The following is a 57,671-nucleotide window of genomic DNA, read 5'->3' on the forward strand; positions in this document are numbered from 1 at the left end:
CACTAAATAAAATAAAATGGTGTCTTGTCTCGTGATTGAATACGACCAATTCCCAGTACCATTCAAACGATAATACTTGGTTTCAAACAAATGTACATTTTGTAACAATACGCTCAGTGCGTCCATCAATCACTTCCTCAATAACACAAAGTCAGTAGTAGCCTATTAAAAAAAGCAAACACATACTGACTACAGCCCTAGACTCACTGAAGAATCCAGTACATTTTTTAATTAATTTAATTATCATAAAGTCTTGATTGTCATACATAACTTAAAAGATTATATTCGATAACTTATATAAGCATCATTGAAGTATAACAAAGCAAGTATCGCGCAAGGGGTTTTTATAAAAGAATCTATGATAAAAACAAAGTATAAGAAAGACCAGCAAACCTGACGTCAAATAAATGCCCAATAAGTTCACGCTTATGCATATAGATACTTTAGAATAGAAAAATCAGACAGGCACAAAAAAATGCCAAAATTGGCAGGTGCTGTTGTTGGTATAAGATGTTTATAAAAAGATAGGATATATAAATATTGAGAGGTAATACAGAATAAAAATGGGGCGACTGATGGGACTCGAACCCACGACAACCGAGATCACAACCCGGGGCTCTACCAACTGAGCTACAACCGCCATAACTACTGCCAAGGACTGGCAAAATATTCAGGCTAAATGGTGCGCCTGGCAGGATTCGAACCTGCGGCCACCTCCTTAGAAGGGAGATGCTCTATCCAGCTGAGCTACAGGCGCTCTTAGAGGACTTTTATATATTAGAATCAGTTTAAAATAAAAACATATCGTAAACTAAATCATTATACATAAAAAAAAGCCTGTAAGGCTCTTAAAATAGATGGTCGGAGTGATAGGATTCGAACCTACGACCCTCTGGTCCCAAACCAGATGCGCTACCAAACTGCGCCACACTCCGAAATTCTCTATTATCACGATAGTTTGTTGATTAATTCGTCATTGGCAATGCCGCTAACTTGTTAATGTTCCTCGCTATCGAGGTGCACATATTAAGGGGAAAAGCCGATTGTGTCAACACCTATTTTTGATTAATTTAAAATAATTGCTAACTTATTTTAAAAATCCATATCTCTTATGAAAATAACGGTGACAAAAAGTCTTAACAACCATGATATATAAGCACAGTGGCGTGATTATACTACATTTAAGTCAGGAAGCAAGCCTGTGTCAATCGTACCCGTCATGACATTAAACGGTATGAGCCATAACTGCGCATGGCTCGTTTCATTATTATGGCTTTCACTATTATAAGCGTGTTGTTTGAGTACGACTGGCGGCCTCTCATTGTCTTGTACGGGATAGACCAACCAGGCCTGCCTCGCTTGGTAAGCCTGCGCATAACTGACCAACTGATAGGCATCGCTCGCAATAATCGCAGCGGCTTGAGACAAATGTTTCCATTTCATATCGATGACATGACTATAACTGCCTGAGCGTTTCACTTTTGACGATTTTTTCGCGGCGGCTTGATCGTGTGCATTCTCTTGACCATGGTGAGTATCGCTGTCAGCGTCCACTTTATACATGAGCAAATCAGGGCGTATGGACAAACAAGCTCGCCCCTCTGTATCACTGAGCCAAACACGCTGCGTTTGATACAGTGGTCGATAATGGCGACTCACTTGGGTAAATATCGAGGCGATACGCAGGCTTGCCCATTGTTCAAAAGCTTGATTCATATCAATCAATAGACATAGGCGCAATTGGGCTAGGTTTTTTTTAAATATTTTTTGTGGATCGATGCCGTTACCGGTTGCCACATTTGACTGCTGTAACAACCAATAAGCCAAGTCTACTAATTGCTGAGCGACTTGTAACTGCTGCGCTCGAAGTGGCTGAATCGCTAGCTGGCGCTTTGCTTGATGATATATTGATGCCAGCTGCTGCCGTTCGTGATGCGTCAGCGTCGGCACTAACTGCCATGCCTGCAAAGATATAAGGGAAAGGGATTTAGAAGCAAGTGGAATCAATAAAACCAATGCACTTTTAATCAAGCGATTGGCGAGCATATCTTGATTCAACACACTGCTCTCACAGACAAATTTGTGTGGCTGCATACTATTATATCGAAGCTGCTCTTTGATGAGCAAGCGCCCTTGTAACGATGCTTGGTTATGAATTTGCGGCTGGTAGTGTTTGGTCGGTTGATAGTGAATCAGCCGCTGCAAAAACTGCTCGATAAGCCAATCGGATAACGGCAATGCGGCGGTCGGTAGTGGTGCTAATTGATGACTCACTTGACCTAAATTTTTGGTATTGGGCAGTGTTTTATGAGTACGCTCATTGCTATTAATCAAGTCTGACAGCATATTTTGTACCCATTGACGGGTTTGTTCTATCTGTTTATTTTGAGTGGATATATAGCGTGGCGGTTGACGCTGAGAGCGAGCGCTTTCGTTTTTTGCTAGCAGCTTCGGTAATATCTCAAGCGTCATACTGCTAGGCAATAGGATGACCCCGATATAATGCCCGACTTTTAGCTGCCATTGTCCCTGCTTGCGCTTAAGCGTAAAGACCGAAAACTCTTGCGCTATTAACCAGTAAAAATCAGCAACGTGCACAAAATCATGAGCCGTCAAACGTTGGTGCTCGAATACCGTGATAACGTTCGTATCAAGCGCGTTAACAGAAGCGCTATTCGCACGATTGTTTGTATTGCGCTGATTGTTCTCATTGCTATTTATCAATACGTATTACCATCATTTATCACCGCCATTTAGCAACCTTAAGGATATAGGCGCTGATAGACAGCGGGTTGGTTGAACTCGCCAGTGTTGGCGATAAGGTCAGTATTAATATTATAAGTCCCTGCGTTCATCGACTGACCGAGAAATGATCCGTGCCCTGAGAACATTTGATTTTGGCCTACTGTATTATTTTGACTGTTCATCTGATTGTTTGAATCATCACTCATCAGCGTTTGGCTATCTTGAATAAATTGAGCATTCATCGGCTGCTGCTCATCTTTAAAAATATACTGCAAGACGGCAACTTCTTGTCCGCCAGCCGCTTGCGCTAATTGTGGAATGATTTGTTCAATCAGTATGGATTGTAATTGCTCAAGCGTATTGGCTGACCACAAAAACGCATGACCCAATTGCACGTCCGCTCCCAACGTTTGAATAATACGATGATTTAATCCTGATAACAATTTGGCCAAATCTATCGTTTCTATCGCCATTTCTGCGGCATCGCTTACTTCTGAATCATGCCCAAGGCTAATAATAGGCAATAACTCCGGCTGCGGCGGACAATCCACAAAGCGAAAACGCCGACGTAATGCCATGTCCAGCGGCGCTAAAGAGTGGTCTTGGCTGTTCATGGTGGCATAGATGTCGACATTGGCAGGGACGCTAAAAAGCCGTCCAGAATAGGCCAAATTCACCGTCATAGCGTTTGCCATACCAGCACGTTTGTCTGACTCAATCAAACTCAGTAATTCACCAAATACTCGTGAGACGTTGGCGCGATTAATCTCGTCAATCAGCATCGCATAACGCTGTTCGGGATCATTGGCGGCGCGCTGACATAGTTTTAAAAACGCACCATCTTGGATCGCATAGCTCATCTGAGACGGGCTGTTATTTATAGGGTTATTGTTTGTCTGACTATTATTCGTCTGTGCATGATTGCTCTGTCCATGACTGGCAGGAATAGAGGGCGCCATCACAGGACGAATCCCTTCAACAAACTCTTCGTAGCCATACGCTTGATGAAAGCTGACCATACTAAAACGCTGCTGGCTAAAACGTTGATCTTGGCTGGCGTTATTCTCTTGCTGCGCCTGCTGAAACTCTGCTAACTGCTGCGACAGCTCATTTAAGAGCGTCATGCTTTCGGGTAATAAATACCATGCGCCGCTGTGGTCTTTATCAAAATAGGCTTGGCTGGCACGGTTTTTATAGGAAACTGTTTTCGAATTGGTAGGGCTATGTATTTGCAAGACAGACCACGCCGTATTGTTTAGATTATTCTCCCGCTCATTTTGTGCCGCTTTTGTGATAAAAAACTCATGAGTGACTATTTCAGGTACTTTTAACAAGTCTTTATTTTTGATGTGATAATCTAAAAATATCAAACACACAACTTCACGCCAGCTCAATACTTGCAACAACTGTCCAAGCAAATCTGCATCGTTGGCTTTTGGCAGATAATCAGTATATTCTTTAGCGATTTGTAGCAGACGGTAGGTTTTACCCGTACCAGCCACACCCGTATAAATTGTATTGATCGGCTTGTGATGAAATATATCAGGCATAACATTATCCAGCATTAAACTCTTGCGTAAAAAAATAAATCACGCTACAACCTTATTATAGCGCGGCTATAGTCGATCCACTATAAAATCAATACAGTACACTATCTCCGTAATCTGTCTCATCAATTTAGACAATTGACTTTGCTGAGTCACATAATTACGTTACTTTTATTTTATAAGCGCAGCAGTTCATGGTAATAATAGTAGGGACACATCAGTTAATGTACCATAGTTAAAGTAACTGCTAGGATAAAGCAGATTGGTTGTGGTTACTCACCTATCAGATACGTTTTAGCAGCCTATGATTTTATGTAACACATCTTAATTTTTTAATTATCCATTCACTCATATCGTAAAAACACGTCAATTTATCAAGTCGCTCATATCGTAAAAAACACGTCAACTTAAGGAATTTTGTATGTCAGCATTATTAAAAAAACTGCCCATCAAACTGGCAAAAAAATTGCCAACCAAAGTATCTGACAATACAAGATTGCCAGTCGCAAAACCTAACACGACGCTCAAACCTATCAGCAACCAATTCACCAAACTCTTATCCGTCACTAAATACTTGCCTGCCAGCGCTCGCTCCAGTATCTTGTCCAAAGCGTTTGGTAAAGTGGTGCCATATGTAGGCACAACGGGCATCTGTTATGAAACCGTTGAACCCAATCAAGTTGTGGTCAGTTTGAACAACAGCAAACTGGTACAAAACCATATCGGTACCATCCACGCCGTTGCCATTACTTTGCTTGCCGAAACAGCGACAGGATTTATTTTGGGTTTAAATCTGCCCTCTGATCGTGTGCTACTGATTAAATCTTATTCGGTTAATTTTTATCGTCCGATTAACAAAGGACAAGTGGCTGCTATAGCAACTTTATCTGATGAGCAACGCTTGGATATTTTAAATACGCCAAAAGGTGAGATGGTGATTCCTTGCGTCATTCATGACCGTGACTCTAATAGTGAGCGTGATCCTATCGTGGTTGAGATGACGTGGGCGTGGATACCAAAATCTGAATTAGAGGCGCGCCGTCAAGGCAAAACCAGTAAAAAAGCGACAGACACTGACACTGATGTTAAAACTGACCATTAACCTAAAATAAAAACGGAGCAAGACAATCATAATCAGTCACTTGCTGAGGCAAGTAGCAAGTAGCACATTGAAAAACAATAAACATATAATAAGGAGACAGTGATGTCCAAAACGACTCAAATTTTTTATGCCAATTTATCTAAGGCATTACTCGTAGGCGCATGTGCATTAGGGTTTATCATTAGCGCTAATGCTGCGCCAACGTCTGCCCCCAATATTGCTAACATGGGCAAATCTAGCGCTGTTTTTTTGGGTGATGGCGGCAATTATCCCTTTTCGGAAGCGGTGCGTGTTGGCGACACATTATACATGTCTGGTCAGATTGGCTTTAAAGATGACAAGCTGGTCAAAGGCGGTATTAAAGCTGAAACCAAGCAAGCATTGGATAACATTAATAGCACTTTATTAAAGTACGGCTACCAAAAATCAGATATCGTTAAATGTATGGCGATGCTCACGGATATGGATGATTTTGATGACTTTAATAAAGTCTATAAAGCGGAGATGGCCAATCCTTATCCTGTTCGCTCTGCCTTTGGTGTCTCAGAATTGGCCGCTGGTGCTAGTGTTGAAATTGAATGTATGGCAGTAAAGTAAAAGCTGTTTAATCAAATATACAATCAAGCGCTTATTTCATCATTTGTGTTCTATAGTCAATTCACTATAAAAAAACAGTGATACTGGGACAAGTTTTGCGCCGCTTCTGTTTACTCAGACACAGCAAACAAGCAAAATTTGTCCCAATGGCACGTGATCATATTTAAACAGACTAAAAATGAGGATACGGCCTAATAATAAAATAAGCGCTTGGATTCCATAGATAATTAATTAGATAGATACGGCTAGCTAATAATAACGTCATCAGTGAGGGCGCTTTCTTTGGTCACGCGTAGTACTTCCTCTAGTGTCGTACGCCCTTCTATCACCTTGCGTAGACCATCTGCACGAATCGATGGGGTTTGTCGTCGTGCGTACTCTTCTAGCTCGTATTCGGCAGTATTACTATGAATCATGCGGCGCAAAGTGTCATCCACAGGTACGACTTCATATATCGCCGTACGCCCTTTAAAGCCTGATTGATTGCATTTGTCGCAGCCGACAGGCTTGGGTAATTGAATAGCGCTATCTGCCCCATCTCCAGCTCCTAACGCTATACCAATCTCTGTAAATAATTTGGCTTGTTCTTTATCGGCAGTCTGCCAACTCTGACAGTGTAAGCATAACGTTCGCACCAAACGCTGTGCCACTACCCCAATAAGCGATGACGATAATAAAAATGGCTCAACGCCCATGTCTTGTAAACGAGTGACTGCACCAATGGCTGTGTTGGTATGCAGAGTAGACAATACCAAATGCCCTGTCAAAGACGCTTGTACGGCAATCTCAGCCGTTTCTAGGTCACGAATTTCACCCACCATCACCACATCTGGATCTTGACGCAACATCGCGCGCAAACTCTTGGCAAAGGTCATGTCCACTTTATTATTGACCTGCGTTTGTCCGATGCCGTCGAGCTGAAACTCAATCGGATCTTCTGCTGTCAAGATATTGCGGGTTTGGTCATTCAAGTCTGTCAACGCTGAATAAAGCGTGGTGGTCTTGCCTGAACCGGTCGGCCCTGTCACCAAAATAATGCCATGGGGGCGATGAATCAAACGCTTAAGCTCACTATAATCATTATCAGACAGCCCAAGATAGGTCATATTGAGGCGACCTGCTTGTTTGTCTAATAAACGCATCACGACTCGTTCACCAAAGCTCGAAGGCAGTGTCGATACTCGCACATCAACCTCACGCCCGGCCAACCTTAAGCTAATACGTCCATCTTGCGGTACACGCTTTTCAGCAATATCCAATTTGGCCATAACCTTAATACGTGATACTAATAGTGGTGCCAATTGGCGTTTTGGTGTGATGATTTCTTTCAATTCGCCATCGACGCGAAAACGCACCACCAATCGCTTCTCAAAGGTTTCGATATGAATGTCTGATGCACTTAAACGTATCGCTTCAGACAACAGCGCATTGATCAGACGAATGATAGGCGCGTCGTCTTGTTGATCCATCAAGTCTTCAGTTTCTGGCACGCTATCGGCCAAACTATCGAGGTCAGGATGGTCTTCAAGACCGGCGGCAATGTGCTGCGATTCACCCGTATTACCCGCATAAGCTGCATTCATACGTTTTTCAAAGTCATCGACATTGACACTTTCATAAGTCGGTACAGCGCGCACGCCTTGCTGCTGTAAAAAGCGCACGGCCTCATTAATCGCTGATAATGGTGTGGCTTTGGTCAAAAGCAAAGTCGGTGGCAGCTCAGGATCAATCGCAAGTATGACCAAAATTTGATGGCGTTTCGCAAAACTGTACGGCAATTGCAGCATAAAGGCGGCCTGATAAATGAAGATAACGTCAGAAAGAAAATCGTACCCAAACATAGTACAAGCATGGTAAAAGCGTATAAAGTACGCTGTGCTCAGCGGGCTAAACCCAAAAAGAGTGCAAGTAAGATTGCATGAGTTTGTTATAATAGCATTTTGTTTTAAGCCCGTATGGCTTTATGTGGGCGGTGTTATAGATTCATCGCCACTTCCCTATTTTTACCGCATTACTTTTACCGTATTAATAGTCAGATTATAGTCAAGTCACTATCTTGTTGACTCAATTTAATTCTGCTACAGAAAATTTGAGTACAAAGGTACAGGTAGTATTTTAAAAGCGAATAACGATGTAACAGATTTATAATGAATCAGCGGTATCATACGATTCTTATTTTACTGACAGTGCGTTACTATTACCTACTTCATTCGTTTTTAGAGTGAATCGATTATATCGCTTGGATTGTTTACTTTTTATCTTTTCCCTTGCTCGCTCGCTATTAGGATTTTCCGTTATGTCAGAAAACGTTAGCATTACTCAACCGACACCACTTCTACAAGATACTTTTACCGTAGGTAGTCGTACTTTTTCTTCTCGGCTGCTGGTCGGTACGGGCAAATATAAAGATATGACTGAAACGGGCAACGCCATTGCTGCTTCAGCAGCAGAGATTGTGACGGTCGCCATTCGTCGTACCAATATTGGCCAAAACAGTAATGAACCCAATCTGCTTGATGTGATTTCGCCTGACAAATATACCATTCTGCCCAACACGGCGGGTTGTTTTGATGCAGAAACAGCGATTCGTACCTGCAAGCTGGCTCGCGAGCTATTGGGTGGCCACAACTTGGTTAAGCTTGAGGTATTGGGTGACGAAAAAACCCTTTATCCCAATGTGACAGAAACCTTAAAAGCCGCCAAAGTATTGATTGATGATGGCTTTGAAGTCATGGTTTATACCTCAGATGATCCTATTGTCGCCCAAGAATTAGAAAGCATGGGCTGTGTGGCCATTATGCCACTGGGAAGCTTGATTGGTTCAGGTTTGGGTCTGCTAAATCGTCACACGCTTAGCTTAATTATCGAAAATGCCAACGTACCGGTATTGGTTGATGCAGGCGTTGGTACTGCGTCTGATGCGGCGATGGCGATGGAGCTTGGTTGTGATGGCGTCCTGATGAATTCAGCGATTGCCAATGCTCAAAATCCAGTGATGATGGCACACGCCATGAAGCATGCTATTTGGGCAGGTCGTGCGGCATTTTTGGCAGGTCGTATGCCGATGCGTAAGATGGCGACTGCTAGCTCACCACAAACGGGCTACTTTTTTCAATAGACTTATGATTTATTGCCTTTGATAAAGAGTCAGTCATACAATAATAAGACAGAAGTGGCATAAGGCTGACTTATATCAAAAAGCTCTGTTTAATAACCGTTTGAGCATTGATTGATGAAGGCCTACTAATGATAACTGCTTATTCAATTTATCGTCATAAAAGGATTTATTATGCGACTTCTCACCGCAGTCGACCAGTTATTTTTATTTCTTGAGACGCGTAAACAGCCCATGCACGTTGGCGGCTTATTTTTATTTGAATTACCAGAAAATGCCGAAAGCGATTTTGTCTATCAGCTGGTGAAACAAATGCAAGACTCTGACGTACCGCCAACCTTTCCTTTCAATCAGGTTTTAGAGCATCTGATCTTTTGGAAAAAAGACAAGAACTTTGATGTTGAACATCATTTTCACCACGTCGCTCTGCCGAATCCTGCACGTATTCGTGAGCTGCTGATGTATGTCTCAAGAGAACATGGCCGTCTGTTAGACCGCGCTATGCCTTTATGGGAATGCCACGTGATTGAGGGTATTCAAGCAGAAACTGAAACCAGTCCTGAGCGTTTTGCATTGTACTTTAAGATTCATCATTCTTTGGTTGATGGTATCGCTGCCATGCGCCTCGTACAAAAATCCCTATCGCAGTCACCAACGGAGCCAGTCACTTTGCCCGTTTGGTCATTGATGGCGCGTCATCGCAACCAAGTCAACGCTATGTTGCCTGCCCAAAGATCGGTCAGACGAATAATCAAAGAGCAGATCTCTACCATCAAACCTGTGTTCACAGAGTTGCTGGATAATTTCAAAAATTATGGCGATGATGGATATGTCGGTACGTTTGATGCGCCAATGAGTATTTTGAATAAACGCATCTCAGCATCACGGCGGATAGCCGCCCAGTCTTACGATATAAAACGGTTTAACGATATCGCCGAAAGACTAAAAATCAGCAGAAACGATGTCGTGCTAGCGGTTTGTGCCGGTGCCATTCGCAATTACTTACTATCGATGAATGCACTGCCTAGCAAGCCATTAATCGCCTTTGTGCCGATGTCGCTACGCACCGATAACAGCATATCGGGCAATCAGCTGTCATTTGTATTGGCAAACTTAGGCACGCATTTAGATGATCCACTGCGTAGGATTGAATTGATCCATCGTAGTATGAATAATGGCAAACGCCGATTTCGCCGGATGAATCAAGCGCAAGTTATCAACTACAGCGTGATCGCTTATGCGTGGGAAGGTATCAACTTGGCCACGAGCTTATTCCCAAAGAAGCAAGCTTTTAACCTTATCATCTCTAACGTTCCTGGGTCTGAAAAGCCGCTGTATTGGAATGGTGCTCGTCTGCAATCCTTGTACCCCGCTTCTATCGTGTTCAATGGGCAAGCGATGAATATCACTTTAGCCAGTTATTTGGATAAGATTGAGTTTTGTATTACCGCTTGTAGTAAAGCACTGCCACATGTACAAGACATGCTTGCCCTAATAGACAACGAGTTAACGCTGTTAGAAAAAACCAGTAAAGAGCTGGCATTTCAAGGGATAACCGTTGAGGATAAATGCGCTAAAAAAACAAAAAAGCTGGCTCCATAATGGAACCAGCTTTTTTGTGTTCAAGCTTCTAAATATAAAAGCTTTTTATTATATAGTCAGTAAAAAGTTAAATCGATACATCAATAGTCAGATACGACTGGTATAAGTTTTTCTCACTTACCGTACCGTTGTAGACAGAGGCTTCGAAAAATTGATTCCAGCAGTCTGTCGCGCTTTTATTTTTTTGACTATAGATAATAGAAAACCTTAAGCAGTAATGACTACACAGCGTCGCCCCATGATGGAACGACCACTTGCATCAACGGTTTCAACAGTTTGACATTACAAGCAAAGATAGAGCCTGAGGTCATAGAGTTATGTGCGCCTGTATGATCGACCACCACACCACGTGCTTCGGTCACGATAAGCTCACCCGCTGCGATATCCCAAGGCTTGATAGACATCTCAAAGTAGCCGTCAAAACGACCAGCGGCCACATAACACAAATCAAGTGCTGCAGAACCTAAACGACGAATTTGACCGCCCGCTTCTGATATTTTTTGTAGGCTTTCAAAATGCTCTTTGGCGTAAGAGACAACTTCACCATTGCGCTTGCGCTCAAGAGGATGACCGGTGGTAAATAGACCGCCATCAATCGTTTTGCGTTCGCTCACATTCATACGGCGCTGGTTAAGACGAGCACCTTTACCACGGCTGGCAGAGAACATCTCGTCACGGACTGGATCATAGACAACACCGTGCTGAGTGACACCTTTATGCTGTACTGCAATAGACACGCAGAACTGCGGCACACCATGAACGAAGTTTTTGGTACCATCTAATGGATCGATAATCCAGCACCAATCCGCATCTTCGCCGCGGCCTTCTTGCATACCAAACTCTTCACCCAAAAATGAATGATTTGGATAGCTGGCTTTTAGCGTCTCAATAGTGAGCTCTTCACTAAAACGATCAATACGCGTAACCAGTCCATCAAGCCCTTTAGACTCGATATCTAGTTCAATTTTGTGGCGGTTTTGATGCGCATATAAAATCTCTTTACCAACTTTTTCAGCAGTACGTGCTGCGATGACGACCATGGGTTCCATAAATAACCTATTTGCTTAATGAATGAATATAAAAAACGATAAGACCAAATCTGTGCCCACAACATGCCAATCAGCCGCCGCATCACACCACACCTACGCGATTTAAAAAACGTGTCTTTTAAAAACGACAACCGCATTATACTAAAATTATTCGATAAAAACGAAAAAACCATTACGCTCGCCAAACCGACCATTGTTCAACCAACCACTACTGTGGTGGTCATCACAAACTGCACAAGTTGTAAAAAAGTCAGCACCTACGGCTAGCAGGCGTTCGCTCTATCTATCGAGCTTTTATCTAGACAAACCAACGCCCAGAATAAATGAGCACAGTATATCTTAAAAAATCAAAATACGGATTACGACAACAGCTGCTGAAGCTGGGCGACCACACCATCGACATCCAAACCACAATCAGCGAATTGCTCTGCTTGTGAGCCATGCGCGATAAAACGATCAGAGATACCAATATTATAGATGGCTGGACGATTGCGCTTAAAAGCCGCCGACTCATTGAGCAAATACTCATTTACCGCACTACCTGCGCCGCCCATAATCATATGTTCTTCTAGGGTCGCAATATGAGTAATGCCTTGCTCAATTAAGGTTTCGAGCAACTCGGTATCTAAAGGCTTCACCCAGCGCATATTGACAACATGCACCTGACAATCTAACGCTTCATGGTCGGTAGTTAAGCTTTCTGCGGCTTGCTGAGCGGTTGCCACCATCGTGCCAAATGCCAGTAATGCAAGCTTTTTGGGAGCGGCATCGCTACCTAAAACCGACTCTACGATTGCTTTGCCTATTTTATAAGTTTGGGCGGGCTGTTCAATAAACGCTCCTGTACCGACGCCGCGTGGATAACGTACCGCCGTGCAGCCTTGGTATTCATAGCAAGTATTAAGCAAATGATAGCATTCGTTCTCATCTTTTGGCACCGCAATCACCATATTAGGCACACAGCGCAAAAACGCAAAGTCAAACACGCCAGCATGGGTTGCGCCATCTTCACCGACTAAGCCAGCACGATCAATCGCAAACATCACATCGAGGTTTTGGAGCGCCACATCATGAATCAGCTGGTCATAACCACGCTGCAAAAACGTCGAATAAATCGCCACAATAGGCTTAACGCCTTGCGTCGCCATGCCAGCGGCTAGCGTAACTGCATGCTGCTCAGCAATAGCGACATCAAAAAAGCGTTCTGGAAACTGACGAGCAAAGTCCGTCATTCCTGAGCCTTCTTCCATGGCAGGCGTGATCGCAAGTAGCTTATCGTTTACGGCCGCTTTATCGCATAAAAACTGCCCGAACACTTGCGAATATTTTAAGGCGGTTTTGGTGCTTGGCTGGGATTCTTCTTTAGATGTAGTCTGGATGTCGCGCTGAATTTCTGCTGGTAACTTACTGATCGCATGATAACCGACTGGATCTAATTCAGCGGGTGCAAAGCCTTTGCCTTTAGTCGTATAGATATGAACGAGAACAGGGCCTTTTATCTGCTTGGCAAGTGACAATACACGCAGTAACTCAGGGATATTATGACCATCAAATGGACCAAAATATCTAAAGCCAATTGCTTTGAATAAGTTGTCTTCTAGCTGCGGGACGTCGCGCATCTCTTTATGACGTTTACGGCGGTCAAAGCTTTGCATGTCGGGGCGATGACATAGAATAGGCTCGCCTGTATCAGAGATATCGACCTGATAACCTGACTCCCAAAGCATCGCTAAATGCCGCGAAAAACCACCGATAGAACACGATATCGACATATCGTTGTCATTTAAAATTACTAAAAGGTCGGCATCTTGTTGTACCGCATCATTCATGGCTTCAAACGCCATGCCACCAGTCATTGCCCCATCGCCAATAATACAGGCAACGGTTTGCACGCGGCCTTGGTAACGCAGCGCGAGACTCATGCCCAGACCAGCTGAGATTGAAGTCGATGAATGCCCGACACCAAAAGTATCGTAAACCGATTCGGCGCGCTCAGGAAAGGCGGTTAAACCCTCTTTAGAACGGATAGTACCCAATTGATCACGGCGACCTGTCAGTACCTTGTGCGCATAAGCCTGATGACCGACGTCCCAAACAATCTGATCGTGCGGCGCGTCCAATAAATAATGGAGTGCAATGGTCAATTCGACCACGCCCAAGTTGGCACCGAAATGCCCACCGCTTTGACCGGCTGAATACAATAAAAAAGATCGCAATTCATCCACTAAAGTAATCAACTGAGCCGTTGTAAACGCATTAATATCAGCTGGCACAGCGATACTATCGAGCAACGGCGTTTGAGGACGCACACGTGGAATCACAGTATAAGTCTGCTGTAAGCTCGACAGCTGAGTACCCGAATCAAAGGCTGACGCAGATACGGAATGAGACTGTGGGGAATGAGGTGACTGCTGCATAAACCGTACGATACCTACCAATCTGCTGACAAGACGTTGGCTTAGCGCTAACTAAGCGACGTCAATAATATCTACATCATTATTGATGTAATTGACCATATAATTATTCATGCAACTTTTGCGCGTATATAACTGCGCGACGTATACCGTGCATACGCGGTCATAATAGACCACGCTTCAATACTAAGGCTTGCTATTATGCCTTATTATTTTGCACCGATATTGGATGTTAGTGACGACATAGTAATGTAAGGATAAAGACTTGTCACTGTATCCGTCAAAATAGTATGGCATAATAGCATTTTTTTTTAATTGTCGCTTTAATCATCGTGCGTCGTCTGTGAACTTTGTGTGTTTTTATAATAAATACAATAAGCACACTATCTTTATGAACAGGTTATACTGCTATCCTCTTAGCCATACTCTTCGGGCTAGGATACCGTAGCTGTTTTGATGCAGATATAACAAACCCTTCACCGCCACGATTATAGGCTTATGCAGGACATTAATGTCATATCAATTTATTACTAGCGCCAAACTCCCTACTCGTCACGGCGAGTTTGATATTCATATCTTTGAAAACGATGATGGTCAAGAGCATGTGATGCTGACCGTCGGCATGTCTGTGGTCGATCAAACCACAGAGAGTGCTGCTCTATCGAGCCAAAATATGTCGTCAAACCAACAAGATGACACACTGGCAGAGCGACCGATTCCATTGGTTCGTATTCATTCTGAGTGTCTAACTGGCGATGCGTTTAGCTCATTAAAGTGCGACTGTGGGCCGCAGCTCAATACTGCGATGCAAGCGATACAAGAGACGGGCTACGGTGCTATTTTGTATTTGCGTCAAGAAGGCCGTGGTATCGGTCTGACCAATAAGATTCGCGCTTATGCCCTTCAAGATCAAGGGCACGACACCTTAGATGCCAATCTCATGTTGGGCTTGCCTGCCGATGCGCGCATTTATGATATGTGCGGGCCGATGCTCGCGCATATTGGTGTGGATGCCGTTAGACTCATTACCAACAATCCAGACAAAGTGGCTTATCTGACTGAGCACGGAATTAATGTCGTTGAACGCGTGCCATTATTGGTTGGCGTCAATGATATGAATGCTGAGTATCTAGCCACGAAGCGTGACCGTATGGGACATCTACTGGACAAAGATTTCAATACCGCACTATATCTTAATAAATAAACAGATTAATAAATAGACGAATTAATAAATAGACAGGTATTTTATGACTATACCAAATATCAATAATAAACAAGATTTGTCAGCTGCAGATTCGGCGGCAAAGTCAGCGACGACACCGACCAATAATGATATCATGCGCGTGCGTGAATTTTTAGTCGATTTGCAGGCGCGTATCTGCCAAGCGCTAGAAGCACAAGAGCGTGACGGCGGCGGCAATGCCACGTTTGTCCCTGATGATTGGGAACGCCCAGAAGGTGGCGGTGGTCGCTCAAGCGTCTTAGCAAATGGTGACGTCATTGAAAAAGCGGGCGTGATGTTCAGCCATATTCATGTACACAATTTGCCTGCATCAGCCACTGCACGCCATCCCAATATCGCTGGACGCAAAGCTCAGGCCATGGGTGTCTCACTGGTTGTCCATCCCAAAAACCCAAATGTCCCTACCAGCCATGCCAATGTGCGTTTGTTTGTGGCAGAAACTGAAGGCGAAGAGCCTATCTGGTGGTTTGGCGGCGGTTTTGATTTGACGCCGTTTTATCCGGTGCTCGAAGACTGCGTTCATTGGCATCAAGTCTGTCATGATCTGTGCGCGCCTTTTGGCGACAGCGTTTACCCTGATTTTAAGCAATGGTGTGATGAGTATTTTCATTTGCGGCATCGCGATGAGCAGCGCGGTATTGGTGGTTTGTTTTATGATGATGTCAATACCGAAAGTCGCGGATGGGATTTTGAAACTTGTTTTGAGTTTATGAAGTCCGTCGGCAACGGTTACCTTAACGGCATTATGCCAATTTTTGAGCAACGTAAAAACACTCCTTATAGCGAAGAGCAGCGTGAATTTCAGCTTTATCGTCGAGGGCGCTATGTTGAATACAATCTTGTCTACGATCGCGGCACCTTATTTGGACTCCAAAGCAATGGCCGTATCGAGTCCATCTTAGTCAGTATGCCACCACTTGCCAGCTGGCATTATCGTTTAGAGCCTACTGAGGGCACACCTGAGTTTGAATTGACCGATTATTACTTAAAGCCACGGGATTGGTTGACGCTATAATTGGTGTGACGAAAATTTTAGGTATAAAAAAAGACTAGGGCGTGCTGAATATTCAACACGCCCTAGTCTTTTTTTATATCTGTGTCAGCTACTCTATCATTGCTGACCTTATTCATATAAATTCCAGAAATCTCAAATATTACGATGATATAACAACTATGTTGATTATCATTGCACACATAACGGTTACAATAGAGCTTACTTTTTAGAAAAATTGTTTAGAAGCGAATGCGTTTCCAAATGACTCTCAGGCAATATCTTTTATAATAATGTTTTACGACAAGGCCAGCATTTGCAATCGCGCCTACTATTCGCCAATTTTAAAGGAGTAATTTATATGGCACAGGTTCATCTTCATAAATCATTGAAATCCATTTTCGGCATTACCTTAATGGCAACTGCGGTAAGCCTAACCGCATGTAGCAATCCAGCGGACTCTGACGTAACCGCCCGTCAAGACAGCATGAAAAGCTGGGGTGATGCGATGGGTGTCATGGGTGATATGGCAAAAGCACCCAATACATTTGATGCGGCGGTATTTAAGGAACAAGCTGCATTTTTAGCAGAAGACGCCTCCAGTCCTTGGAGTCATTTTGAAAACCAAGACGCTACTGGTAATGCCACTGAAGCCGTTTGGTCAAATGCTGATGGTTTCCGCGCCAAATCAGACAACTTCGAAAAAGCAACGGCTGAGCTAAGCGCCGCTGCACAAACAGCCACGAGTGTTGACGATGTGCTACCTGCTTTCGGTCAAGTGGGCGCTAGCTGTAAATCGTGTCACACAGAGTTCAGAGCAAAAAATAACTAAGTCTCTATAACTGGCCTAAAAAAACCGCCACATCAAATGATATGGCGGTTTTTTATTTTTAAAAAGCATGACACTAGGGCGTGTCCTCAAGTCAGCACTGTAAAACAGCCCGCTATTCTGTCACGGTTTTATTGACATCGACAGCTTGGTGTTCATTTATTTTACTCACGATGGCTTTTACCGAAGGATCACTCAAGTCTATGGTACGCACAGGGAATGGCATATCAATCCCCGCTTTATCCAGCGCTGTTTTGACCTCTATCAGTACTTGGTCTATCGAGGTCACTTTGTTGGCTTGATTACCATCATCAATAAACCAGCGCACAACCAAATCAATAGTGGAGTCGCCCAAGTTGACGGCAATGATGGTCGGTGAGGCTTGTTTCGATACGCTATCCGCTCGATCTAGCGCTTTCATAATTACAGATTTTGCTTCAACGATATCATCAGCATAGCCGATACCCACAGCCAATTGTAAACGGCGCTGCTTATAAGCGGTATTAACGGTCAACGCTGAGGTGTAAAGATCTGAGTTCGGAATCACCACTTGCCTGCCATCATAAGTTCTAATGGTCGTGGCACGAATTTTGATATCCTCAACCGTCCCTTCGTATTCACCTGACACAATTTGATCGCCAATACGAAAAGGCTCTGAGAGCAGTAGCAAAATACCAGACAATAAGTTTTGGAAAATATCTTTAAAAGCAAAACCAATGGCAACTGACCCGATACCGAGCGCACCAATCAGCTTGGCAGGCGTAAATCCTGGTACAGCAATGACCATAGCGATTATAAGGCCGATAAAAACAATGAGTGCACCGCCCACCCGCTGAAAAACTTTGACTAAGTTTTGATGCCGACTGCGACTACCAAGGAGCTTATAGACGACTTTTTTGAAGACAATGGATAGCAGCCAAAAAATCACAATAACGATGAGCGACGCCACAAAATAAGGGATTCGCTCAAGAAAGCCCACCACCATCTCATTGGCTGAATCAATGATGCTTTGATAGGTGAGCACCTCGACAGGAATTGTTTCAGCGTTTGGATTAGCACTCACTACCGTTTCTGCCTGAGAGGTAGGCATCTTTAGGTCACTCCCTTTTTGATTTGATTTTTGATTGATTTTTTAATTTACTTGAGTCAAACGCATCAGTACTGCGTTATCAAAGATTTGAAACCTAAACTATTAAGTCAGCTTGAATGATCTCAATCCAGTAGCCATCAACGTCCTTGATAAAGGCGATATTTTTCATTTTGCCCTCTTCTGGACGTTTTTTGAATTCGACTTGATTTTCATCGAACCAAGCAACGGCGTCATCTAAACTTGGTACCGCAAAGCAAATATGACCGAACCCTTGTGGTTGTTCATTACCATCGTGATAGCTAAAATCCGCTTGCGTTTCAGTACCATAGTTATGAGTCAATTCTAAAATACCGCGTTGGCGGGACGTATAGACTTTTAAATCGTTACCAGAGGGCAAATTGTCACGCTCTTCATCAGTCAATTTGGCCAAAAAGTACAAGTCGAAACTCATATCAGGGAATTTTTTAACCGTTAGCAACGTCATACCCAAAACGCCCGTATAAAATGCCAATGACTTAACAGGATCTTTTACGCGTAGCATGGTGTGATTAAAGGTATAACCAGTGGTTTGGCTGGCAATCGATTGTACGCCATCAGCTTTTACACTGCTCGCTGGTTGGGCTATCGCTGATGAATTGCTGTTATTATTATTTGAGTCGACTGTTGAATTAGACATAATTATCCTAATATTGATAGAAAATAAAATTGATAAGCCAGCAAATCACGTTTGTCTAAAGTGACTGGCTTATCAAATCATAATAAAAAATTGCTGAATTACTGATAAGCACTTGTAATATATATTCAATAATACGAATTTAATGCAGATATCATACCATCTAAGTGTCTAAAAACTGTACTTGCCCTGTTTCTAAATCGTACTCTGCCCCAACGATAAGCAGTTGACCACTATTGTTTAAATCCTCTAACGACCGCGAACCATGCTTGAGCTGACTGACTGACATGCGCACATTGGCACGGATAGAGCGATTGACCAATTCGTCTGCATCGACATCTTGCCCATTGGCAGTCGCCAGTTCATGCAAGTTATAAACGCTTGGACGGATACGATCGACGATTGATTGTAAGTTGGGCGAATAATTTTGCTCAGGATTAATAAGCGCATCGACGCAAGCCGTGACAGCGCCGCAATGCGAATGTCCCAGCACGACCACCAGTTTGGTACCGAATTTTTCGGCGGCAAACTCCACCGAGCCGATCTGCGAGGGGGCAACCACATTACCTGCGACCCGAATCACAAACAAATCGCCGAGACCTTGATCAAACACAATCTCAACTGGTACGCGAGCATCAGAACAACCCAAAATAATAGCCAGTGGGTCTTGGTCTCTCACCAACTCTGGCCTCTTTTGCATCGTTGGATCGGTGTTCGTCAGATTCTCAACGTAGCGAGCATTACCTTGTTTTAAAAGCTCAAGGGCTTCTTGACCTGTTTTTGGGCGTTTATCATTAGACATAAGATATCCTTTGTTATAAAACAATTAAAATCATGGATGATTCTAAATATATTTTTTACCTATGTATTGGCTAGTTTGTGAGCCATAAAGTGATTGTATAGCAACAAAGGCTAAAAAATGATAAAAAATTGGTTTTCATATTGTGATATGAAAAAAATTACTAATCGTAGTGATAAAGCGACGACAACAAAGACGACCATCAAAAACAGTAGAACGCCAGACAAAATATATAGATAAAAAGCCATGAGTAATTGGGCAAGCTAATCGCGTAACGTTAACGAACTTACATTAATTTATACTGAGGGTTGTTATAATACGCAGCAATCAAACGCCCACACTGATACTTATCTCGATCTTCTAGATTATAGCGATCTACTTTAATAGCTGCACTGGCATATTGGCGGCTTTGGAACGAATACTATGACCCAAGCATCTTTAAACGCGCATAAAGCGGCAGCGTCCTCCGACGAAAGCCCTGTGCTATTGCAACTGACTGGCCTCAAAAAAGTTTATGACCAAACCGAAGTATTGAGCGACATCAATCTCGACATCAAACACGGTGAATTTTTAACCTTACTTGGACCGTCAGGCTGTGGAAAAACCACCTTACTGCGATTAATCGCTGGCTTTGAGCAACCAAACGCTGGGGCGATATATTTGGATGGCGTGCAGATGGCAGGCTTGCCAGCCGATAAGCGGCCAGTCAATACGGTGTTTCAGCAGTATGCATTATTTCCGCATATGACGGTCGCGCAAAACGTCGCTTATGGTCTCAAACTCAAAAAAGTACCCAAAGATGAGATTCAGACCCGTGTACGCGAGATGCTCGCCATGGTGCAGCTAGAACATTTAGCCAATCGTAAGCCGCAAGATTTATCGGGTGGGCAGCAGCAGCGCGTTGCGATTGCCCGTGCGGTGATTAATCGTCCTAAACTGCTATTACTCGATGAGCCGTTATCGGCACTCGATCACAAACTGCGCTTGCAAATGCAGTCAGAACTTAAGCGGCTACAACGTGAATTGGGCATTACTTTCGTTTTTGTGACTCATGATCAAGAAGAAGCGCTGTCCATGTCAGATCGTATTGCAGTAATGAAAGATGGCACGTTTCAGCAAGTGGGTACGCCTATTGAGATTTATGAAACCCCGACCAATTTGTTTACGGCCAAATTCATCGGTGAGACCAATTTATTTAGAGCAGAGGTCAAAGGGGTTTATGCAGACCAACCGGATCGTGATGGACAAGTCACCAATGGACGCATCGAAGTAGAAGTCTGTGAGGCGCAAGCGCAAGATGGCCCAACGACTCTACGTAATTTACGTCGCCCTGATTTTGCCAACGATGTGCAAGTTGGTGATATCGTAAACTTACTGCTACGTCCGGAAGATTTACGAATTTATGACCCAAAAGATACCGCTCATACTGGTCTACTCGGCCGCGTTATTGAAAGTAACTATAAAGGCAGCACCTTAGATTCAATTATTGAGCTCGCCAATGGTCATATTATCAAGGCATCTGAGTTCTTTGATGAGGATGATCCAAGCTTTGATTATAAATTGAATGAGGCCGTTAAAGTCTCATGGGTTGATGGCTGGGAGTGGGTGCTGCCAGAAGATCCTACGTTTATAGAAAATGAGACCGCTCAAAATATGACCGTACAAAAGGATGGTAGCTGATGGCGCGTCATAGCTTAGGCAGCAAAAGTCCTTTTCGTACCGCAACGCTCTGGCTGATTTGGGGCTGGCTACTTATTTTTGCCTTACTGCCCAATATATTGGTCATAGCCGTCAGTTTTTTGACCCGTGATAATAGTGCTTTTATTAGCTTGCCCGTCAGCATCGATAGCTACGTGCGCATGATTAATCCGTTATATTTTGAGGTATTTGTTCATTCATTATGGATGGCAAGTATCACCACAGTTATTTGCTTGTTGCTTGGTTATCCTTTTGCATGGCTGGTATCAAAAGCAAAAGTGCGTTGGCAACCACTGCTCATGATGCTTTTAATACTACCGTTTTGGACCAATTCTTTAGTACGGACTTATGCCCTCAAATTGCTGTTTGCCAATAATGGTTTGATTAATAAATCCCTATTAGCACTAGGTATAGTCGATACGCCTATCGATATCTTATATACGCAAGGCGCTGTCGTAGCTGGACTCACCTATCTACTGTTTCCTTTTATGGTATTGCCGCTCTATGCGGTGTTTACGGATTTACGCAATGACATGCTGCTGGCTTCGCAAGATTTGGGAGCTTCAAGAAGGCAGACTTTTTGGCATGTGGTATTACCATTGACAACGCCAGGAATCATCTCAGGTGTGCTTTTGGTATTATTACCCGCCATGGGCATGTTTTATGTGGCAGATATTTTGGGCGGTTCACGCAATTTATTGGTGGGTAATATCATCAAAAATCAATTTTTGGATGCGCGCGATTGGCCATTTGGGGCTGCCGCCAGTGTATTATTGACATTGGCGATGGCCGTGTTATTACTCGCCTATCGTGCCAGTAGTCGCCGCATTGGCAAGACTGATTTTAATGAGGTGGCCTAATGTCCAATCATCCACTGAACCACGCCTCTACGAGTACACCAACTAAACACAAACGCGCTATCAAGATTGGCAGCCTAGCCGCTAAAGGCTATCTTGGCCTGATTTATACCTTGCTGTATCTGCCCATCATTGTTTTGGTCGTGATGTCATTTAATAAGTCAAAAATCGGCTATAACTGGGGCGGTTTTAGCTTAAAGTGGTATGAATCACTATTCAATAATCAAGCCATGCTTGATGCGTTTTGGCATTCTATCGTATTGGGATTGGTCGCTGCGACTGTCTCAACCTTAATCGGCACGCTCACTGCACTGGCGCTCCATCGCTATAAATTTCGTGGCAAAGGTTTGCTCAATGGGCTGCTGTTTGTGTTGATGATGTCACCTGAGATTGTCCTTGCTATTTCATTATTGGCGTTGTTTTTATTGATTGGTCTACAATTGGGCTTTGTGTCACTGCTACTCGCTCATATTACTTTTTGCCTACCCTTTGTAGTGATTACTGTTTTTGCGCGGTTGAGTAGTTTAGATGAGCGTCTGTTAGAGGCGGCGCGCGACTTGGGCGCGAGCGAATCGGCGATGGTGCGTACGGTACTGATTCCCGTTATTTTGCCAGCTGTCATGGCAGGCTGGTTGCTCGCCTTTACGTTGTCGCTAGATGATGTCGTGGTTTCAACCTTTGTGACGGGTCCCAGTTATGAGATTTTACCACTGCGAATTTACTCTATGGTGCGAGTCGGTCTCAAGCCGGAGGTCAATGCAATCGGTACGCTGCTACTAGTCGCCTCATTGATATTGGTCATCATCTCACAGCTCCTATTACGTCGGCGCTAACTAACTAAAGTTTACTAATAACAAGCTTTGAGTGAAAATCAGTGATATACTGATTATAATGAATTTTTCTCACCTTAGCGGTCAGGTTATATTATGTTAGAGCTACGTCATCTCAATACCTTAACCGCACTACGAGCGCATGGTTCATTAGCGGCAGCGGCTGATGAGCTGCATGTCACGGCATCTGCTGTCTCGCATCAGTTAAAAGAGCTGGAGAATTACTACGATATCAGCCTAGTGAATCGCCGAACACGCCCGCTTACTTTCACGCCAGCGGGCAAGACGGTATTGGCATTAGCAGATAGCATCATGCCGCAAGTCACCCGCACCAAATCCAACCTTAAACGCTTAGCACATGGTCAAGCAGGCAGATTACGCCTAGCTTCTGAGTGTCACAGCTGTTTTGACTGGTTAATGCCGATACTCAATCATTATCGCCGCGAGTGGTCGGATGTGGAGCTGGATTTTGCCACAGGTTTTGAGCCTGAACCGCATCATTTATTGATGGAAGGTGATATTGATTTATTGATTACCACCAGTGACTTACCGATAGACGGTCTCAGCTATCAGCCATTGTTTGAATACGAAAGCCGTTTGGTACTGTCACCAACGCATGATTTGGCGGCACAAGAATTTATTAAACCAAATGATTTGACTGAGGAGACGTTGATTGCTTATCCAGTTGAAGCCAAGCGTCTTGATATTATTGCCAACTTTATGACGCCCTCGAAAGTGAGCTTTGAGCGTATTCGTACGACGGAATTGACGGCGATGCTTATTCAGCTAGTCGCCAGTGAGCGCGGCGTGGCGGCGCTACCTGATTGGGTGGTGGCTGAATACGAGAAAAAAGGCTGGGTAGTCTCACGTCCGCTGGGTAATGGCGTGCGGTGTCAGCTTTATGCAGCCACACGCACATCCAGTCAAGATACGGCTTATATGCAAGGGTTTGCAAGCTTGTTGGAAGGAATCGTGAAGCCGATGTAATATTTCACTATTTACTAAATTACTCCAGTTAAGAAATATCATCCGCTCTCTTACGTTATGACGAACGTTATGGTAAATGACGGTTCCCTAGTGAGGACTCGAAACTTGGGCTATATGCCAGTAAAAATAATGGTTTGAGTGATTAAGGTATTACTGGTGTACCTGACAATGTACACAGAATAGAATTTTCAATAATATCTATCCTAATATTTAATCTCTACAGCCTAAAGTTATCAAAGTCAGTACGTCCTTACTACTAAACTCGAAATGTATGTACTTATTCTTATCTAAGTAATATTTAATAAACATATCTTTTTCAACACTAGGCATTCCTAGGCTTTTAACTACCTCTGACCTAGTTGAAAAGCGCTCAATATTATCAAAAAGCCTATCTACTAAGGCGTATTTTTTATATTGTGAGTTGGCTACCATAAATATAAAAATGGCATCAAGTACTTTATCTGTAAAACTAAATTCAACTCCATGTTCTAAGAATTGATAGGAGCTATACTCAACTCCTTCAATCTCCATAGTTTCCATAGAGAATCTTGGCCCTGGCAGTACCATGGCATCTAAAATCTTTTCATTACCTTCTTTAGTACCTAGACTACTTAAATAAATAGTAACTTCGCCCGATAACACTAGCATTTTATTCTAAGCTCCTTGTCTGGGATCAAAATACATCCGTAACTATTTACCAATACGTGATCGATGCGCTATACAGGCATCGAACCTTCGGCTATGAATAAGCTGTAGTAGATTCAAAGGATTATTGTCTATCTGTATTCATAATTTCTAGGAAAGTAGTTATTGATCTTGTCATTGTCAAGCACTCTATCTTTAGTAAAATCTAATGTATCTGAAACGGCAATACCGTACCATAGCTCTTTTGGGAAGTCATTAATAGAGCCATATACTGTTGGCATAAGATGACGAAAATAATCTCCCATTTTAGTCTGACCTTCATATCCCACAGGATAATCTTCTCCTTCATTACTTCCTTCAACTGCTTCATAAATAAAGTAACCTTTAAAGGAAGGAACAGTCCAATCAGACATTTCATTTTCATCACGTAATCCGTGTTGAATGAAGTTTTCAACCTCTTTTTTAGACTTGTAGTCTCTGTACATTAGACTAGAATATAGATCTAAAGTAGCTTTACCATTCTTACGAACAGGATATTCAGAAAATTTCTCAGACTCTTCATAAGTAAATTTATTTAGGTCATCTAATAATAACTCAGCGTCATTAATTCCTAGAATAGATTTTGGTATATCTCCCCACGAGTTGTTAAACATCATAGCAATTAAACCATTTTCATCCATTGCAAACCATGTATATACAATTCCAAAGTTTGGTTTCCATTTTTCATTTAAATAGCTCATTATTTTTCACCTGCAATGCCAGTATATTAGGAAACCGTATCTTTAGGGTGCGTTGAATATGTATTTTAGGATATACCCCAGCGGAACCAGCTATTTCACCCTTCAAACCTATTAACAGACCACTTAAAACAGACTGATATAATGGAACTACTCAAATCAGACCATTAAGCGATTAATATCTATCAAAGCTTACAAAATCATTTTAAATAAACAAAACCCCAGCGCCGTTGCCAGCAAAGTCAGTCCCACATGCAGACCCACTAAAATCAACCCTGACAACAGGCGACCGTCATTTATTAAAGCAAAGGTCTCAGCGCTAAAGGTACTAAAAGTAGTCAGTCCGCCTAAAAATCCAGTCACAACGAATAGCCTGACATTGGGCGATAGGTCGCTACCTACACGCTCAAACCATATCAGCGCAATGCCTATCAATAGCCCGCCTAAAATATTGGCACCCAGCGTTCCCAAAGGAATCCAGCTGTGCTGCGGATTGAAACGTCCAAGCCATGCACGCAAGCATGCGCCAATTGCTGCTCCTAAACCGACGGCGAGCCATTGCATGAAGTTATCCTTTTTTAATAAATGCTACCAATGATTACTGCGTTCAAAGTGGTGTTTTTAATTGATATTGATAATATCATTACACCGCAGGCAGCTCTGTCATCGGCCAACGTGGCACGCAGCTGACCGCCAAATCATCAGACTGACCAGCTTGCAAACGCTCGTAACCTGCATACGCAATCATTGCGCCATTATCAGTACATAAAGCAGGCGGCGCATAATGGACAGTCGCGTTTATTTTGGCCAGTTCTGCCTCTAGTGTTTCACGCAAATGAGTGTTGGCACTAACACCGCCCGCAATCACTAATCGGCTCATATCGACTTGCTTCAGTGCTTTTACGCATTTTTTCACCAGTGTATCGACGACGGCATGCTGAAAACTGGCCGCGATATCGGCGCGAACTTGTGGATCACTTTCAGAGCCATTGCCTGATCCTTCAGTGTCTTTAATCAAGTTATGTACGGCTGTTTTCATGCCACTAAAAGAAAAGTCCAAACCTCGGTGTAACATGGGTCTTGGTAATGAGTAAGCATTTGGATTGCCAGTTTCAGCCAATTTAGCAATATTAGGACCGCCCGGATATGGCAAGCTTAGCATCTTGGCGGCTTTGTCAAAGCACTCGCCTGCTGCATCATCTATGGATTCGCCCAGTATTTCATACTGCCCAACGCCCTGTGCAGCTATCAGCAAAGTATGGCCGCCAGATACCAATAACGAGACAAAAGGAAACGCTGGCGGATTGGCACCCATCAGCGGCGCAAGCAAATGCCCTTCCATATGATGAATACCAATCGCTGGAATATCTAAACCATAAGCCAAGCTGCGGCCAAATAAGGCGCCCGTCATCAAAGCACCAATAAGCCCTGGGCCTTTGGTATAAGCGATAGCATCAATCTCATCTTTGCTGATATCACATTGCTCTAGCAGCTCATTAAATAAAGGCACCAGTTTACGAATATGATCGCGGCTGGCAAGCTCAGGCACCACGCCGCCATAAAGTGCATGTAGCTCTACTTGTGAATACAATACTTGTCCGAGCAAGCCTTGATTGTCGCTGTCTATTTGCTCACTGTCAAAAATTGCAAGTCCTGTCTCATCACAAGATGTCTCTAAACCCAATACCTTCATACTGTTGCCTTTATACTTTTGCTTTATATCGTCTTTTGTGACATTTTTAATTTTACACTATTAAGGAGTGTCATCATTTAGATTGTGAGGCTTAAAATGATTAAGTGTACTAATTGATGACATGCCCTAAAAACGTACATAAAAAAACCGTCATTGTCAGTCACAATGACGGTTAGTTTAACAAATTTCAATAGCCAGTATCAGTTTACTGACGCTAGCATATAATCAACAGCGGCTTTAACTTGCGCTTCGGTGACACCGTCTACTGCTTGCGCTGGCATTTTATTAAAGCCTTTGGCAGAATGCATATACAGCGTCTCTTTGTCTTTGGTCAAACGCGCAGACCAAGCCGCAGTATCTCCATATTTTGGCGCATTAAGCAAACCTGCTGCATGACACACCTTACAGTTTGACTCATAAAGCTTGGCTCCGGCATCCGCAGCCAATACTTCAGGCTCAGCGGTTGCTTCTTCCCCTACCGCTTCTTTAACAACAGGTGCCTCGGTCGATTCTGGCTCGCTCATAGGTTCAGTCGCCTCAGTCTCCGCTACTGTCGCTACGCTTGTGTCGGCGGCATCATTGACCGCAGCAGACTCTTCAACGGCTTTATTATCGCTACTACAAGCACTTAAGGCCAGTAGTGCACTCATACTAATAGCCGATAAGGTGAGTTTATTCATACGCTGTTGTTTATTCATTACGATCACACCTTTACTCAATATTTCACGTGACTCAATATTTCACGTGGTAACTGCTCATGACATCACGAAACCTGATTACTGTTATCTACCACTTATAAGCTTTAACCGATATCAATGAAAGCGTTATCTAACTAATAAAACGCTTATTGAGGTGCAGTTGCCGTCGCTGAGCTATCAGCAGCGCCAGCCACATCAGCATCCGGACTGCCGTCAGTAGCCGTTGCTTCTGCCATAGTGGCGTCGGCCGCTCCTACGTCAGTTGTTGTGGCTACATCAGTCGCTCCTGCTTCGGTCGTCACCGTGCCATCTACTGCCGCCCCATCCGCTGCAGCGACTGGCATCGGAGCCGTTTTTGGAAAGTCCATCTCTTCAGCGGCAGGTGCGTTTTTGCGGGCAAGTGCAGCGGCCTCATCCACACGGTCTACTGCCAATACTTCATGTGACCCTTGCTCGCCTTCTTTTTCACCGCTACAAGCACTCATGCCAAAACCAAGAGTGACGATAAATACGGTGCTTAATACCGTATTTAATACTGTTTTTTTCATTCCAATACCCTCAAAAAATGCTCATAAAACGGTTAATACGCTAAGTACTTTATAAAAATTATCATAGCATAAACTCAAGCCAAACCGTTATAGACAGTAAGGGTTTTTATGACGACGGTATAGGACGATATGAGTCAATTTCTTTACTGTTACCGTGCTTGCGAGTACTAAGCTAGCAATTTGATATCCTCAACAGGTGATTATCAACGTTATTATTGTGCTGCATCATGATTGTTTATTTTCCCATGCAACTTGATGATAAATAGGCATTAACCTACTAAAACCATTGACTTTGTTGGTATTTTTTATTAAAATACTTGCCCTTGTGCTCATGCGCAAGATTATCCTAGTTTGAGCTGATGCCTGTGATCTTGAGATATCACGGCTAAATACTAATACACAGCCAAACTAATGCCCTTATATCTCATCCTAATCGAGGAGTCTTCATGCCTGCAGTTAAGGTTAAAGAAAACGAACCAGTTGATATCGCTATCCGTCGTTTTAAACGCGCTTGTGAAAAAGCTGGTGTATTATCAGACGTACGTAAGCGTGAGTTTTATGAAAAACCAACGCAAGTACGTAAGCGTAAAAAAGCAGCTGCAGTAAAGCGTTATAAGAAAAAATTACAACGCGAAACTATTCGTACCACTCGTATGTACTAATCGATAATACGATTAGCTAAGTACAAGCGCTACATTAACGCCACTGTTATCCATCGATATCAGTGGCGTTTTTTATGCTACAATTTTTGTTATTATTGCTAACATAATTTTTATTAAAAGATTCATCAGCAGGTTTTGTTTAAGAATTTAGCGAACCGCATTCAACAAATAGCATTTAACAACTGACATTTAACGTAAAAGGATAATAACAATGAGCCCACTTAAACAGACATTATTAGACAGTATCAAAATCTCTATGAAAGCGCGTGAGCTTGAGCGTGTTAAGGTGCTGCGCAACGTACAATCGGTCGTCCAGCAAATTGAGATTGATCGTCAAGTAGAACTTGATGATGCACAAGTATTAGAAGTGCTACAAAAGCAGCTAAAGCAGCGCTACGAATCACTGACTATTTTTACAGAAAACAACCGTGATGACTTAGCGGCCAAAGAGCAGTTTGAGATTGATATTATTAATGGGTTTATGCCAAAACAAATGGACGATGCTGAGATTAGTGCCTTAGTCAATGCTGAAATCGCTGAGCAAGGTGCAACATCGATGCGTGATATGGGTAGCGTGATGGGTGTGCTAAAAAATAAAACAGCTGGCCGTGCTGACCCTGCACTAATCTCTAAGTTGGTTAAAGAGGCGCTTCAAGGTTAACACCAATTATTGAGTGACGAGCTTTATTTTAGTCACGAATACTAAGGCGTGTCCTCAATCTGAACAAAAGCGATTAAATGGACTAAAAATAGCTAAATCTTTAATTTAAAAACAATGATAAAAATAACCACCGACCGTAAAAATAACCGCCTAAGGCTCAAAGTCTTTGGCGGTTTTTACGGCTTTGATTTCTGCATTAATATTGGCTAAGAGTGGGCGGGCGCTATTGGCTTGTGCGGTATTTTGCAATTTTTCTGTTATCTGCTTGGCTTGCGTGAGGGATACGAGCGCACTCTCATAGCGATTACTCCATAATTGATCATGGCTGCGATAACGCAATGCATTGATGGTCGCAATAGTGGCCAACTCTGGCGATGTCGTGGTTTTTGCGAGCTTTTCATTGGCCAATTGCAGATTTTGCCAAGCATAACGATCACTTGGTTGCCACTCAGTTAATGGTTTGAGTAAAGCTTGTGCTTTTGTGGGCTGATTACTATTGGTAAATGCTTCGGCCAAATAGAGACGCAAGTCACGACGCTCAGGATAAAGGCGTTGCTGACTCTCTAAAATATCAGCGGCCTGTGCCCACTGGTTTTGTTCGCTTAAAATTTGGCTATGGGTAATCGACAGCAGCGGCTCTAACTCTTGACGCTGCACCGCTGGCAACGCGTTTATTTCAGCCAGTAGCTCATTGGCATCCTTAAAACGTTGCTGCTCTCCGTACCAATGCATCAAGGCCAATTTAGCGCCGACACTATTCTTCGCAGCGGTTTTTAATTCGGTCTCAGAGGCATGCTTGCCTATACTTTTTACACGCCAGTAGAGCAAATCAAATAGCGTCTGATAGCGTTGCTGCTGCTTTAATGATAAGGATGGGTAACGCTGAGCGCGGCTCTGTGCTTCACTCAAACGCTCATTACTTAATGGATGCGATCGTACAAAACTCGGTAAAAATCGGTTTTGAACTTGATTGAGTTGGCTTTGCTGATTCATCGTGGCAAAAAACCGAGGCATGGCTCTTGGATCATAGCCAGCTTGGGTCATGATTTGCATTCCTACTCGATCGGCCTCACGCTCATTGCTACGACTAAAAGCCATACTACTATTCATCGTCGCGGTTTGACTGCCCATCATTACCGCCGCCGCTGCATCGCCATCGACAGATGATGCGGCAATCGCAGCCAGCATACCGCCTATCTGCATCAGCAAAGCTTTTTTGCGTTCATCAGCGCCATTCTCATAATGATGCTGGCTAAGGTGAGCGACTTCATGCGCCACTACACTAGCAACCTCATCCATGCTGCTGGCAGCCAGAATCGTGCCTGTGTTGAGACCAATGACGCCACCTGGTGCGGCGAAAGCATTGATACTTGGGCTATCAATAATAACCAAACCGAGTAGCGCTTGTTGCCGTGCTTGCGCATTCAAACGCCACGTCATGTCCTTGACCGTTTCATTGATCCAAGGGTCATGCTCCATCTTGATCTGACCATTGGCTTTTTGTAGCGACCATTCGCCAAGCAATTTGTTTTGGTATTGCTCATCAAAGCTTAAACCCTGCCCGCGCAAGCTGGTTAAATTCAGCTCTTTTGGGTCAGGAGTTTGCCATGAGCCATAGGCGAATGGCGTCGCTTGGCTACTGACATCGTTATTACTTTCATCACTATAAGCCGTTGTTGCTGCCGCGAGCAAAACCGATGATATCCCCAATCTAATAGCGCCCGATACGACTGCTGACACGGGTACAGAAAGCACGGTTTTTTCGCGCTTATATGAGGGCGATATCATCCTTAATGAGTCTTTGGCTGTCACGTCTATATTGAACTGGTTCATAAGCGCTCTACCAAGCATCGACTGTCTATTAGAATGGGACAAATGCGTATCCTATGCAAGTGAGTAGTAACCAGATGAATAACGACAATGTGAGTAATTAAGTGAGTAATGACAGTGTGGATAATGACATAGCAGTGTGAATAATAACAATGTCTTCTCGACTATACGAGCTTGTTTAGACATCGTCAATTCTAGTATGTATGTGACTACCAATAACTAAGCCGCCCGTCACTATTGTGAAACATGATTGTGTGATTCTAATGAACCGAACGTGACGTTGATTATATTCAACTGCAATTGCACACTATCTATTTGTTATAATGACAGGCTACGACAATAGAATCGAGTCATTATTAATGAATCGCTATTAAATATTAGCTATAGTCAGTCCTAGATAAAAGAGATACAAATATTATCACGCGCTACTGGTATAAATTTCCCTTGCTTGCTTGCTGTGCCTGCGCAGACAGAGGCAGCGCAACATTTATACCAGTAGCACTTTGTTTGTTTTATAGTGGATCAACTATAGTAAATAATAGACACTTAATATAACAACTGTTTAAAACTCACTATTGGTCATTGAGAATAAGCGCACAAACCATAATACTGATATTTATAAGGGGTATTTTATGTCTGCTGATCGTCAGTCAACCATCGTATGCCCGCCTCAATCTATAAGCGTATCAGCAACCTTATCTGGCGCTGAGCAGCAAAAAATTAACCATTTATTATCGTTGTTGATAGTGAGTAATGATGATTCAAATAATCATGCAAATATCGAACAACCTACCGTTAATATCAAGCGTTTCGTTGATGGTCGCGGGCTTGCTTGTCCGATGCCACTATTAAAAACCAAAGTTGCGCTACGTGATGTTGCCGATGGTGAGTCGTTATATGTGGTTGCCACCGACAGCAACTCGCAAGCAGATATTACGGCTTTTTGTCGACAAAATCAGCAGGCAGATACGGCAAATAAATTATTATTAACCGTTAATAATGTCACTAGCCAACCGCTAACTGATGACAGATCATCTCAGCATTTCGATACAATATATCACTTCATCATTACCAAAACTGATAGCAACTAAGCGCTGCTATCCTTTACAATTAGAACTATAAAGATTTTTATCTGACTATTTGCGTCATTATTTAACCAAGGTCAAGAATATGGCTACTACTTCTACTGATGTTGCGAAAACGAGCAAAAAAGACAACGCAGCTCCTATAAAAAATGAAGCACGTGATGCAGCGTTGAAAGCTGCCGCACAGCGCCCACCTTATGATGCCAATGCACTTGGTGATACCAGTACCCGCGATTTGGTACCAGCAATGCCAACGCATTTATCCGCACCTGGTGTCAATTTGGGTGCCTATATTAATACGGTACATCAGATTCCAATCTTGACGCCGATACAAGAGCAAGAGCTGGCCCATCGCTATTATGACGAAGGCGATGTGGAAGCGGCGCGTCTGCTTGTGATGTCGCATTTACGCTTTGTGATTCACATTGCCCGCAGTTATTCGGGCTATGGTTTACCGCAGGCAGATTTAATCCAAGAAGGTAACTTGGGTCTAATGAAGGCGGTGAAACGTTTTGATCCAAATAAAGGCGTACGTTTGGTGTCCTTTGCTGTCCACTGGATTAAAGCTGAAATTCATGAGTTCGTGATCCGTAACTGGCGTATTGTCAAAGTTGCGACGACCAAGGCCCATCGTAAATTATTCTTTAATCTACGCAGTCTAAAAAAGACCAATAACCAGCTGACGTTAGAAGAAGCGGATGCAATTGCGAAAGATTTAAATGTCACTCGCAAACAAGTGCTAGAAATGGAATCACGTCTCACCTCTTATGATGCGTCGTTTGAAGCACAATCTAGCGATGATGACGATGGTCGTTATGCGCCGCAATTATTTTTAGAAGACGGTATTGATCCAGCTGAGCAGCTAGAAGAAGCGGATTGGGAAGAGAACAACTCATCGGCTCTACTAGCTGCGATGGGTACGTTGGATGATCGCTCACGTGATATCGTTGAGCAGCGCTGGCTCTCTGAGCAAAAATCAACGTTGCATGAGTTGGCCGCCGTCTATTCAATCTCTGCAGAGCGTGTACGCCAAATTGAGAAAAACGCGATGGATAAAATCCGTGATGCGATGACCATCGATAGCGTTATTTTGCCAGATGATCTTCAATAGTCAATGACGATAGTTGTCGTTCAGTCATCCGTCATTTATTGCTATTAATAGCCTTTAAATATATTCGGGTCACTATAAAAAAGAGACAACGTGACTGGGATACATTTTTTTCGCCTTTGTCTGCGCAGGCAGAGCAAGCAAGGAAAACTTGCCCCAGTCACGTAGTATAGCGTCATGTATCCATTTTGTTCAGTATCGACTATAAGATGAGTTTTACCATGTTAAATTGGATAGGTATTGCGGCAATCAATATGGCTGTCGCCGTTGCTCTAGGTGCATTTGGCGCTCACGGTCTAAAAAACATAGCCAACGCCCAACAGCTCGAATGGTGGCACACAGCAACGTTATACTGGTTCGTCCATGCGCTTGGGTTGCTGCTGGTTGGTATATTGATTCAGTTCAAATACACCACTCAAACCACGGCGTGGCTACTACAAATTGGCGTTATTATATTTGCTGGTAGCTTGTATGCGATGACGCTCGGCGCACCGCGCTGGTTTGGCGCGATTACGCCTATTGGTGGTATATTGATGATCGGTGGTTGGCTATGGCTTGCTGTATCGGCTTTTCGTTTAGGTCATTCAAATAGTTAGCCATTCAAAAACATAGTTACTCAGAAATATAATCACCCAAAAATTTTAGTATTCAAATAGTTAGGTCAGCCAAAAATCTAGTCAGCCAAGCAATAAACTGGCATAAGTATAATAAATAATGAATGTCGATTGAAAAAAAGGAATGTTAAACAATGAAGGAGCATAATTTATGAGTACCATTAGCGTTAATGGTAAGAATTTACAGACTACCCATCAGACGGTGCAATTGGTCCTCAATGAGCTTGGGCTTAGTCAAGGTCGTTATGCCGTAGAAGTGAATGGCGATCTTATTCCGAAAAGTGAGCTGACTCAGCTACTGATCGTTGAAGGCATGAATATCGAAGTGGTACAAGCGGTCGGTGGTGGCTGACTTTAATACTGCTCTTAAGACCTATGAATAATAGTTTTAAGTTCCCTTGGTTTATTTATATTCACTATATAGCATGTGATATTGTCACTTATTTATAGTGATAAAAAATTAAGTCGATACATCGATAGTCAGATACGACTGGTATAAATTTTCCTCGCTTGCAGTGCCGTTGCATACAGGTGTCTCGAAAAATCTATTCCAGCAGTAATGTCGGATTTTTATTGTTTTTTGACTATATATAACTATTCACACTTTGAACTAACCATAAAAAAGACTTCAACGTATATTACGTTTGAAGTCTTTTTCCTTTTTATCTATTGTCATTTAGCACAATCAAAATTTAATAATATGACTACTTATGCGTTTATTATTCTGTTAGCCAATACTTATTAAATCTTAACTCACTAAACGTCAATAAAATTAAACAGCTGGCGCCACATCGGCAGTGTCCAAATCTTCGTAACGTGCATCACGTCCTGCCCCAGTCTTTTTACGCTCTTGACGGGTTTTATATTTACGCACTTGTCTATCAAGTTTGTCTGCCATCTCGTTAATGGCTTTGTACATATCATCTTCACACGCTTGGACAAACATTTCTTGACCGGAGACTCGCAAAATCGCTTCAGCTTTATGACTCTTTTGACCGCCATCGCTTGCGCCGCTGTTGTCTAACGACAAAATTACTTGAATACTTTGTATCTGATCAAAATGTCGCTCTACTTTTACAAGCTTTTCACGAACTGCTGTGTCCATAGCTTCGGTAACACTGATATGGTGACCACTGATAGAAACATTCATATTATTGTCCTTTTATTATTACTTTCGTTATTACTTACAATCAACAGATGAGGTAGCATTCTTGCCGATATCACCCTGCCTTACCAATAACGTCCTAAGCTTTTTTAATACAAGATAGACCTATCCCTTTATGGTCGCTGCTTTAATTAATGTAGATAAATCGCTAAGGTGTCGTTGTTGGTATGACTCTAATTTGTCATGAAAATTGAATTGTAGCAAGACAGTATATTGTAATTAAATGTAATAAAAACGGTTGTTTCTTCAATGTTTCTATATAATCAAAAAATTTTATTTTTTATATTTATAAAGAGGCATATTAAGCGTTGTAGGTACAATGAATACTTTTCAATAAGTGCTATAGTGTCAATATTTTTGCTTACGCTGAGTAGATGAGCCGATGTTCATTGCTTCGCGATATTTGGCCACCGTTCTTCTGGCGATATCGATACCTTCTGCTAATAAAAAGTCTTTTATACGGCTATCTGATAGCGGTTTTTTAGAGTCTTCATCAGCGATTAACTGCTTAATCATGGCACTGATAGCAGTTGATGAGATATCGCCATCTGCGCTGCTCACGTGTGATGAGAAGAAATGCTTTAGCGAAAATAACCCTTGCGGCGTCAAAATAGTTTTGCTGGTAGTCAAACGCGAGACCGTAGATTCGTGCAATTCGACTTCTTCTGCAATCACTTTTAGGATAAGCGGTTGCATGGCAGTCGCACCGTACTGTAAAAACTCTTGCTGATAGCGCACAATGCTGGTCGCTACTTTTAGTAGGTTTTGATTGCGCTCTTCGATACTGCGAATGAACAAACGCGCATCGGTGAGGTTTTCACGCAGATATTGATTGTCAGGACTGTCATCACCACGCTTAACTAAGTTGGCATATTCTTGATTGACTCGTAGCTTTGGCAATGTGTCAGGATTGAGACGCACATGCCAGCCATCCTCTTGTATGTCTGAGTGGCCATTGCCCTCTCGGCGACGGATAGGAGTGACGAGCACATCAGGAATATCATAGCTGGGAGTCGGCCGAGTGTAATCTGGCTGACTGCTCTCAAACAGTAATCCGGGTGAGGGATTGAGAGTACGTAATAGATTGAGCGCAGGTGTGATGTCATGAGCGGCAAGCCCTGTGCGCTCAGTGAGTGTTTTGATATTATTACTTACCAAATGTTCACTGGCGGACAGCAACGCTTTTGCTTCTCTTAGATATTCTGTGTTGGCATCTAACTTGGACAACTGAATGGCTAGACATTCATTGAGATGGCGCGCGCCAACGCCCAATGGATCGCAAGATTGAATGATACGTAGCACCGCCATTATTTCGTCGTGCTCGACACGTTCGTCCCACTGATAAAAACTCGCCATGGTGTCAAAGCTTTGCAACAGCTCGTCGATATCAAGCCGAATAAACCCCATATCATCCATAGAGTCCATCAGATAAGTGGCGATTAATGTGTCCGCCTCCGAAAGACGCTTAAAGTTCAGCTGCCAGCGTACATGGTCTTGAATCGTGGCAGAAGTACCGCCTTGATAGCTATCAAAATCTTCGTCGCCCTTACTGTTACCTGAACTTTTAGTCGCCGATGCATTGTTACTGCTATCCAAACGACTGTGGTCAACGTTATCGTTATCAAACTGGCTATAGTCATCGCTGTCCATCGCCCCATCATCAATACTGCCTTGCTGTAATTTGTCCAAGCTATCACTAAAGTCATCACTATATTCAGAGTCATAATCGGAGATCGACTCATTGTTGCCAGATTCTTTATTAAAAGAATCGGTGTTGGTGCTTTGATTCCAAGTATCGAGGGTTAGTGGCGCGCCAAAATCGTCTGTCATCGTATCCTGAGTGCGCTCGTATTCGTCTTCATCGTCTTCGATACGTTCAAGCAACGGGTTACTATCCAACTTCATCTGAACCTCTTGCGCCAGCTCAAGACTAGAAAGTTGCAACAGTTTAATCGCTTGCTGCATTTGCGGTGTGAGCTTTTGCGAGTTGCTTAGCGTGGTCGCCAATCCGAACGACATACTCATGGGCGGCTTATTACACTCCGATCGTGGTGATATGATATATATGGGTTAAGGTTGTGATTTAGTGATATCACGCCATGACGATAGCATTTTTTAGCACAATTTTGCTATGATAATTTATACCTTATACGCCTAAGCGTTCGATAACGCTGCGATATAGTCAGCCCTAAATAAAATAAGGTCAAATATTATCACGCGCTACTGGGATAAACTTTCCTTGCTTGCTGTGCCTTCGCAGACAGAGGCGACGCAAAATTTATCCCAGTAGCATTGTCGTTGTTTTATAGTGATCGACGATAAAACACTTTTATAATTATTAAAAACTGAGAGTCAGGCTATGAATACAAGCATAAATAACTCGCCATTTACTATTGCTGCCATTCAGATGAATAGCCAGCAAGACATAGAAAAAAACCTAACCGATATACAAGCCGCTATTATCGATGCGTGCGCTCAAGGCGCTGAGCTGGTTATCTTACCTGAAAACTGTTGTAGCATGGGGGAGCAGTTTGCCACCGCCGAGCAGTTTGATGCGCTATCAGCGACGCTGGCAAATTATGCAAATACTTATAATGTTTACGTGCTGGTAGGCTCATTGCCCTGCGCCTATCGTCCTGATGGCGTGATCGTGCCTGACGGCAGATTGCGACAAGTCAGCCAGTTATTTGCGCCTGACGGTACGCAGGTGGCACGCTATGACAAGATTCATCTATTCACAGCAACAGTCGCGGATAAACAAGGTAGCTATAACGAAGCGGCAACGTTTGAGCCGGGTAAACAAACTGTCATCGCACCGATTGCGGTAAATGATGCGGTTTATCAATTGGGTATGATGGTGTGCTTTGATTTGCGTTTTCCAGCATTGGCCCAGCGGCTGCGTCAAGCAGGTGCCGATCTATTGAGCGCGCCTTCAGCCTTTACTTATTTAACTGGTCAAGCCCACTGGTCGCTATTACTGCGCGCGCGTGCTTTGGACAGTCAGTGTATGGTGATTGGCGCGGCACAAGGCGGTGACCATGTTTATAAAAACGGTAATATTCGTCAGACATGGGGACACACAGCGATTACTGCCTATGATGGAACCATCATAAACCGTTACGATCATAGCGAGCTAAATCAAGCTAATGATAAAGAAGATAAGAATTACGCCATTGTAATGGCGTCATTAGATAAGCAAGCACAAGTACAAGGCCGACAAAAACTGCCTATCTTTGACTGTCATCGTTTGGCATAAAGTCAATTCACCTCAAATCCGATACAGTGCTGCTGGGGTAAATTTTTTGCAGCCTCTGTCACGCTTGCGAACAGCACACCAGAAAAATTTATCCCAGTAGCACGTAGCTACTAACGTATCGATTTTATTTCGAACTCACTATAGATTGGACTGACTCTAACATCGATTGGGGATTTGAAAACTACGTTTAATCCTTGCTATTTTGAGCATGAGTCGCACGCGGATGAGCGCGGTCATAGACTTGTGTCAATTTAGCAAAATCCACATGGGTATAAATTTGGGTAGTGCTGATATCACTATGTCCCAGCATCTCTTGGACGGCACGTAAGTCGCCACTGCCCGACAGCATGTGTGATGCAAAGCAATGCCGTAATAGATGCGGATACATATTTTGAGCGATACCTGCACGGATAGCAGCGACCTTTAAACGTTGTTGCACCGCACGCGTTGACAGTCGTGTGCCCAATTTTTCGCTGATAAACAATGCCCTGTCTCGCTGCTCCACCCATAAATCACGATGTGGTAGATAGCGCATTATCGCCTCTGCCGCCTTCGCTCCGAGTGGTACTAAGCGCGTTTTATTGCCTTTACCCGTGACACGCACACGCAAATCGGACAAATCCACATCCGCCATATCCAGTGCGACTAGCTCGCCGACACGCAAACCACTGCTATAGAGTAGCTCAAACATCGCTTTATCACGCAACCATAATCGGGCTTGTTCTGGGGTGTCGGGCATCTCTTGGTCAAGCAGTTGCGTCAATAAATCCACATCAGCGATAGACGGTAATGGTCTAGGGCTACGTTTGAGCTGGTAGCCAGTCGTTGGATTGATGCGTGCCAAATTTTCTTCTATCAACCATCCATAAAAATGGCGGATAGCCGATAGCTCTTGCTGAACACTCGCCAGCACCAACTTATCTTCGTCTAGCCGATGGCTGATATGTTGTGCCAGCTGACGTTTATCACAGCGCGTCCACGTTAAACGCTTACCACGCAAAAACAGCGCCAATTGGTTGAGTCCAGCAAAATAAGCCTTCAGCGTGTGTTGCGAATGATTGCGCACTGACAATGTATTGAGCCAGCGATGGACAGGCGATAATAGTTCTCGTAGCGCTGTATCCAATTCTACCGTGGCTGACAGTTCGGCTGATAGCCATCGCTCTGACTTGGTAGGCTGATCGTTTTTATGAGACATCACCATATGAGACACAACCTTATTATTGGCCTATAGTCAGCTGAAAATAAAACGGTTATACAGACTTAAATGCGCTACTGGTATAAATTTTATTGGCTTTCTGGATGGGGCTTGATGCCTGCTTGCGCCATCAGCCCATCTGGACTAAACACGCCCTCATAGACAAAAGCTGTAGGACCGGTCATCATGACCGAATATCCCGGCTGCCATTTAATAATCATGCTACCGCCATAAAGCTGCGCGCGTACATCTTCACCTTCATCGAGCCAGCCCTCACGTATGCCGATAGCAACGGCGGCGCAAGCGCCTGTACCACAAGCTTGGGTCTCACCAACACCGCGCTCATAAACACGCAGCCGAATATGACGCTGGTTCATTACTTGCATAAAACCGACATTGACACGATCTGGAAACGCAGGATGCGCTTCGATGGCTTTGCCCAAGGTTTCAACGTCGGCATCAAGTACATCATCGACTTTAATAACAGCGTGTGGATTGCCCATATTGGCCACATATAATTGCACAGGCGTCCCATTAACATCCAAATGATAGGCGTTTTGAATTTTAGTCGTGGCTCTTGGCGTAAAGGGAATCTCGCTTGGCTCAAATTTGGGTTTGCCCATATCGACTTCTACCCAACCATAACGATCCGTGGTCAATGAAATAATACCACTCGCCGTCTCAACACGCAGACGCTGCTTAAATGACAGTTTACGCGCTTGCACAAAACGGGCAAAACAACGCGCGCCATTGCCACATTGCTCGACTTCTGTGCCATCTGTATTAAAAATACGATAACTAAAATCAACGTCAGGGCGCATAGGCGGTTCGACCACGAGCAATTGATCAAAACCAATGCCTAAATGACGATCTCCCAATAATTGTACCAAATCCTTGGTCAAATCTAAGCGTTGAGTCACCAAATCGATGACCATAAAATCATTGCCCAGACCATGCATTTTTGTAAATTCTATGAGCATATCCTTGAGTCCTATCCTATTTTTATGTATGCGTTATATTAGCACGCTGCCAGATACAATCATAACTATCACTACTATCAAATATCCCGTTATATTTATATTCGACATATGCTCAGTGAAAAGCAAAGTCAATACATCATGCATTGCTGAACTCAAGTTTCTTGCTTGCTGTGCCGTTGCTGCCAGAGGCGACAAAAATTGATCTCAGCTGTACCGTAACGGTTTTAAGGAGTTTTGATCATATACATTCAGAGTGGATATAAAAAAACCCATTGTTATGATTACAATGGGTTTTCTTTATTCATAAAAGACAGCAAAATTTTTGATAATGCCGTTTGGTGTGCAAATGAGCGACTCAGCTCTGCCACCATTTAGCCCTGCCACAATATCTCATCTGCATATAACGCTTCTATCGTTTCGCGCTTACGAATCGACTGATGACGATCATTTGATACCATTACTTCGCTGGCACGCGGACGCGAATTGTAATTGCTACTCATGGTGAATCCATAAGCACCAGCGCCAGTGATTGCCAAAATATCACCTGCAGCTAAAGACAACAAACGATCTTTCGCTAAGAAGTCACCCGTTTCACAAATCGCACCAACGATATCCCATGCCTGCGTACCTTCAGTGTCCAAACCATTATCTGGTAGCGTTTCAGGAATCACTGCCATGTCAGCTTGATATAATGCAGGACGAATCAAGTCGTTCATCGCCGCATCGACAATCGCAAAGTTTTTGTGGGCAGTGGGTTTTAGCACGTCGACTTGGGTCAATAAAATACCAGCATTGGCCACGATACTGCGGCCCGGTTCAAAGAACACCGTCAAGCCAAGCGCGCTCAGCTTCGGTAATAACGCAGCAGCAAACTCATCGATAGACACAGGGGTCTCATCGATATAACGCACACCCAAACCGCCGCCCAAATCAATATGACGCAGCTCGATCCCTGTTTCGCGTAGGCTATGTATCAACTCAATAATTTTATCCAAAGCCGCCACGAAAGGCGCAACCTCAGTCAACTGCGAGCCAATGTGGCAATCAATACCAACGATATCGATATGGGACAACGCTGCTGCTTGCTGATAGACCGTGAGCGCCTCTTCATGGGTGATACCGAATTTATTGTCTTTTAGCCCAGTAGAGATATACGGATGAGTCTTGGCATCCACGTTTGGATTGACGCGCAATGAGATTGGCGCAGACTTATCAAGTGTCTTTGCCACCTCATTTATTAAGGCCAGCTCACTGATAGACTCGACGTTAAAGCAGCCAATACCTTGGGTCAGCGCATACTCGATATCGTGATAAGTTTTGCCCACTCCTGAGAATACCACGCGTGATGCATCAGCACCCACGGCCAGTACCCGCATCAGCTCGCCACGCGAGACGATATCAAATCCTGCACCTGCTTGTGCCAATACATCTAGGACGGCCAGATTGGAGTTGGCTTTTACTGCATAACATATCTGGTGCTTTAGGCTGGCAAAGCTATCGGTGTAGGCTTGATAAACATCTAATATCGCCTGCTTTGAATAGACATAACATGGCGTATCGTATTGCTTGGCCAACGCCTCAATACTGACCTGCTCCATATACAACGCATCATCACGGTAATGTAACGCGGGCAAATGGGCGGTTAAAGCCTTGGGATCGATATACAGTCCTTGCTCAGTTTGGGTAATTACAGATTCAACAGTTACAGACTCAGCGGCTACGGACTCGCCAGTTTGTGGCTCAGAATGGCTCATATAAACATCTCTAATTTATTCAGGGTAATAAGATTGGCAACAAAGCGTTAGAAAGAGTCGCAAAAACGCTTTTGAAAAGCAAATTTTTAATCAATAATCGTTGGGATTGGTACTGGGTTCTGGTAGCTCAAAATCGGGTGTTGTTTGAGCATCGGGTGCTTTTTGAGTATTGTCATCATTAATACCAGCAAATGCAGCATCTTGTGGATTGCTGGTGCTATCTAGCATATCGGTGCTAGTTTGAACGGCTTGGCTACTAGAGTCTGCCAAATACAGATCGCCTTTTTGTCCGCAGCCTGACAATCCCATCATAATAATACTGCCGATGATGACAGTAGAAACAGCACGGCGACTGACATTAATGACGTGAGCAAACGCGGTTTTTGGAGAGCGGCGTATAGTAAGCATAAATTAGATAACCTGTAACCTTGCAACGGTGTAAGTATAATAAAAGACGGATAATACGTAAAAATGGTGTCGCCAACTAGAACGTGTCTTCGTTTTAAAAATGGTCGGGTGCTGCTATTAAACAAACAGCTAAAACCCTCTCTAAAAACTGACGATAGGGCTTCTTTGAATCATACCATTATTACATAAAGCTGTGCGCATACTGACGTCACTGGCTTATAAATTTCGTTAAAGGTGATGTAAGGTTCACTATGGTCAATCACATATAAAAAGTTACCCTATGATGTGCTAGGGCATGTCATCAATTAGCACACTTAATCATTTAAAAGCAGTTTATATGCATTTAGAAAATTTTTCTTACAATTTTTTATTGGCTGCCATTTTTTTGATCTAACCTGATAAACATTAGCGAAAATTGGTGTACAGTTGTATTTGATACGCCTGTATCTGTCGCTTTAACCCTTATTGTTGTTCTATTATAGCCAAAAAAATATGTTACATTATGCTCAAACTATGGGACTATGCTATACGACTATAGTCGATCCACTATAAAATCAATACAGTGCTCCTAAGATAAATTTTGCGCCGCCTCTGTCTGCGCAGGCACAGCCAGCAAGAAAAATTTATCTTAGGAGTACGTGATAATAGTTGTCCTCTTTTTATTTAAGACTGACTATATTGTTATATAGATATTGCTAGGAAGCGCTACAGGAATTATTTCGATAGCGCTTTTGATAGCATTGGGGTAAGACGCTAGCACACGATTTAACAAGCACTTATCAATAGTGCCCGCCCAAAATTAACTAAGAAAAGTCACTAAGATCAGTAAATAAGAAAAGTCACTAAGATCAGTAATAAACTTGCTGAACGTATATCAGCAAGGATTTAGCTGGTTTTTGTTTTTTAACCGGTATTCCTCTATGATGAATCACCATTTATAAAATATAATCTAAGGATAGATATGAGCGCCAGCCTAACCACCACTTTTGATGACAAAAATTCTGAAACGTCAACGTTAACCAATCCTACTTTAGTCCTTAACTGCGGGTCCTCTTCCATCAAATACGCGCTGATTAGCGATGACAATGAAACTCGTATCACAGGTCTAGCCGAAAACTTGGGTCTCGATACGGCCCGTATCAAACACACCACACTGAACGGTGAAAAGCTTGAGATTTCAATCCCAGGTGGCAATCATAAGTTAGCGCTACAAAAAATTCTTGAGTTACTAGATCAGTATCACTTCATCGCAGTCGGTCATCGCGTGGTTCATGGTGGCCGTGAATACTCTGAAGCAGTGCGTGTTGACGATCATGTACTGGATGAAGTAAAGCGTCTAAAAGTATTGGCACCGCTACATAATCCTGCCCATGCCTTGGGTATCGAAGCCGTTCAGGCCATTTATCCTGATATTCCGCAAGTGGTGGTCTTTGATACCGCCTTTCACCAAACCATGCCGCCCGTTGCTTTTCGCTATGCCCTACCAAAAGCGCTTTATGAAGAACATAAAATCCGTCGTTATGGCTTTCATGGCACTTCTCATGCTTATGTCTCAGAGCGTGCAAGTGAAATCACTGACGCTAGCGGTACTCACGGTTGGCTCACCGCCCATCTAGGTAACGGCTGCTCAGCGACTGCTGTCTATGATGGCAAAAGTCTCGATACCAGTATGGGTCTGACCCCGCTTGAAGGGCTTATGATGGGCACACGTAGTGGTGATGTGGATCCAAGTTTACACATACACCTCAAGCGCCAGCTCGGTATGAGCTTAGAAGACATCGATACCATGCTCAATAAAGAAAGCGGTTTGCTCGGTATTTCAGGTTTGTCTAATGATCTGCGCACCATCGAACAAGCCGCAAATGAAGGCCATGAAGATGCCCAACTTGCTATCGAGATGTTTTGTTATCGCGTCGGGAAATACCTTGCCAGCCTAAGCTGTGCGCTGCCTGAGCTGACGGGTATTGTCTTTACTGGCGGTATCGGTGAAAACTCCAAAACCACACGTGCGCGTATTTTGGACGTAGTGCGTCATTTCGGTATCAAAGTGGATACGGATAAAAACGCCAGCTTGGTTGGCGGCAACGAAGGCAGTTTCCATAGTGACGATAGCAGCATTGAGCTATGGGTTATACCAACAGATGAAGAAGGCCGTATCGCTCAAGAAACGCGTGAGGCTTTGGGCTTAATCTAAACGCAACTGTTTTTAGTTGTTGTTTAGAGCCAGCGCTTCTTATAAGCAGATGATAAGAGGCGCAGCGTGTGACTCATTTCAGCAAGGATGAATTGAGCTTTAAAAATATAATAAACCGTAGGATACACTATGCAAACCATTTTACTTGTTCCCATCAGCCGCGGTATTGGTGTCACATCAGCCGCCCTCGGACTGATTCGCGCTTTTGACTACAATGGTATAAAAGCAGGCTTTATGAAGCCATTTTTGCAAGATGACACCTTGGATAAACAGCGCAGCTTAGACAGCTCAAGCGCCTTGACCATGCATGCTTTTGGTTTAAACCCACCCAAATCTATCAGTCGTCAGCGTGTTGAGCGCATGATTGGCGATGGCAACATTGATGATCTGATGGAAGAAGTGGTTGTCAATTATCATACGATTGGTGATGGTCACGATGTGATCATCTGTGAAGGGCTGGTACCGACCACTGAAACCTCTTACGCCTCACAAATTAACCGCGCGATTGCTCATGCGCTAGATGCCAAAATCATCTTTGTCAGCACAGCAGATACCAGCAAACCTGCCTATTTTGCGGACAAGCTCGATGTCCACGCGCGTGAGTTCGGCGGTATCGCCAATGCCCGAACGCTCGGCGTGATTTTGATGCGCATACACAATGTCCCAAATACCTTTGAGACTCAACCTGTCGCTCCTGGTGAAGCGATGGTTAGCTTGGACGAGACGTTCATGCAAGAAGTCCAGCGCCTATCGCCTCATTTCGACACTGAACTGTTCCGTTTAATCGGCGTAGTGCCTTTTAGCGACTCATTATCCGTGCCGCGCACTTGGGACATCGCCTCGGAGCTTGATGCCAAATGGCTCAACGTAGGGGAAGCAAAAACCCGTCGTATCAATCGTATTAGCCTCACGGCTCGATCGGTTGCCCGCGTTGATGAAGTGCTCAAACGTGGCACTCTTATCGTCGTTCCTGGTGATCGTGATGATTTATTATTGGCGGCTGGATTGGCTTGTATCAATGGTATCCCGCTGGCAGGTTTGGTGCTTACAGGCGGCGTTGAACCAAGTGCGACTGTTGCTGAATTGTGGCAATCAGCACTCAAAACAGGCATTCCTGTGATGAGTGTCGAAAGCGACAGTTATGAGACCGTACAGAGCTTGATGCATATGAGTTCTGAGATTCCAAGTGATGACACAGCACGTGCTGAAGAAGTGGCGCGTTACGTGGCGGCGCATTTAAACTTGGATTGGATTAAAGAATATTTTAGCCGCAAGCATGAAGCGCGTTTGTCTCCTTCTGCCTTTCGCCATCAAGTGGTCAAAAAAGCACAAAATGCCAAAAAACGCATCGTGTTGCCAGAAGGGTCTGAACCGCGTACGGTCGAAGCTGCCTGTATCTGTCAAAGCCGCGGTATCGCCAATTGTGTCCTACTTGCCAAGCGTAGCGATGTCGAGCAAGTGGCCAAAAACCGCGACTTAATCATTCCAGATGGTCTAGAGATCATCGACCCTGATAGCCTCGATATGAGCAAATATATCGCTGCCGTCGTAGCGCGCCGCAAAGGCAAAACCAACGAAGATGTCGCGGCTGAATACCTAAAAGATACCGTGTATCTAGGCACCACCATGCTACAGATGGACGAAGTCGATGGCCTGGTTTCTGGTGCGATTCATACCACTGCCAATACCGTTCGTCCAGCGTTTCAACTAATTAAGACCGCACCGCAATACTCTTTGGTATCGTCTGTCTTCTTTATGCTGCTGCCTGAACAAGTCGTCGTCTACGGTGACTGTGCCATCAATCCCAATCCGAATGCTGAAGAGCTGGCTGAGATTGCTATTCAATCCGCGCAATCTGCCGCCGCCTTTGGTATTGATCCAAAAGTCGCCATGATTAGCTACTCGACTGGCTCATCAGGTGCAGGTGCAGATGTCGAAAAAGTCACTCGTGCAACCCAAATCGTGCGTGAGCGTGCGCCCAATCTAAAAGTCGATGGACCGCTACAGTATGATGCCGCCTCAGTCATGAGCGTCGGTAAACAAAAAGCCCCCGACTCGCCCGTTGCTGGACAAGCCAATGTCTTTATTTTCCCAGACCTCAACACGGGTAACACCACTTATAAAGCGGTACAACGTAGTGCCAACGTCATCAGTGTTGGGCCGATGTTGCAAGGGTTGAATAAGCCAGTAAACGACTTATCACGTGGCGCATTGGTCGATGATATTATCTATACCATCGCGTTAACTGCTATCCAAGCCGAAAGTGATCTCGTTTAGTCACTTTAAAATTTGTGAGTAGCTGTCCTGTGTATAACCGACTATCGTCATGATGGTCGGTTTTTTCTTGAGCGTTTTTCCTAGGGCGTGTCATCATTTAGATTGTGAGGCTTAAAATGAGATAAATTGCAGTTAAACAAGGAAAATAACGCAGATAATACCGAGATATTAACCCGTTATTTGACGATGTTTGGCAAAGTTTAGCCATTTTAAGACCATTAAATGATTAAGTGTGCTAATTGATGACATGCCCTAAAAATGTTATGGCTTTTTTGGGCTTTTAGTGACAGCTGCCGACACACACTCTACAATAGCGCTTTTCTCTCCTGCTTTTTTGCGCCCTTATTTATGCCAAATACTGTCCATAGTCGCCATGATAAAAACGCTAATACTCATAACGCGCCAACCATTCGCGCTTATTTGGGCGGCTCATTTGACCCCGTACATAACGGTCATTTACAAATGGCGATGACCGTTTATCAGCGTTTGTTACCAATCGCTCAGCAGCAACATCGTGATCTGCATGTGTCATTATTACCAAACGCCCGCTCGCCTTTTAAGCAAAAAAGCACCGACCCCAACCATCGTCTGACTATGTTAAAGCTGGCAACCGTAAATACTCCGATACAAATTGACGAGCTGGAGCTGTGGCAAGCGCCGCCTGTCTATACCATCGATAGTGTGCGCTCGTTGAGGCAACGTTATCCAAATGACCATTTAATATTTATCATCGGCATGGACAGCGCTCTGAGTTTGGATCAATGGAAAGAAGGACTTAGGCTGACTGATTATGTCAATCTATGGATTTTTAATCGTAATGGCGTATCTGATAGTGATAAAAGCTTGATAACGCAAGATGTGAATGCCCTTCGGGCCGAACTGCCCAAGCAATTACAACATTTGGTTATCGATTCGCCCACTGACTTGATGATGCCTGCTTCTCAAATGCTGACCGATAACGCTTTCTTGAAAAACGTCCATCAAGGACACATCTATATAGACCCGCATCCTGTTGCAGCGATATCGAGTACACAAATACGCCAGCAGCTAGAATCAACGAAAGCGCCTGTGAATATAATTTCTTCAGCCGAGAGGCAAATGACATCTACACCATCAATAAATGATATCATGCGCCATAATGAATCCAATCCATTCGCTAAATGGCTAAATCCTGCTGTTTATCAATATATTATTGCCCATCAGCTATATTCTGCTGCTCAATTCCGTTAAAATCACCTTATCTTTGTCATTTTGCCCATTTTGTCTGTATACGTGACTGGCGACAAATGGTTAGCTGGACAATCCAAATTAACGATTTACCTTTTTATTTTTAATATTGACGATTCAAGAGATTAAAATTTATGATCAACACCATGACCGAAGAACGCTTAACCGTGTGCTTAAATCTAGTCCAAAACGCGCTAGATGATATGAAAGCAAAGAATATCACCGTATTAAATGTAGAAGATTTGACTGACGTAACTGAACGCATCGTTATCGCTGACGGTACCTCAAAACGCCATGTGCGCGCGATGGCTGACAGTGTCGGCGCTGAAGCGAAGCAAGGCGGCTTTATGCCACTTGGCCGCGAAGGCGGTATCGACTCTGACTGGACGTTGATTGATTTGGGCGCGGTTGTCGTCCATATGATGACGCCACAAGCGCGCGAGTTTTATGACTTAGAAGGCCTATGGTCATCACCGGAACAGTTGGCTGAGCTAGTCGCTGTACCGCGCGAAAAGAAAACTGCTGGTCGCCGCAACAAAAACAAATAATATCATTGGTTAAAATAATGGTATGAAATTGAAAAGATCAGAATACATATTCTGGTCTTTTTTTGTGCCTGAGTATTGATAAAAACTTAACGGGATGAATAAGGTAAATAAGCTGAAAACCAATGACGATTAGGCTAAGATAACGGCACTATTCAAACAATTTTTGGTTATGAGAATAACTATCTTATAGGATATCCAATGAGTTCAGAATCTATTAAGCCGCTAATACAAAATTCTAAGATGGACTTTAATAAAGACCTGCCTCTCCATATCGCCAAGCTAATCTGTGTCCGTGCTGGCAAGGCCATGCCATTCACCCGTGAAGAAATGAGCGCCATCGATAAAGCGCCCATCAAAGCACCCGTCGCCGTCAACTTTATGGGCTTAACGACCGATGAGCAAGCCGATCGTAAGCATCATGGTGGCCCATTGAAAGCGGTACATCAACTGCCACCAGCGACTTACGAAAAGATTAACGTAGAATTTGGTTTAAAAGTGCGTGTCGGCACGTTGGGTGAAAACCTCACGACCGAAGCCGTCAATGGTCTGCCTGAGATGGACGAATCTACAGTTTGTATTGGTGACGTTTATCAGTATGGAAATGAGCAAAACGCTGAAAATAAAGGTGATGCGAGCGATGATAGCGACAGCGTGCAGTTACGCATCGTACAGCCGCGACGACCGTGCTACAAAATCAATGACCAAATCGGACAATTTACCAAAGTGCCAAATATTGCCGCGTGGGTCAGCAAGCAAGGTATCGCTGGTTGGTACTTTGAAGTCGTACGTGATGGGATGATTAACACTGATTTGCCCGTGTACTTAATCGAACGTCCTTATCCGTTTGCTAACCTTGAAACATTGTGGCAACTATCCAATTCAAAGGAGAAGTTTGCCGCAACAGTGATTGAGCCGTGGCTCGACATTGAGTGTTTAGAGGACAGTTGGAAAAAGGTTTTGGCTAAAAAGATACAACAGGATTGAGAAAGTATTACTCAGAAAAAACCGTTATGATGACTTTCTTATTGATAACAAACATTTTTACGCCATCATAACGATATTATAGTCAGTTTATTATAGAAGAGAGAGACGCTAGATGTGGTGTTCTGCTGGGATAAATTTTACTCGCTTGCTGTGCGCTTTGCACTCCAGAGGCTTCACAAAATTCACCCCAGCATCACTGTTTGCTTTTAGAGTGAATCGACTATATCAGCCATATGGGGCGCTCTTATTTTCTAATGGTCAAGGAGGACTCGATGAGCGAAAATACGGATAGTATCAGCTATCTACAAGCGATAGCGATTAGCGTCGGCGCGATTATCGGTTGGGGCGCTTATGTACTGCCCGGTGATTTATTTTTGCCACAGTCGCACCTCTTAGGCTCATCGGTTGCCATTATCCTAGGTACTTTGGCCATCTATATGGTCGCGCGCGCTTATATCAATTTATTAACCCAAACGCCAGAAAACGAATCAGGTGGTATTTATTGGATCGAGAAATACCTCAATAGAAAACACGCTTATGTCTACGGCTGGGGCGTCGCTATCGGCTATATCTCTATCGTCGCGCTCAACATATCAGCGGTCGCGTTATTATTAAGATACCTGCTGCCAAGCAGCCTACAAATAGGCTATTTGTACACGATTGCTGGTTGGGAAGTTTATGCGAGCGAGGTGTTTTTGTGTAGCGCCGCTATTATTCTATTTAGCTACATCAACTTAAAAGGGATGCGGGTCGGCGCAAAAATCCAGCTGTATATCGCCCTATTTATGATTATTTCGGTCACTGCACTGTTTTTCGCGTCTCTTTGGGCGACGCCAACGACACAAGCGTTTTTGCCCACGGACATGCAAAGCAGCTCGATCACCAGTTTGGTCTGGTTGCCTATCCTCGCTGTGATGCCATGGGCGTACGTTGGATTTGAGACCACGCCGCAGATTTCCAAAGCGATTAGCGACTCAAAAACCAAGACCAAAAGTATCATCTTAATCTCACTAGTCGCTGGAGTTTTATTCTATTTTGTGATCAATTACTTTACCGCTCTCAATATGAATTTTGACTATCAAAACATCGAAAACAGCAATTGGGCGACGGGTGAAGGCATAAAAAATCGTATCGGTAGCGTCGGCATTTGGCTGTTATCCATTGCGATGATTGGCTCGATACTTAGCGGTATCAACGGCTTTATTTTGTCTTCCGTTCAGTTATTAGAATCGATGAGCGACTCGTCTTTATTACCCCGTATTTTTACCGATAAAAACCGTCAATTTAGTAAGATTAAAACGGTGATACTAATCGCTGTAGTCTGTCTGTTTTCACCTTGGCTGGGCAGAAACTATTTGCTCGATATTGTGAGTATGGCCTCACTCGGGATTACCGTTGGCTTTGCCTATGTCACCACTGCTGATCTCATCAATGAGCGCAAAAAGAATCAAGCGGGTCTGTTAAATTATCTGTCGGTATTGATTAGCCTGATATTTATATCGCTGCTACTGCTGCCCTTTTCACCCGCTGCGTTATCGTTGAATGCTTATATATTATTAGCGGTGTTTATCGTTTTAGGTGCGATTGGTTATAAAAGAATTGTTTCTATCGAACACGTAAGCAGTGTTTAATGCAAGTGATAGCATTTTCATAAGGCTTCATTTTCACCTAAAGAATATATAAATAAGGAGTCATTATGCTAAATATAAGCATTCCTTTTTCTTTTTTGAAAAAAAATAATATTCTACTATCTGCTAAGGAAGTTGATTTTGCTATCCAGTATGAACTTATCTATTTAAAAGACTTAGGTGAAATTGTCGATATATCATTAAGCAAATACCCTGATGATGAAAATCTGCTGGAGTTAGCGCTTAATATTTTATTAGACGATTCATATATAAACACTGATGTTAGTAATGACGTAAAACGAGAGAATGACTTAATACGCAGTAAATGGAGATACATTCTATTACTTTGGCTCTATGAAAATAGAAAAAATAGTAGTGCTGATTACGATAGAATCGATACAGTCTATGCTGACTTCGGTTACCCTGTAGATATGGAAAGATTCATAAGTTATATGCCTGCTCATGGTAATACTGACAAGCTAGGCTATGACAATATCTTGCATAACTGGAAGGACTATTTAAATACTTATAGACATTTAATAGAATCTTAAAACACTTCAATCTGAATTACCCCTTTGAAAGATATCATTCTTAAACAGAGCATTTCATGGCAAAAAATATTACCTCGATTGCGTTAGCCTTATGCCTGACATTACCGCTGTTTGGCTGTGTGTCCACGACAGCGCCGCGTTATACCATAGATAGCGATACCTATCAGGCAACTGGCAAAAGCGAGCGCATCAAAACCATTGTCCTACACTATACGGTTTCAGATAATGACCGATCAATCAAAACGTTGACTACGGGCAATGTGAGTGCGCATTATCTTATTTTAGATACTGACGATGATAAAATTTATAACTTAGTACCAGAGAGCGAGCGCGCTTGGCATGCAGGGGATGGCGGATTTGCGGGCAGAACCATTCTCAATGACACCTCAATCGGTATCGAAATCGTCAATGCAGGGATTCAACCTCAATATAGAAATGCGCTAAAGAAGGGCGACATGGACTATCATCCTTATGAGCATTATGTCGCGTTTGATGAATTGCAAATCAAAAAGGTCGCGCAACTGGTACAAGATTTGGCACTGAGATATGACATCTCACCCAAAAATATCATCGGTCACTCGGATATGGCACCCTCGCGCAAAATTGACCCTGGCGCGAAGTTTCCTTGGGAGCGATTATATAAAGAGTATGGTATCGGCGCTTGGTATAATGAGGCGGACAAGCAAGAAATTATGAATCGGCGTACTTTGGTCGCGCCAAGCGTGCAGGAAATCAAGCAAGCCTTTCGCAAATATGGCTATCAAATCAATAACAGTGACGAGTGGGATAAGCCCAGTCGCGATGTCATCTATGCCTTTCAGCTGCATTTCAGGTCGCAGCAACCCACGGGTAAGATGGATAGCGAGACCTATGCGATATTACAGGCGCTCAATATGAAGTATGCTGGTCGTGATGATTTTTATTAAAGCGATACAAATATAGGCAGTTTAAAAAAGTAACTAGCATGACTGGTATTAATTTTTCGCAGCCTCTGTCAGCGTAGACACAGCACGCCAGAAAAATTTATACCAGTCACGCGTGATAATATAAAGTCTATGTTTTATTATCGGACATAACAACAATGAAAAAGGACGTACTATGAGCACCTTGTTTAGCGTAAATTTGAATAAACTGGCATTAATCAGAAATTCTCGCGGCACCGATTATCCTAACTTATTATACTTTGTAAAAAAGTTAATTGATCTAGGTGTCAAAGGATTTACTGTGCATCCGCGACCTGATGAGCGTCATATCAGATACCAAGATGTCTATGATATCAGTGCGTTTTTAAGCGATTATAAAGACATCGAATTCAATATCGAAGGCAACCCGAACGAGCAGTTTTTATCGCTGATTCGTGAGGTCAAACCGCATCAATGTACGCTCGTGCCCGACAGCGAAGACCAATTAACCTCCGACCATGGTTTTGATATCATCAAACATAAAGATATGCTGTCAGCGTTGAGTCGTGAGCTGCAAGGTTTTGGTACGCGCTGCGCGGTATTTATCGATCCTGATATCGAACAAATCAAAGCGGTCATCGATAGCGACGTACAAACGATAGAGATGTATACCGAAGAATGGGCGCGCGCTTATGATACTGGTGACAATGATGACGATGTTACTTTTAATGAAGTGAAGCAACGCTTTAGCGACTGTATCAACCTCGCCAGTGACAACGGTATTCGCGTCAATGCCGGTCATGATTTGAATTTAGAGAATTTGGCCCAGTTGCTCAGTCTTGGTAATATCGCTGAGGTGTCTATCGGTCATGCGTTTACGATTGAATCACTGGAGCAAGCGATGCATAATGTGGTGCGTCAGTATTTGGCAATTTGTGCTTAATCCGCATTAATAATAAAATAGTCTGGTCTTATCTGCTGTCTTAGAACCTGCATTATTAATATCTGCATCATCAAGCAGACTCTAGGGCGTGTCCTCATTGTAAAAATGGTCATAAAAATGAGATAAATTGCAGTTAAACGAGGAAAATAGCGCAAATAATATCGAGATATTGATAAGCTATTTAACGATGCTTGGCAAAATTTAGCTATTTTTAGCCCATTTAGATATTATCGTTTGAATTGAGGATATGCCCTCACAATATTAAAAAAGGAATCTTTATGTATCAAGCCTTTCAAAAGCATTTACAACAAGAAATCAGCGATATACGCGCAGCAGGATTGTATAAAAACGAGCGCGTCATCACCTCCCCACAAGATGCGCTCATCAAAATCGCCGATGGCCGTGAGGTACTTAATTTCTGCGCCAATAATTATCTTGGATTGTCTGACCATCCTGAGATTAAAAAGGCGGCGATCAAAGCCATTGAAGACTCAGGTTATGGTATGTCATCGGTGCGTTTTATTTGTGGTACGCAAGATTTGCATAAGCAATTAGAAGCGGCGATTTCTAAGTTTTTTAATACCGAAGATACGATTCTTTATGCGGCCTGTTTCGATGCCAATGGCGGTGCCTTTGAGCCACTGCTAACTGGCGAGGATGCCATTATTTCTGATTCGTTAAATCATGCCTCAATCATTGATGGTGTGCGCCTGTGTAAAGCGGCGCGATACCGCTATGCCAATGCGGATATGCAAGATTTAGAGACTCAACTGCAGGCAGCGCAAGCACAGCGTTTTCGTTTGATTGTCACTGATGCCGTGTTTTCAATGGATGGTAATGTAGCGCCGATGGATGAGATTTATGCGTTGGCACAAAAATATGATGCTATGGTCATGATTGACGAGTGTCATTCAGCAGGCGTCGTCGGTCGCACTGGTGGCGGCGTGACTGAATTGTTTGATCTACGTGGTGATATCGAGCTTATCACGGGTACTTTAGGCAAGGCATTTGGCGGTGCTATTGGCGGCTTTACGACGGGTAAAAAAGAAATGATTGAGCTGCTCCGTCAACGCTCACGCCCGTATCTGTTTTCAAATTCCATTCCGCCCATGATAGCGGCCGCTGGATTAAAAGCCTTTGAGATACTCGCGCAAGACAATACTCTACAAGACCAATTGCATGAAAACACCGCCTATTTCGTTAAGCAAATGCTAGAGGCGGGCTTCGATATCAAGCCCACCAAATCGGCTATTTGTGCGGTCATGCTTTATGACGCCACTGTCTCTCAACAAATGGCAGAGGCGCTGCTTAACGAGGGCATTTATGTGATTGGCTTCTTTTACCCTGTCGTACCCAAAGACGAAGCTCGCATTCGTGTCCAGCTCTCTGCCGCCCATACTCGCGAGCAGCTAGACCAGTGTATCGCCGCCTTTATCAAAGTCGCCAAGCAAATGAAAGTGATTGATTAGGGTGGTATTTACCTTCTGCAGTCAATCCAGTATTAAAAAGATATAGCACAACGGGGATTCATTTTTTGCAGCCTCTGTCAGCGTAGACACAGCACGCAAGAAAAATTAATACCCGTTGCGCGTTACGCGTTACGCGTTACGCGTTACGCGTTACGCGTTACGATATAAAGTATCCTTTTTATTTAAGACTTACTATAAAAACAGCTAAATAAGAGAAAAATATGAAAGCACTGGTTAAAGCCCATGACAAGAAAGGCATCTGGATGCAAGACGTGCCAGAACCGACAGTCGGCATCAATGACGTTAAAATAAAAATTAAAAAAACCGCCATTTGTGGTACAGATTTGCACATTTATAAGTGGGATGAGTGGTCACAAAACACCATCAAAACGCCGATGATTATCGGACATGAATACGTCGGTATCATTAGCGAAGTGGGCGATGGTGTAAAGCATTTTGCAGTGGGTGACCGAGTCACAGGCGAAGGCCATATCGCCTGCGGGCATTGCCGCAACTGCCGCCGTGGTAAGCTACATGTGTGCGAAAACACCATCGGCGTGGGCGTTGACCGCGATGGGGCGTTTGCCGAATATTTGGTGATACCTGCCGACAATGCCGTGAAACTCGACGAGCGTATCAGCGATGAGATGGCAGCCATTATGGACCCCTTTGGCAATGCCACTCATACTGCCCTTTCATTCCCTGTACTGGGTGAGGATGTGCTGATTACGGGTGCAGGCCTGATTGGGTCAATGGCAACGGCGATTTGCCGATTTGCCGGGGCGCGTAATATTGTGGTCAGCGATATCAGTGATTATCGCCTAGAGCTTGCCAAAAAAATGGGCGCGACGATGACCATCAACCCAGCCAAAGGGGAAACCATCGAAGGCGCTATCGATACGTTAAAAATGCACGGATTTGACATTGGGCTTGAGATGTCAGGCTCGCCTCAGGCCTTTGATTCGATGATTAGTAACATGTATAACGGCTCTAAAATTGCGCTCTTGGGCATTTTACCCAACACCACCACGGTGGATTGGAGCAAGATTATCTTTAAGGCGTTAACCCTAAAAGGTATTTATGGCCGCGAGATGTGGGAGACGTGGTATCAGATGGAGCAAATGCTGATTAGCGGTATTGATTTGACACCCATCATTACCCATCGCATGCACATTGATGATTTTCAAGAAGGCTTTGATATCATGGAAAGTGGGCAATGCGGTAAGGTGATTTTAAGCTGGGATTGATTTTGGTGATTCGTGATTAACTTTTAAATTGTCATAACTCATAAAACGGCGCTGATTTTAGTGCCGTTTTTTTTCGGGTATTGAAAAGTGATGAGAGAGATAGAAAAGCTTCGCGATGGGAATTAGTTTGATTGAAATGCTATGTTTAACGAATAATCATAGGTTAGGGCGTGTACTCAATTCACCTGACGATGAATGATAGTGCACGCCCTAAATAATTAGATATACCAACAGTATATATACAAATTATAATAAAGTAGATTTTGTAAAGATTGATTTACATAGATAATTGCTAGCTTTGAAAATCATGCAATTAAAACACTGAAGAGTGTCTATTCTACATGTGAGAGAAACCATGAAAATGAAGTATCTATTTGGTATTGTTCTATCAACCGCTTTACTCAGCGCTTGCGCTACTACAAACGCTCCCACCTCTTCAACTACTGTTGATTCAAGTTCTAAACTGAACGTTAGTGGCTTGTCACCTTCTG

52 protein-coding genes and 3 tRNA genes (2 of these 55 only partly in view) are annotated in these 57,671 nt (G+C 43.5%); 30 read left to right on the top strand and 25 right to left on the bottom strand.

What is annotated here, in order from left to right; genetic code table 11:
• The 6 genes from JMX48_RS02590 to JMX48_RS02615 form a co-directional block, all read right to left on the bottom strand.
• Positions 1-126 carry the 5' portion of an AraC family transcriptional regulator gene (locus tag JMX48_RS02590; RefSeq protein ID WP_201533935.1) on the bottom strand. The gene continues 810 nt to the left of window position 1, outside the view, so only the first 126 of its 936 coding nucleotides appear in the window; the start codon lies at positions 124-126; its stop codon lies beyond the left edge, outside the window.
• Between the two features lie 438 nt (positions 127-564).
• Positions 565-640, bottom strand: a tRNA-His gene (locus tag JMX48_RS02595).
• Positions 641-680: 40 nt separating this feature from the next.
• Positions 681-757, bottom strand: a tRNA-Arg gene (locus tag JMX48_RS02600).
• A gap of 101 nt (positions 758-858) precedes the next feature.
• Positions 859-935: transfer RNA gene (locus tag JMX48_RS02605), tRNA-Pro, on the bottom strand.
• A 235-nt stretch (positions 936-1,170) separates the two neighbouring features.
• On the bottom strand, positions 1,171-2,724 hold the full coding sequence (locus tag JMX48_RS02610; RefSeq protein ID WP_227687860.1) for an McrC family protein: 1,554 nt from the start codon (positions 2,722-2,724) through the stop codon (positions 1,171-1,173).
• 38 nt (positions 2,725-2,762) lie between these two features.
• Positions 2,763-4,295, bottom strand: coding sequence for an McrB family protein (locus tag JMX48_RS02615; RefSeq protein ID WP_201533938.1), 1,533 nt, complete (start codon positions 4,293-4,295; stop codon positions 2,763-2,765).
• A 418-nt stretch (positions 4,296-4,713) separates the two neighbouring features.
• Here JMX48_RS02615 and JMX48_RS02620 point away from each other — a divergent pair, with 418 nt between their 5' ends.
• Positions 4,714-5,394 carry a DUF4442 domain-containing protein gene (locus tag JMX48_RS02620; RefSeq protein ID WP_201533941.1) on the top strand — a complete coding sequence of 227 codons (681 nt, stop codon included), beginning with the start codon at positions 4,714-4,716 and terminating at the stop codon, positions 5,392-5,394.
• A 102-nt stretch (positions 5,395-5,496) separates the two neighbouring features.
• On the top strand, positions 5,497-5,991 hold the full coding sequence (locus JMX48_RS02625) for a RidA family protein (protein ID WP_201533944.1): 495 nt from the start codon (positions 5,497-5,499) through the stop codon (positions 5,989-5,991).
• A gap of 245 nt (positions 5,992-6,236) precedes the next feature.
• On the opposite strand, the gene gspE is transcribed toward JMX48_RS02625, so the two are convergent.
• The gene (gspE, locus tag JMX48_RS02630) at positions 6,237-7,778 is read right to left on the bottom strand and encodes a type II secretion system ATPase GspE (RefSeq protein ID WP_201533947.1); all 1,542 of its coding nucleotides are present in this window, start codon (positions 7,776-7,778) and stop codon (positions 6,237-6,239) included.
• Positions 7,779-8,287: 509 nt separating this feature from the next.
• Between gspE and JMX48_RS02635 the strand changes: the two genes are divergently transcribed.
• Positions 8,288-9,109: a thiazole synthase gene (locus JMX48_RS02635; RefSeq protein WP_201533950.1), complete on the top strand. Its 822-nt coding sequence runs from the start codon at positions 8,288-8,290 to the stop codon at positions 9,107-9,109.
• A gap of 171 nt (positions 9,110-9,280) precedes the next feature.
• On the top strand, positions 9,281-10,708 hold the full coding sequence (locus tag JMX48_RS02640) for a WS/DGAT/MGAT family O-acyltransferase (protein ID WP_201533953.1): 1,428 nt from the start codon (positions 9,281-9,283) through the stop codon (positions 10,706-10,708).
• Between the two features lie 221 nt (positions 10,709-10,929).
• Here the strand turns inward: JMX48_RS02640 and JMX48_RS02645 are convergent, their stop codons facing one another.
• Together JMX48_RS02645 and dxs are read right to left on the bottom strand one after the other, a co-directional pair.
• Positions 10,930-11,757: an inositol monophosphatase family protein gene (locus tag JMX48_RS02645; protein WP_201533956.1), complete on the bottom strand. Its 828-nt coding sequence runs from the start codon at positions 11,755-11,757 to the stop codon at positions 10,930-10,932.
• Positions 11,758-12,116: 359 nt separating this feature from the next.
• A complete protein-coding gene (gene dxs, locus JMX48_RS02650) occupies positions 12,117-14,174 on the bottom strand; it encodes a 1-deoxy-D-xylulose-5-phosphate synthase (RefSeq protein ID WP_201533958.1) in 2,058 nt (685 codons plus the stop codon).
• 508 nt (positions 14,175-14,682) lie between these two features.
• On the opposite strand from dxs, the gene ribA reads away from it, so the two are divergent.
• The 3 genes from ribA (at position 14,683) to JMX48_RS02665 (ending at position 17,237) form a co-directional block, all read left to right on the top strand.
• Complete coding sequence (gene ribA / locus JMX48_RS02655) at positions 14,683-15,375, top strand: GTP cyclohydrolase II (RefSeq protein WP_201533960.1); 693 nt, start codon at positions 14,683-14,685, stop codon at positions 15,373-15,375.
• Positions 15,376-15,508: 133 nt separating this feature from the next.
• A complete protein-coding gene (hemF, locus tag JMX48_RS02660; RefSeq protein ID WP_227687870.1) occupies positions 15,509-16,429 on the top strand; it encodes an oxygen-dependent coproporphyrinogen oxidase in 921 nt (306 codons plus the stop codon).
• Between the two features lie 337 nt (positions 16,430-16,766).
• Positions 16,767-17,237 (top strand): c-type cytochrome, encoded by a 471-nt coding sequence (locus JMX48_RS02665; RefSeq protein ID WP_201533964.1) that lies wholly within the window; start codon positions 16,767-16,769, stop codon positions 17,235-17,237.
• Positions 17,238-17,349: 112 nt separating this feature from the next.
• Here the strand turns inward: JMX48_RS02665 and JMX48_RS02670 are convergent, their stop codons facing one another.
• The 3 genes from JMX48_RS02670 to JMX48_RS02680 all read right to left on the bottom strand — a co-directional run bounded on the left by JMX48_RS02670 (position 17,350) and on the right by JMX48_RS02680 (position 19,799).
• Positions 17,350-18,324, bottom strand: coding sequence for a mechanosensitive ion channel family protein (locus JMX48_RS02670; protein WP_201533966.1), 975 nt, complete (start codon positions 18,322-18,324; stop codon positions 17,350-17,352).
• 94 nt (positions 18,325-18,418) lie between these two features.
• Entirely contained in the window at positions 18,419-19,000 is a 582-nt protein-coding gene (gene gloA / locus JMX48_RS02675) for a lactoylglutathione lyase (RefSeq protein WP_201533968.1), read from the bottom strand.
• Between the two features lie 160 nt (positions 19,001-19,160).
• Positions 19,161-19,799 (bottom strand): carbonic anhydrase, encoded by a 639-nt coding sequence (locus tag JMX48_RS02680; protein ID WP_201533971.1) that lies wholly within the window; start codon positions 19,797-19,799, stop codon positions 19,161-19,163.
• A gap of 420 nt (positions 19,800-20,219) precedes the next feature.
• Here JMX48_RS02680 and potA point away from each other — a divergent pair, with 420 nt between their 5' ends.
• The 4 genes from potA to JMX48_RS02700 all read left to right on the top strand — a co-directional run bounded on the left by potA (position 20,220) and on the right by JMX48_RS02700 (position 24,168).
• Positions 20,220-21,476, top strand: a complete 1,257-nt coding sequence (potA, locus tag JMX48_RS02685) for a spermidine/putrescine ABC transporter ATP-binding protein PotA (RefSeq protein ID WP_201533974.1) — start codon at positions 20,220-20,222, stop codon at positions 21,474-21,476.
• A complete protein-coding gene (gene potB / locus JMX48_RS02690) occupies positions 21,476-22,354 on the top strand; it encodes a spermidine/putrescine ABC transporter permease PotB (protein WP_201533977.1) in 879 nt (292 codons plus the stop codon). Before potA ends, potB begins: the two co-directional genes overlap by 1 nt.
• Positions 22,354-23,184, top strand: a complete 831-nt coding sequence (gene potC, locus JMX48_RS02695) for a spermidine/putrescine ABC transporter permease PotC (RefSeq protein ID WP_201533980.1) — start codon at positions 22,354-22,356, stop codon at positions 23,182-23,184. Before potB ends, potC begins: the two co-directional genes overlap by 1 nt.
• Positions 23,185-23,277: 93 nt before the next feature.
• Positions 23,278-24,168 carry a LysR family transcriptional regulator gene (locus tag JMX48_RS02700; protein WP_201533983.1) on the top strand — a complete coding sequence of 297 codons (891 nt, stop codon included), beginning with the start codon at positions 23,278-23,280 and terminating at the stop codon, positions 24,166-24,168.
• A gap of 210 nt (positions 24,169-24,378) precedes the next feature.
• Here JMX48_RS02700 and JMX48_RS02705 read toward each other — a convergent pair whose 3' ends face one another.
• The 6 genes from JMX48_RS02705 to JMX48_RS02730 form a co-directional block, all read right to left on the bottom strand.
• On the bottom strand, positions 24,379-24,816 hold the full coding sequence (locus tag JMX48_RS02705; RefSeq protein ID WP_201533986.1) for a hypothetical protein: 438 nt from the start codon (positions 24,814-24,816) through the stop codon (positions 24,379-24,381).
• A gap of 128 nt (positions 24,817-24,944) precedes the next feature.
• Complete coding sequence (locus JMX48_RS02710) at positions 24,945-25,553, bottom strand: hypothetical protein (protein ID WP_201533988.1); 609 nt, start codon at positions 25,551-25,553, stop codon at positions 24,945-24,947.
• 189 nt (positions 25,554-25,742) lie between these two features.
• Positions 25,743-26,114 carry a fluoride efflux transporter CrcB gene (gene crcB / locus JMX48_RS02715; protein WP_201533990.1) on the bottom strand — a complete coding sequence of 124 codons (372 nt, stop codon included), beginning with the start codon at positions 26,112-26,114 and terminating at the stop codon, positions 25,743-25,745.
• A gap of 79 nt (positions 26,115-26,193) precedes the next feature.
• Positions 26,194-27,243 (bottom strand): tRNA (adenosine(37)-N6)-threonylcarbamoyltransferase complex transferase subunit TsaD, encoded by a 1,050-nt coding sequence (gene tsaD / locus JMX48_RS02720; protein ID WP_201533992.1) that lies wholly within the window; start codon positions 27,241-27,243, stop codon positions 26,194-26,196.
• A gap of 200 nt (positions 27,244-27,443) precedes the next feature.
• Positions 27,444-27,941, bottom strand: coding sequence for a c-type cytochrome (locus JMX48_RS02725; protein ID WP_201533993.1), 498 nt, complete (start codon positions 27,939-27,941; stop codon positions 27,444-27,446).
• A gap of 146 nt (positions 27,942-28,087) precedes the next feature.
• Entirely contained in the window at positions 28,088-28,489 is a 402-nt protein-coding gene (locus tag JMX48_RS02730) for a hypothetical protein (RefSeq protein ID WP_227687861.1), read from the bottom strand.
• Positions 28,490-28,935: 446 nt separating this feature from the next.
• On the opposite strand from JMX48_RS02730, the gene rpsU reads away from it, so the two are divergent.
• Positions 28,936-29,151, top strand: a complete 216-nt coding sequence (gene rpsU / locus JMX48_RS02735; RefSeq protein WP_010195908.1) for a 30S ribosomal protein S21 — start codon at positions 28,936-28,938, stop codon at positions 29,149-29,151.
• A 211-nt stretch (positions 29,152-29,362) separates the two neighbouring features.
• Positions 29,363-29,812, top strand: coding sequence for a GatB/YqeY domain-containing protein (locus tag JMX48_RS02740; protein ID WP_201533995.1), 450 nt, complete (start codon positions 29,363-29,365; stop codon positions 29,810-29,812).
• Between the two features lie 150 nt (positions 29,813-29,962).
• On the opposite strand, the gene JMX48_RS02745 is transcribed toward JMX48_RS02740, so the two are convergent.
• The gene (locus tag JMX48_RS02745) at positions 29,963-31,687 is read right to left on the bottom strand and encodes a M48 family metallopeptidase (RefSeq protein WP_227687862.1); all 1,725 of its coding nucleotides are present in this window, start codon (positions 31,685-31,687) and stop codon (positions 29,963-29,965) included.
• Between the two features lie 587 nt (positions 31,688-32,274).
• Here JMX48_RS02745 and JMX48_RS02750 point away from each other — a divergent pair.
• The 4 genes from JMX48_RS02750 (at position 32,275) to thiS (ending at position 34,801) form a co-directional block, all read left to right on the top strand.
• Positions 32,275-32,733, top strand: a complete 459-nt coding sequence (locus JMX48_RS02750; protein WP_201533997.1) for a sulfurtransferase TusA family protein — start codon at positions 32,275-32,277, stop codon at positions 32,731-32,733.
• 241 nt (positions 32,734-32,974) lie between these two features.
• Positions 32,975-33,838: an RNA polymerase sigma factor RpoH gene (gene rpoH / locus JMX48_RS02755; protein WP_201534148.1), complete on the top strand. Its 864-nt coding sequence runs from the start codon at positions 32,975-32,977 to the stop codon at positions 33,836-33,838.
• Positions 33,839-34,056: 218 nt separating this feature from the next.
• Complete coding sequence (locus tag JMX48_RS02760) at positions 34,057-34,431, top strand: DUF423 domain-containing protein (RefSeq protein ID WP_201534000.1); 375 nt, start codon at positions 34,057-34,059, stop codon at positions 34,429-34,431.
• A 169-nt stretch (positions 34,432-34,600) separates the two neighbouring features.
• Entirely contained in the window at positions 34,601-34,801 is a 201-nt protein-coding gene (gene thiS, locus JMX48_RS02765) for a sulfur carrier protein ThiS (protein WP_201534003.1), read from the top strand.
• Between the two features lie 420 nt (positions 34,802-35,221).
• On the opposite strand, the gene hpf is transcribed toward thiS, so the two are convergent.
• Together hpf and rpoN are read right to left on the bottom strand one after the other, a co-directional pair.
• Positions 35,222-35,599, bottom strand: coding sequence for a ribosome hibernation-promoting factor, HPF/YfiA family (hpf, locus tag JMX48_RS02770; protein ID WP_201534006.1), 378 nt, complete (start codon positions 35,597-35,599; stop codon positions 35,222-35,224).
• Between the two features lie 363 nt (positions 35,600-35,962).
• Positions 35,963-37,639: an RNA polymerase factor sigma-54 gene (rpoN, locus tag JMX48_RS02775; RefSeq protein WP_201534009.1), complete on the bottom strand. Its 1,677-nt coding sequence runs from the start codon at positions 37,637-37,639 to the stop codon at positions 35,963-35,965.
• Between the two features lie 334 nt (positions 37,640-37,973).
• Here rpoN and JMX48_RS02780 point away from each other — a divergent pair, with 334 nt between their 5' ends.
• Entirely contained in the window at positions 37,974-38,870 is an 897-nt protein-coding gene (locus JMX48_RS02780) for a nitrilase-related carbon-nitrogen hydrolase (protein WP_201534012.1), read from the top strand.
• A gap of 187 nt (positions 38,871-39,057) precedes the next feature.
• On the opposite strand, the gene JMX48_RS02785 is transcribed toward JMX48_RS02780, so the two are convergent.
• The 4 genes from JMX48_RS02785 to lptM form a co-directional block, all read right to left on the bottom strand.
• Positions 39,058-40,074: a tyrosine recombinase XerC gene (locus JMX48_RS02785; protein WP_201534015.1), complete on the bottom strand. Its 1,017-nt coding sequence runs from the start codon at positions 40,072-40,074 to the stop codon at positions 39,058-39,060.
• Positions 40,075-40,157: 83 nt separating this feature from the next.
• Positions 40,158-41,048, bottom strand: coding sequence for a diaminopimelate epimerase (dapF, locus tag JMX48_RS02790; RefSeq protein WP_201534018.1), 891 nt, complete (start codon positions 41,046-41,048; stop codon positions 40,158-40,160).
• Between the two features lie 371 nt (positions 41,049-41,419).
• On the bottom strand, positions 41,420-42,802 hold the full coding sequence (lysA, locus tag JMX48_RS02795) for a diaminopimelate decarboxylase (protein ID WP_201534021.1): 1,383 nt from the start codon (positions 42,800-42,802) through the stop codon (positions 41,420-41,422).
• A 90-nt stretch (positions 42,803-42,892) separates the two neighbouring features.
• Positions 42,893-43,210, bottom strand: coding sequence for an LPS translocon maturation chaperone LptM (gene lptM, locus JMX48_RS02800; RefSeq protein WP_201534024.1), 318 nt, complete (start codon positions 43,208-43,210; stop codon positions 42,893-42,895).
• Between the two features lie 961 nt (positions 43,211-44,171).
• Between lptM and JMX48_RS02805 the strand changes: the two genes are divergently transcribed.
• The 12 genes from JMX48_RS02805 to JMX48_RS02860 form a co-directional block, all read left to right on the top strand.
• On the top strand, positions 44,172-45,404 hold the full coding sequence (locus JMX48_RS02805; RefSeq protein WP_201534026.1) for an acetate/propionate family kinase: 1,233 nt from the start codon (positions 44,172-44,174) through the stop codon (positions 45,402-45,404).
• 129 nt (positions 45,405-45,533) lie between these two features.
• Positions 45,534-47,681: a phosphate acetyltransferase gene (pta, locus tag JMX48_RS02810; RefSeq protein ID WP_201534028.1), complete on the top strand. Its 2,148-nt coding sequence runs from the start codon at positions 45,534-45,536 to the stop codon at positions 47,679-47,681.
• Between the two features lie 348 nt (positions 47,682-48,029).
• On the top strand, positions 48,030-48,911 hold the full coding sequence (gene nadD / locus JMX48_RS02815; protein ID WP_201534030.1) for a nicotinate (nicotinamide) nucleotide adenylyltransferase: 882 nt from the start codon (positions 48,030-48,032) through the stop codon (positions 48,909-48,911).
• A 131-nt stretch (positions 48,912-49,042) separates the two neighbouring features.
• Positions 49,043-49,456: a ribosome silencing factor gene (gene rsfS, locus JMX48_RS02820; protein WP_201534032.1), complete on the top strand. Its 414-nt coding sequence runs from the start codon at positions 49,043-49,045 to the stop codon at positions 49,454-49,456.
• 198 nt (positions 49,457-49,654) lie between these two features.
• Entirely contained in the window at positions 49,655-50,440 is a 786-nt protein-coding gene (locus JMX48_RS02825; RefSeq protein ID WP_413786333.1) for an MOSC domain-containing protein, read from the top strand.
• Positions 50,441-50,712: 272 nt separating this feature from the next.
• Positions 50,713-52,071: an APC family permease gene (locus JMX48_RS02830; RefSeq protein ID WP_201534034.1), complete on the top strand. Its 1,359-nt coding sequence runs from the start codon at positions 50,713-50,715 to the stop codon at positions 52,069-52,071.
• A 65-nt stretch (positions 52,072-52,136) separates the two neighbouring features.
• Complete coding sequence (locus JMX48_RS02835; protein ID WP_201534036.1) at positions 52,137-52,619, top strand: DUF2247 family protein; 483 nt, start codon at positions 52,137-52,139, stop codon at positions 52,617-52,619.
• Between the two features lie 56 nt (positions 52,620-52,675).
• Positions 52,676-53,545: an N-acetylmuramoyl-L-alanine amidase gene (locus JMX48_RS02840; RefSeq protein ID WP_201534038.1), complete on the top strand. Its 870-nt coding sequence runs from the start codon at positions 52,676-52,678 to the stop codon at positions 53,543-53,545.
• Between the two features lie 172 nt (positions 53,546-53,717).
• On the top strand, positions 53,718-54,464 hold the full coding sequence (locus JMX48_RS02845; RefSeq protein ID WP_201534041.1) for a pyridoxine 5'-phosphate synthase: 747 nt from the start codon (positions 53,718-53,720) through the stop codon (positions 54,462-54,464).
• 278 nt (positions 54,465-54,742) lie between these two features.
• On the top strand, positions 54,743-55,933 hold the full coding sequence (gene kbl, locus JMX48_RS02850) for a glycine C-acetyltransferase (protein ID WP_201534043.1): 1,191 nt from the start codon (positions 54,743-54,745) through the stop codon (positions 55,931-55,933).
• A gap of 221 nt (positions 55,934-56,154) precedes the next feature.
• Positions 56,155-57,180 carry an L-threonine 3-dehydrogenase gene (gene tdh, locus JMX48_RS02855; protein ID WP_201534046.1) on the top strand — a complete coding sequence of 342 codons (1,026 nt, stop codon included), beginning with the start codon at positions 56,155-56,157 and terminating at the stop codon, positions 57,178-57,180.
• A 355-nt stretch (positions 57,181-57,535) separates the two neighbouring features.
• Positions 57,536-57,671, top strand: the beginning of a protein-coding gene (locus tag JMX48_RS02860; protein ID WP_201534050.1) for a hypothetical protein. It continues 500 nt past the right edge of the window; 136 of the gene's 636 nt are visible here — the first part of the coding sequence; its start codon is at positions 57,536-57,538; its stop codon lies beyond the right edge, outside the window.

It is taken from the genome of Psychrobacter immobilis (assembly GCF_904846225.1).
Classification (GTDB): domain Bacteria; phylum Pseudomonadota; class Gammaproteobacteria; order Pseudomonadales; family Moraxellaceae; genus Psychrobacter; species Psychrobacter immobilis_F.

Coding starts and splice junctions, on each gene's coding strand:
- JMX48_RS02615 (WP_201533938.1), bottom strand. CDS start 4,295: ATGCCTGATATATTTCATCACAAGCCGATCAATACAATTTATACGGGT.
- JMX48_RS02620 (WP_201533941.1), top strand. CDS start 4,714: ATGTCAGCATTATTAAAAAAACTGCCCATCAAACTGGCAAAAAAATTG.
- JMX48_RS02625 (WP_201533944.1), top strand. CDS start 5,497: ATGTCCAAAACGACTCAAATTTTTTATGCCAATTTATCTAAGGCATTA.
- gspE (WP_201533947.1), bottom strand. CDS start 7,778: ATGCTGCAATTGCCGTACAGTTTTGCGAAACGCCATCAAATTTTGGTC.
- JMX48_RS02635 (WP_201533950.1), top strand. CDS start 8,288: ATGTCAGAAAACGTTAGCATTACTCAACCGACACCACTTCTACAAGAT.
- JMX48_RS02640 (WP_201533953.1), top strand. CDS start 9,281: ATGCGACTTCTCACCGCAGTCGACCAGTTATTTTTATTTCTTGAGACG.
- JMX48_RS02645 (WP_201533956.1), bottom strand. CDS start 11,757: ATGGAACCCATGGTCGTCATCGCAGCACGTACTGCTGAAAAAGTTGGT.
- dxs (WP_201533958.1), bottom strand. CDS start 14,174: ATGCAGCAGTCACCTCATTCCCCACAGTCTCATTCCGTATCTGCGTCA.
- ribA (WP_201533960.1), top strand. CDS start 14,683: ATGTCATATCAATTTATTACTAGCGCCAAACTCCCTACTCGTCACGGC.
- hemF (WP_227687870.1), top strand. CDS start 15,509: ATGCGCGTGCGTGAATTTTTAGTCGATTTGCAGGCGCGTATCTGCCAA.
- JMX48_RS02665 (WP_201533964.1), top strand. CDS start 16,767: ATGGCACAGGTTCATCTTCATAAATCATTGAAATCCATTTTCGGCATT.
- JMX48_RS02670 (WP_201533966.1), bottom strand. CDS start 18,324: ATGCCTACCTCTCAGGCAGAAACGGTAGTGAGTGCTAATCCAAACGCT.
- gloA (WP_201533968.1), bottom strand. CDS start 19,000: ATGTCTAATTCAACAGTCGACTCAAATAATAATAACAGCAATTCATCA.
- JMX48_RS02680 (WP_201533971.1), bottom strand. CDS start 19,799: ATGTCTAATGATAAACGCCCAAAAACAGGTCAAGAAGCCCTTGAGCTT.
- potA (WP_201533974.1), top strand. CDS start 20,220: ATGACCCAAGCATCTTTAAACGCGCATAAAGCGGCAGCGTCCTCCGAC.
- potB (WP_201533977.1), top strand. CDS start 21,476: ATGGCGCGTCATAGCTTAGGCAGCAAAAGTCCTTTTCGTACCGCAACG.
- potC (WP_201533980.1), top strand. CDS start 22,354: ATGTCCAATCATCCACTGAACCACGCCTCTACGAGTACACCAACTAAA.
- JMX48_RS02700 (WP_201533983.1), top strand. CDS start 23,278: ATGTTAGAGCTACGTCATCTCAATACCTTAACCGCACTACGAGCGCAT.
- JMX48_RS02705 (WP_201533986.1), bottom strand. CDS start 24,816: ATGCTAGTGTTATCGGGCGAAGTTACTATTTATTTAAGTAGTCTAGGT.
- JMX48_RS02710 (WP_201533988.1), bottom strand. CDS start 25,553: ATGAGCTATTTAAATGAAAAATGGAAACCAAACTTTGGAATTGTATAT.
- crcB (WP_201533990.1), bottom strand. CDS start 26,114: ATGCAATGGCTCGCCGTCGGTTTAGGAGCAGCAATTGGCGCATGCTTG.
- tsaD (WP_201533992.1), bottom strand. CDS start 27,243: ATGAAGGTATTGGGTTTAGAGACATCTTGTGATGAGACAGGACTTGCA.
- JMX48_RS02725 (WP_201533993.1), bottom strand. CDS start 27,941: ATGAATAAACAACAGCGTATGAATAAACTCACCTTATCGGCTATTAGT.
- JMX48_RS02730 (WP_227687861.1), bottom strand. CDS start 28,489: ATGAAAAAAACAGTATTAAATACGGTATTAAGCACCGTATTTATCGTC.
- rpsU (WP_010195908.1), top strand. CDS start 28,936: ATGCCTGCAGTTAAGGTTAAAGAAAACGAACCAGTTGATATCGCTATC.
- JMX48_RS02740 (WP_201533995.1), top strand. CDS start 29,363: ATGAGCCCACTTAAACAGACATTATTAGACAGTATCAAAATCTCTATG.
- JMX48_RS02750 (WP_201533997.1), top strand. CDS start 32,275: ATGTCTGCTGATCGTCAGTCAACCATCGTATGCCCGCCTCAATCTATA.
- rpoH (WP_201534148.1), top strand. CDS start 32,975: ATGCCAACGCATTTATCCGCACCTGGTGTCAATTTGGGTGCCTATATT.
- JMX48_RS02760 (WP_201534000.1), top strand. CDS start 34,057: ATGTTAAATTGGATAGGTATTGCGGCAATCAATATGGCTGTCGCCGTT.
- thiS (WP_201534003.1), top strand. CDS start 34,601: ATGAGTACCATTAGCGTTAATGGTAAGAATTTACAGACTACCCATCAG.
- hpf (WP_201534006.1), bottom strand. CDS start 35,599: ATGAATGTTTCTATCAGTGGTCACCATATCAGTGTTACCGAAGCTATG.
- rpoN (WP_201534009.1), bottom strand. CDS start 37,639: ATGAGTATGTCGTTCGGATTGGCGACCACGCTAAGCAACTCGCAAAAG.
- JMX48_RS02780 (WP_201534012.1), top strand. CDS start 37,974: ATGAATACAAGCATAAATAACTCGCCATTTACTATTGCTGCCATTCAG.
- JMX48_RS02785 (WP_201534015.1), bottom strand. CDS start 40,074: ATGGTGATGTCTCATAAAAACGATCAGCCTACCAAGTCAGAGCGATGG.
- dapF (WP_201534018.1), bottom strand. CDS start 41,048: ATGCTCATAGAATTTACAAAAATGCATGGTCTGGGCAATGATTTTATG.
- lysA (WP_201534021.1), bottom strand. CDS start 42,802: ATGAGCCATTCTGAGCCACAAACTGGCGAGTCCGTAGCCGCTGAGTCT.
- lptM (WP_201534024.1), bottom strand. CDS start 43,210: ATGCTTACTATACGCCGCTCTCCAAAAACCGCGTTTGCTCACGTCATT.
- JMX48_RS02805 (WP_201534026.1), top strand. CDS start 44,172: ATGAGCGCCAGCCTAACCACCACTTTTGATGACAAAAATTCTGAAACG.
- pta (WP_201534028.1), top strand. CDS start 45,534: ATGCAAACCATTTTACTTGTTCCCATCAGCCGCGGTATTGGTGTCACA.
- nadD (WP_201534030.1), top strand. CDS start 48,030: ATGCCAAATACTGTCCATAGTCGCCATGATAAAAACGCTAATACTCAT.
- rsfS (WP_201534032.1), top strand. CDS start 49,043: ATGATCAACACCATGACCGAAGAACGCTTAACCGTGTGCTTAAATCTA.
- JMX48_RS02825 (WP_413786333.1), top strand. CDS start 49,655: ATGAGTTCAGAATCTATTAAGCCGCTAATACAAAATTCTAAGATGGAC.
- JMX48_RS02830 (WP_201534034.1), top strand. CDS start 50,713: ATGAGCGAAAATACGGATAGTATCAGCTATCTACAAGCGATAGCGATT.
- JMX48_RS02835 (WP_201534036.1), top strand. CDS start 52,137: ATGCTAAATATAAGCATTCCTTTTTCTTTTTTGAAAAAAAATAATATT.
- JMX48_RS02840 (WP_201534038.1), top strand. CDS start 52,676: ATGGCAAAAAATATTACCTCGATTGCGTTAGCCTTATGCCTGACATTA.
- JMX48_RS02845 (WP_201534041.1), top strand. CDS start 53,718: ATGAGCACCTTGTTTAGCGTAAATTTGAATAAACTGGCATTAATCAGA.
- kbl (WP_201534043.1), top strand. CDS start 54,743: ATGTATCAAGCCTTTCAAAAGCATTTACAACAAGAAATCAGCGATATA.
- tdh (WP_201534046.1), top strand. CDS start 56,155: ATGAAAGCACTGGTTAAAGCCCATGACAAGAAAGGCATCTGGATGCAA.